Raw genomic sequence first — 57,671 nt, forward strand, 5'->3', positions numbered from 1 at the left:
TGTAACAGAAGCTCCCATGCATCCTGCGTAGGGCAAAGGGCCATCCCATGAAGTTCCAAGAACTTCGGGATGCCCCTCCCTTGGTTATAGTCTGTCTACTACTGTCATTCCAACCTTAACAGCGGTGTAATATTATAATAAGATGACTGCTTATAATTGCTTATAATGTTTTATACTAGGTCCCACCATCAAGATTGCTGAAACGATACGGCGGTCATCTGGCACGGCTCACATATGAACATGTAATACATACCCTCACCATATTCCTCAACCTCGCCCCAGTCCAGTTGTGCGACAGCCTTCATTCTCGTGGAACAGCGTGGACATGTTGGGTACTCCGCATCCTGAACCCATCCCGGATGGCCGCCGACCTGAGATAACGATGGCTCCATCGCCCACTCACTGGCATGGAATACATGACGCGATGCATTCGCAATCCGAAACTGCCAGCCCGCATCCGGTGCAAGTTTACCATAGTCGTCCGGATCAATCTCATCCGCTCCCGCAGGCATGACATTATGTGAACTCCATAACAGTTCCCCTGCTGCGTCCATCTCCATGTAAACCACACCGTAACTGCTGCATATCACGCAAGTCTGTATCTGAAGTTGCTGGGCATGCCAAGAAACGTCCTTCAGAGCGGGATGCTTCACATCCAGATTAATTAAGGTCGTTAACGTACCACCACACCATGGACAGCAATTGGCGCTAGGGTTCAGCATCGAGAGTGAATCTCCGGTTAACTCCACGTTAGGTCCTTCATTCTCTTTTACTTTATAGAGTGAATAACTTGGGGTGATGAATAATTCCCTGCGCTGCCCGTCTTTTGTAAGCTCCCAACCAGCTTCAGTGGTGTAACGCTCAGGTGCCACGTACAATTCGCTCGCCCAAGATGGCGGAGATTGTCTCCACTGCCGGAACTGCTGCACAACAACATCATCTCCGATATGGGCCAGCATGAGCAATATGTGGTTCCGATTCTCATCATCGGTGTTCACCTGCTGCAAGAGACGATCACGAACCTCACCCGAGGCACTTTTATACAAAATGGCAGGATAATAGATCCCCTGTTCCAGCAGCTCAGGAATTTCGGCAGTCAACGATATATCATGGTAGCAGACCAGATATACCAGAATGTCTTTGCCCGTATCTTCATCACCTCTACGAATCTGTTGCATCGCGTAATCCTTCATCTGATCTTGTTGCTCTACAGACAAAGATAGATATACCTGTTCCTCGGATTGTTCATAGGGTGTATAACGAATTAGTGGATCGCGAACCTGAGGTTTGTGCATGATTTTCAAAATTTCGACCGGGTCTGTCATACCTGCATACAAGTTCACGTCACGTCGATTCGCTTCAATGTATCTCTGGCGCTCCTCGCGCTCCATCTCCTGCTTGCAAGGCATGCAATACCCACCTGTTCTGGCAGCCGTTGCTGGTAAAATGGTACTTGCACACCCTTCCCGTATACACGGAATTCGTTCTGTCATATTCCAACCTCCTTCAACTATTGGCAATGGAAAACACGTCACAATGTGACGTGCTTGTCCCTTACTCCATATTTAAATGCTGTCGGTCTTATATCGTAAGACGCAATCAGTGATGTCCCAACTGGTCCTTGGTGAATTCATAAAAGGCGAGCGCATCTTCGCTGCTGGCAAAGCCTGCCTGAGCCATTTTTTCACTGCCTCCACCTTTGCCTTGATATGCTCCAAGATTTCCTTTGAAGAACGGCCCACAAGCCCATTCGGGCGGCTGTCCGTTCTGTGCCAGAACGACTTTGGCCTCTGAGATACTCGCGAACAGTACAAGCCCCTCATGGTCTGCCGTTAGCTTGGTAGCCAGGCTCTGCATATCCTTGAGCGATTTGTCTTCAAAGACCTGAGCAATCACCAGCCCTTGCCGAGCAGCCAGAAGTTCCTCTGCATAGTAAGTATCATTCGTTGTTTTCACTGCATTCAGCTCGGTTTGCAGCTGCTTTTGCTCCAGTTCCATTTTCTCAATACGCTCCAATAATTCGTCCTTACTGGTCTTTAATTTAACCATGATGCTATTGAGCACGTTTTGTGTGGATGTGAATTCATTCAGGGCCCTTGTTCCACATTTGAAATAAATGCGGGTACCGCCCTTCACTTTTTCAGTTTTCAACAGTTTGATGATCCCAATCTCACCCGTCGCCGACACATGAGTTCCTCCGCAGGCGTTATACTCCACACCCTCGATCTCGACGATGCGAATGTCTTCCGTTACCGTCGGCTGCTTCACCAGTGGCAATTGTGCCGCCTCTTCTGTTGTAACCCAAGAAGTATTGATGCGAGCGTTACGATAGATCTGGCGATTCACTTCTTGTTCAATAGCAGTCAATTGATTCGATCCCAGTTCAGCCGCAGCCACATCAATCGTGTCATACTCCGTTCCGAGATGGAAGCTGAGTGTCATCGCTTCAGCCAGTTTCAACGTCATTGCCGATAACAAATGCTGACCCGTATGCTGCTGCATATGATCGAATCTGCGCTCCCAGTCAATCTCACAATGTACATCGTTCTGCTCAGGGGCGCGTTCCAGCTTATGCCACACCTCTCCGTCTTCGATGTTCACATCCAGAACTGCGATGCCGCCAATTTGTCCCAGATCACAAGGTTGTCCGCCCCCATGCGGGTAAAAAGCAGTCTCCGCCAGCGTGACATATACACCGTCTTCCTTGTCCACTTTACCTGTAATTGTTGTATGCCACTCTCTTGTATAAGCAGAGTCATAATAGATTTTTTGTGTCATTGAATTATCCCGATCCCTTCTCGTTCAAATGGGTTTTCATAATCTCCAGATTACACTATCTGGAACCTTCAAGCCAATTTATGGCATACAAAATCGCTTTCCATATCAGCCTCAAGAATCAATCTGCTCTCTTCGGTGGAAAAGCGATTCTCTACTTATCTTCTTTATCGAGGCATACGATACGATTGATACTCGTAACTTTAATATTTGCTATTCTTTGTTGTTTTCATAGACTATAATGATAAAAATAATTATAACCTTAGGTTGGAAATGGGGAATACCTTTTGATCGAAAAAGCAACGTTTGCGGGAGGGTGCTTCTGGTGCATGGTTAGCCCCTTCGAAGAACTACCCGGCATCCATGGCATCATTTCAGGTTACATGGGCGGCACGGTTGAGAACCCAACATATGAACAAGTATTGACGGGTGATACAGGGCATTTGGAGGTTGTACAAATTACTTACGACTCAGAGATTTTCCCTTACGAAAAATTGCTCGAACTTTATTGGCCGCAGATTGATCCAACGGATTCCATTGGTCAAGGGAACGATCGAAAAAGTCAGTATCGTGCCGTCATTTTATATCATACGGAGGAACAACGCGTTATTGCAGAGAAATCAAAGACAGATTTAGACCAGTCCGGACGCTTCCTTGAGCCGGTTGTGACAGCTATCGAAGCAGCTTCGATATTCTATCCTGCTGAAGAATATCACCAGAACTTTCATAAGAAAGACCCTAAATATTATGCGGAATCTCGCATATACTCTGGTCGGGACGAAGTGATTAAAAAATTCTGGGGTTAAGAATATAGATGGATAGCGGAATTTCACCGCCAAGTTATCGCCCATGCCGGGTGACCTGTTAAAAAGACCGCCTGTTAGCTAAGCAGCTACAGAGCGGTCTTTTTACAATTATATCTATTTTAAACGTTAAACATGGTTTGTGCCTATGATTACACCGGAACGGAGATTGCAGACTAAACTAAATTCCAAAACAATGCCGTATTCGCCACCGTAACCATGGTGAACAATAATGTGTTCACAAATGCGGCGAGCCATACGTTATTCGTTTTTTCAAACAATTTGCGTGCATACACGGCAGCGATGATGAGACAAGGCACCAGTGCAAAGAGCAGAATGCCATTCAATGCCTGACCTGGATACAACGCCACACCTGTCATGAAGTCTTTGCCGTATTGCACTAGCAACCACAGCACCAACCCGCCAACATTCAGTACCATGGCCAGGAACATACCCCCACGTTTACCACGTGTATTGGCATTCAGGGCAACCGCGCTGACAAAGTAATATATCAGGAAGAACGGTGTATACCGCAATGCGGTAATGAAGTGTTCACTCTCGAACGTACGGACCGCAAACGTCCAGATCCGGAAATCTGTTCCGAAGATCGCCTGTACTATGAATAACAATGCGTACCCAATGACTACTGCGAGTACTGCGGTTACCAAGCTGGCAATTATCGTAACAGGGTTCAGGCTGATCCCATAATCGCTGAAGCGGGTTCCTGCATCCTTTTTGGAAAAATAGTGGAATGCAAAGGTCACCAGAATCATAATTAACGCCGACACCAGCGCCCAGTAGACAATCTGGTTCGTAGTCGGTTCATTGAAGTAAGAACTTGTAACCACAATCTTATCTGCATAGTTGAAGATGATCCACATCACCAGAGATACGATAGCCAGAATTACGCTGCCTACCGCAATATTTTTCATCCGGCGGCTTGATGTATAGTCGTTCTTCTTGCTTCCAGCCATCACGAACCCAATAATGGCCCCAAGCACACTCACGGCGAGTACAATAAGAGCGATGATGCGAAGCACATTCAATCCATTCGCTTCTTTATCCATCAAGGTTGGGAATAGAATCGCTGGAATCAGGGTGCTGAATGCGATAGCGAGCCAATAGATTATTTTTTGTTTTCCATTGACCGCTGCGGACACGGTTGCAATCTCACCTGTTGCCGCGTTACGCAAGAACGGAAGTCTGAGCAGCAACGTAATCAGCGGAACAATCATCAGGAAGAACCCAATCAGAGCGACAAAATTAAAGGCTTCCTTCGCCCACCAGATCTGATTACCGGAATCCAGATTCACATTTGTCTGGTTGGGTGAGGTCACACCATTGAAGGCATGGGCATAAAAGTCGATCAGATGCTCGGTTGTTGTACGCGAGAAATGGTTCCATGGGTGAGTTTGATTAGGCGTAAACAAAATATGCTCACCCGTTTGGGAAGGACGTACCACTTTTCCGTCTACGGTCAGATCGCCGGATGGTACTTTGGTAAATGTATCGGTCGTGCCTCTTGGCGCATCAGGTGCAAGGCCAAGGAAGGCTTTACCCGAAGCCGTTGCTGCAAAATCCTTGCGAGTCACCGTACCTTGTACTTCTTTCTCAGCGGCTGTTTTCTCTTCATCCGATTTGTTGAAGAAAAACTCGTCATATTTCCCCGCGACCATGCCCACCGTCCGACTGCCAAATGCAGCCTGAAGCTGATCCTGTGGCGCAACCGCCGCAGCGTAAGAGTAATCCGCACCTGCTGAGATGCCTGTGTAGATCATACGGTATCCTGTTTGAAGGGAACTCATCTCATCCATGTACATTGACAACAGCGTTGAGAACCCACCCATGGAGTGACCGCTGACTGCGACGTAGGCATTGCCTTTCTCATCTTTTTTGGTGAAGTCCTGCTCATAAATATATTTGGCTGCATCAAACTGCGAGTAGATCCAGAACGTTCCGAACAGATCCTTTACCGGAATATCTGCACTCCAGCGGGAATCCCCGTGGTCATACATGTCCAGTGCAAGCACGATGTAACCGCGTCGAGACATTTCAATGGCAGGTGCATCCTGCATTTCTTTGGTATTCAGATACCCGTGAGTTGTAATAATAACCGGACGTTTGTCATCTGCACCCGCGCCTTTGGGCATGTAGAGCAGGCCTGACAGTGTTCCGTGCTCAGCTTGGAATTTGATCTCTTTGACCTTCACCGAATAGAAGGACGTATTGAACATCCCGGCAAACAAGCTACCGAAAATAACCAGAACCAGTGATAAAACCAGCAACCCCTGCGGTTTTTTTAAGAATGATGTGACTGTTCTCATAAAGGTCCCCTTAATAAATATAAAATACTAGATAAATAAATGAATAATAGCGCATTGCAGATACATCCAAAGAGCTATTCAAATTAGATGTAAATGATAACATGTAAAAATTGACTTAGTATGGCCTAAAAAAAGCACACATAACGGCGCCGGACGTCCGGCGCCATTACCTGTGTCACTTGCTGCATAGTAGCTTAACGTTTGCTGACTCAATCTCTATACCTGTCTAATGAATGACGCTGGGCAAACCCTTGATCAATCTTATTTCATCGACTCGGATAATTCTGTGAAAATAACACCCAGCGCATACGCGCCAGCATCCGGGTAGCCCAGACTACGATCGCCGACAGCACCTGCACGTCCCATACGTGCCACGATGTCTTCCGTTTTCTTCGCACCTTCAACGGCTGCTGCTGCACCTTTGGCAAATGCTGTTTTGAAGTCATCTCCAGACTCCGCACTTTGTGTCCAGGAATCGGCACACGGAACGAGTGCATCGATCAAGGTTTTATCACCTACAACGGCGCCACGTCCGAAGGAACGTTCTCCTGTAGACTGAATCCCTTGTACGGCTGCATGGATCATCTCAGCAAATTCAGCAACGTTTAATTGCTGTTTATCCCCTACAGCTTTGCCAGCCGCACGGAATGCCGAACCCCAGATCGGGCCGGATGCGCCGCCGCAATATTCCATGATGACCAAGGAACATGCATCCAGGAACGATCCGATGTCTTTTTTATCTTCGTTAATGATGTGGTTCCATTCGCGTTTCAACTGGCGGAAGCCTTTTGCCACACTCATACCGAAATCGCCATCACCGGCATGGGAATCCAGTTCACAGAACGGTACTTCGTTCTTGATGATGATCTCACCCATTTTATCGATCAGGTAGACGACATTGTCCAGTGAAAATTGATTGCCTTTGATTACCGCAGCTGATGCATCCGTCTCCACTTCGTAAGATACAGGAGCGTCTTCACCAACAACAGCTTCCAGCGCTTCGGAATAGGCCACTTGTGCTGCTGGAGGGCCAGATACTTTAAATGCAGGTGTATCACTTTCCTTGAACAACAGCGTTTTTAGTTCCTCATCCAGTTTCAGGATCGTAACCGATGCACCCGCCATATCGATACTTGTCATGTAGTTGCCTACAAACGTAGTAGCGACCTTCAGACCTGCATGTCCAGCAAGCTCACGCTGAACGGAATTGTTGAGCAGGTACAGTTCTTGCAGTGGTGTTGCACCAAAACCATTCACGAGCACCGCAATCTCAGCGGATGCATCCTTATCCAACTTCATGTCTGCGAGCAATGCTTCGACCATGCGGCCTGCCAATTCATCCGCTGATACCAATTTCTCCCGGCGAATCCCTGGCTCACCATGTATCCCTACGCCGAATTCCATCTCATCTTCAGCAATTTCGAATGTAGGCGTACCTTTAGCTGGCACGGTACATGATGTGAATCCAAAACCAATACTGCGCACGTTCTGAGCTGCTTTATCGGCAACGGATTTCACATCTGCCAGACTGCGACCTTCTTCGGCTGCTGCTCCGGCAATCTTGTGAACCAGTACAGTTCCGGCAACGCCGCGACGTCCAACGGTATACAAGCTGTCTTGTACAGCGATGTCATCCTCAACGCGTACATATTGTACGTCGATACCATCCTCTTCAGCCAGATGTGCTGCATTCTTGAAGTTCATCATGTCGCCGCTGTAGTTCTTGATGATCAGAAGTGTACCCTTGTTGCTGGCTGTTGCCTTAATCGCTTGATACACCTGGATTTGGGAAGGAGATGCGAATACATCTCCACACACCGCTGCATCCAGCATCCCTTTACCTACATAACCAGCGTGAGCCGGTTCATGTCCGCTGCCGCCGCCACTGATCAGGCTGACTTTATCGGCCTGGATCTCTCTGCGTTTGATGACTTTATATTTTTTCAGAAATTCAAGCTCTGGGTGTGCAAGCGCAATCCCGTTGCACATTTCCATAACAACATGCTCGGCCTGGTTAATAATTTTCTTCATTATTTCACCTCCCGGCGAGCTGCTTTGTACTCACGACCCATGCGGTCAGCCGCTGCAATGGCAGCAGCCACTTCAGGAACAGTGATTGGGAACGGCATGGCGTGAATGGATTCTTCCGGAATACAAGCGATCTCGGCAACTTTCAACAACTCTTCCTGACTAATGGTGTCTACACCGATATCCGCCAAGCTGATCGGCAGTCCCACTTCGAGACAGAAGTCCATGACTTCATGCAGCTCTTCGGTTGGTGCATTTTCAAGGACGAGTTGTGCAATCGTACCGAAAGATACTTTTTCACCGTGGAAGAAATGATGTGTGCCCTCCAGAACAGTCAAACCGTTGTGGATCGCATGTGCTGCGGCCAGACCACCACTTTCGAATCCAAGACCAGACAACAGAATATTGGTCTCAACGATATTTTCCAGTGCTTGTGTCACAACGTTGCTGTCACTCGCTACTTTTGCTTTTGCACCGTCAGTCAGCAGCATTTCATAACACAATTTTGCCAGTGCAAGTGCCGCATTGGTACCTACTGCAGAGGGTGTGTATCCTTCGCGGGAACCCATTGGCAGACTTGCGTTTACACGGGAATAAGATTTCGCTGTTGCTCTTGCTTCGAAGTATGTAGAGAGCGCATCTCCCATACCGGATACGAGGAAACGTGTTGGTGCATTGGCAATTACGGTTGTATCAACGAGAACCACACTTGGGCTTTGTTTGAAGTAAGCATAGTCATCAAAAGAACCATCCGGTGTGTACAATACAGCCGAGTGACTTGTCGGTGCGTCTGTTGCCGCAATCGTTGGGCAGATGATCAGTGCTTCGCCTTCTGCTACACATTTAGCCGCATCAATGGCTTTACCACCACCAAGACCGATGGTAGAGTCACATCCTTTTTCCTTCGCGATCGCTTGCAGACGAGCAACTTCCTCACGGGAACATTCCCCTTTAAAACCGCTTTCAACAAACGTAATATTAAATTTCTCGGCTGTTGCATCAAGCTTTGCTTTGACACGCTGTACATCATCCGGATGTGCAATCAGCAAGGCAGATTCTCCGAAGGATTTAACAAAGTATCCCAGGTTCAACAACTCGTCTTCGCCTTGTACATATTTAGTTGGGCTGATAAATGCTTTTCTCATAATAATATATGCCTCCTAAGGATATGAAATAGTGTAGTGATTACATCAAATTTTAATTTCTTACAATTGACCTTAATATAACGCATGAGCAGCAGGTTTACAGTGGACTTTGATAACAAATTATTATAATTTACAATCGTAATTTTTTGCTTTTTGATGCAATCATGGTATGTTATTGTCATGAGATGGTTGAATTTTGACCTCCCATTATACATTACCCGTCATCATTACATCTTAATATGTACAACTTGCTAACTTTTAACGGCCTAAATTATGAATCAGGTTAGCCATGGAGGTTTCATCCAATGATTAAAGAATATCTGCATATCAACAAAATTCTCGACCTTAATAAATGGAAGCGCCTACAAGATTCTCTCGCAACAGTAACCAAACTGGCGATCCTCACCGTTGATTATAAAGGCATTCCCGTAACCAGTCACAGTAGCTGTCAGGCTTTCTGCCAGAATGTGCGTAAAGACCCGGAGCTTCTCCCCTACTGCCAAAAATGTGATTCCCGAGGTGGTCTGGAAGCCGTTCGGTTGAATGAACCTTATGTGTATCTATGCCATTTCAATATTATAGATATCGCGATTCCAATCACGATTGATGGCAAATATATCGGTGCCGTCATGGCAGGACAAGTGAAACTCGCCGATCCGGAAAAGGGTAGCGACTTGGAGCAAATTGTCACGTCCAAAAACGTACCCATGCATGCAGCCAAGCTGGAGGAATTAAAGGATGATTACGCCCAGCTACCTGTGATGACCTATGAAGAGATTGTGAAAATCTCTAACATGTTATCCCTGCTCTGCAACTACATTGTGGAAGAAGCGCTAAACAAAAATCTGTTAGTTGAAATGTTCGAAAAAGCTTCAGGCAATCAGGAGACTCTAAACCTCTCCACCATTCTGCCGGGTTACTCCATTCGTAATATCGAGTCGATCAAAAAAGAGATGACCAATGCGATAGCGGATGCTTATCTGAAGAACAGCCCAAGTGACACGGAAAGCTCCAGCCCGGTGCTTCAGCCTGCTTTTGAATACATTCACAGTCACAAGAGTGAACAAGTTTCACTCAAACAAATGGCCGATCTATGCCACCTGAGTCCGAGTTATTTCAGCAGACTGTTTGCTAAGGAAACGGGCGAGAACTTCACCACCTATCTGGCAAAACTCAAGATAAAGTGGGCCAAGCAATTGCTGGAGGTCACCGACATGCCTGTCTCACAGATCAGTGATGAGCTGGGATTTAATGAATCGGGATATTTTATCAAAATATTCAAAAAGTTCGAGGAAATTACGCCTGCTCTCTATCGCAAATACCTCCAGGAGAAAATGTAGATTCACTGATACTTTTTTCGTATCAAAGATGAGGTTAAAAGATATTTCACCTATTAATCTGCCATTGTTACAATGGAGTCCAGATGACTTAGGGAGGCGACATGAATGGAATATCGCAAATTAGGAAACAGTGGATTAACCGTCAGTGAGATTTCACTCGGCAACTGGATTACGCATGGAGCGCAAGTCGAGGATGGAATAGCAGAAGCTTGTGTGCGAACCGCGTTGGATGCAGGTATTACCACATTTGATACCGCAGATGTGTACTCCAATACCAAGGCAGAGTCCGTACTGGGACAGGCTCTTAAGGATATACGAAGAGAAAGTATTGAACTATGCACCAAAGTCTGTCACCCAACCGGCACAGGTCATAATGACCGCGGACTTTCCCGGAAACACATTATGGAAGCCTGCAATGGTTCATTACGTCGCTTACAGACGGATTATATCGATGTCTATTACGCTCACCGTTATGACTACAACACTCCGCTGGAAGAGACGTTTCTGGCATTCTCCGATCTGGTGCGTCAGGGCAAAGTTCATTACATTGGCGTAAGTGAATGGAACGCGGATCAGATTGCACGAGGAGCCGCTTTGGCGAAGGAACTTCATATACCCTTCATTGCAAGTCAGCCCCAATATTCGATGTTATGGCGTGTGATTGAGCAAGAAGTGGTGCCTGCAAGCGACCAAGCAGGACTTGGACAGATCACATGGTCTCCTCTTGCTCAGGGTATACTATCAGGAAAATATGCGCCTAACGCAGCATTGCCCACCGGATCACGTGCAGCTGCTGAGGCAGGAGCACCCTTTTTCAATAAACTGGCTGGACAGTGGTTACGTGAAGATGTTCTTACCGCTGTGCAACAGCTTGTTCCACTCGCTAAAGAGATTGGTCTAACTCTCCCCCAACTCGCTGTGGCGTGGGTTCTTCAGCATACGTATGTCAGTTCCGTCATTATCGGTGCATCCCGGCCAGAGCAGGTATTGGAGAATGTAAAAGCTTCTGGTGTGAAACTGGACCCTGCGATCATGACTCGTATTGATGAAATATTGAATCCATGGATTGAGCGTGATCCGACCAAGACGGGATAGTTTCTTTTTTTACTACTCACAACATACTAAGTTGTACTAATCATTTACACGATAACGGAGAGGACAGAAAAAACCTGAAAAAGCGGAGCGTTCGCCTTTATCACCAGATTTTCCCCTTGAGAAAAGGGATCGAAAAAAATCTGGGGATAACAGCGATTGGAAGGTTGTTCTGTCATCGCAGTGTAAGTGTAAATAACCTTTAGCGCAACTCATATTCCCCATCAACAATGCTCATAAAGCGGGATATCACTTCCTGATTCATATCCGTCCGCCATGCCGTGTACAACGGTACGGAGGGCGGATTTTCTTCTAATGGAAGAAAGACTACACCCTTACGCTGGAACACATCCACCGATGACGGAACAATAGAAACGCCCATGCCCGCCGCAACGAGATTCACAATCGTATACATCTGGATCGCTTCCTGTGTAATCCGAGGGTCTACGCCATGCTCCCTGCAATAATCGAGAACGAGACGATGGAACGGAGAGCCGAGATGCCTTGGGAATAAAATAAAATCTTCATCCGCCAGTTCTCGAATTGAAACTTGAGTCTGAGAAGCCAACGGGTGATGATCTGGCAATACGGCAATCAACGTTTCCATCTGGCAGGGGCGGAACGAGACATGACGAGTATCTTCCTGATATCTCAAAAATCCAATATGGATTTGTCCGTCTTCCAGTGCCTGCAATTGTTGGGACGAAGTCATCTCACGCAGCGTCAATTCAATCTGCGGATATGCAGAGCGAAATTTCCTAAGAACATCCACCATAATGCTCCCCGAAGCCGAATCCACAAAGGCTATGGTTATATGCCCGATGATGCCCTGATCTGCTTTTTGCGTAAGCTGAATGGATCGTTCGAGCTGGGCCATGATTAGCCTGGCCTGTTCCAGAAATACCGCACCTGCCGGGGTGAGACGAACCATTTTTCTGGTGCGCTCCAACAGCTTCACGCCAAGCTCATCCTCTAAATTCTGAATCTGCTGGCTCAGCGGTGGTTGCGTCATATTTAATTTTTCCGCTGCACGGTGGAAATGAAGTTCTTCTGCCACCGTGATAAAGTATCTTAACTTTCGAATATCCATAAGCCGATTGCGCATCCTTCCGTCTACCTTGTTAATTCATCTGTTCCTGAACCCAGATTGCCGACTCAGCCAGCATAGTCATCAATTCATTAAAGTCCACAGCAATTTCCCGCAGAGGAGTTTCCCCTGCATCGTGGATCAACATCAGCACCTTGCCTGAATTTTGATCCAGTATAGCCGTACTTCCTTCACCAAATCCACCAATCGGGAAAGGCTGGAGGTCAGCTGGCAGCTCGTATTCTTTCTCATATTCACGGTATACTTCCAAAAAATCCGGATAAGCCCAGCTCAGTTCTTTCACCGAATACAAGGCAGGGTCGCCGAAGTTACATGCACCGAATTCAAGTAAAAGTGCGCGATACGCTGTGGGCAATTTCACATTATACTTTTGCTCAAAATCCTCAATGCTCTGTTGTGCTTCAGGAGTACACCCATCTCCCATTGATGTATCGTAGGCCTTCACCAAAAGATCACGAATCGGTTCCAATTCTATCGACGTCACTTGAACTCCCCCTTTTAGTTACCTTTCTCCACTGATCAGCCGTTGTGAATTCAATAGTTCTCCTTGAAGCGCAACACCTTACCCAAACAAGAGTCGAGCATTAAAATCAACTTCTTATCTCACCTGTTTACGCAACTCTTGATCCAGCCATTCCAGTGCTGCACGCAGCTTGTCCTGAGGAGCTTGCCCATAACGATCACCTGCAGAATATTCAAAAGAACAGCTATTCCCACTCGTCTTGTTCAAATAAGAAGTTATTGCAATGTCATGCTGCTTAGCCATTTGCACAAGAATCGGTTCGACTTCGTCCGCAGCTAGCGCAAAGTGAACATGGAACATATTCGATACTGGCACCTCGGGCAATGTATGTATCCCGTGACACGCATTCAGTAGGGAGGCAAGTTCTTGAGCCTGCTCGTAATACAGCTCCATTTTGCCAATCCGTTCATTGAAATAATACTGAGAACTCAGAATATACGGATACAGGCCGATAAGATCTCCACCGTGCCGACGTTTCCATACTTTCGATTCTTGCATCACATCCGGATCACCCGCCAATATAGCCCCCGCAATACCTCCAATGCCTTTGTAAAAGGAAACATACACCGTATCAAACAGACTGCAAATCTCCGCAGGCGTTTTCTCATAATAAGGAGTGATCTCAAACAGGCGTGCCCCGTCCAGATGCAGCTTAATCCCGCGTTCACGGCAATAGGCCGAGATCGCTTCCAGTTCTTCATACGCCGGTAATTGCCCACCAATCTCACGTTGTGGCAGTTCCAACAGCAGACAGGCAATGTCCTGATCAAGCGCTTGTACATCTTCCAATCGAATCAAACGGTCCTTGTCCGCCAGCAAAAGCGATTCAATCTGGTGCAACTCTTTCAGTCCGTCTTCCTCATGGATTTCCAGATGACATAGAGGGTGGTAAGCTACTCGCTTTACTCCTTTGCGGTCACACCAGATCCGTAATGCAATCTGCTGCGCCATCGTTCCGCTTGGGAAAAACACCGCCGATTCCTTGCCGAGAACGTCAGCCATCTGTTGCTGAAATTCTTCAATGAGTGGGCCGTTCCCGTAGTGGTCACTGAACAACTCCCCATCGATCTGGTCCAGTACGTTCTGAAGTACCTTCACTCGGCGACTGCCATGACCACCTACAATAAAGTCTGCCTGACTAAATGCTTCCGCGAGCGTTAACGTAGTATCCTCCAAGATCACTCACTCCTTTATAGTTCTGGTTCTGTAATAATCTCAACCAATGCGCTGAGCGCACTAGATATATGTTCACCACGGGAATACACAAATCCTACTTCCAACCGGCAATAGGGATCCGGCAAAGACATCACCGCGATCTCGCCTCTTAATTCTGCTTTGGTAACCGAAGAGCGTGGCAACAATGATACACCGAGCCCGGCAGATACACCATTCAGAATCGTGTCCAGTGTTCCATATTCCATGATGTTAAGCGTGTGGATACCCTGATCGTTCAAAAAGGATTCCGCCTGAGTGCGATGAGTGCATCCGATCTCAAAAAACAACATCGGCCTGGACAGTAACGTGTACATCTCATGTACTCCAGGTTCAGCGATCAACACCAATTCCTCGTCATACATCTTCATATAGTTCAGCTCAGGATGATCAATCGGGCCATATATTAAGGCTCCATGCAATTCATATTGGATAACCTTCTGGTTCAATTCATGCGTCCCACCCGTGACAAGCGAATGATGTACCTCCGGGTAGCATGAAGTATATTCAGCCAATAACGGCGTCAGAAAAGTGGAAGCTGCTGTCTCTATGGCACCTAGACGAAGCATACCAGCTGGTGGGTTACCCACTTGTGTGGCCTGCTCTGCTTCATATAATAATTCCAAAATTCGATCCGCATACCCAAGCAGGTTCTCGCCTGCTGGTGTAAGCGACATCCCCCGATTGGAACGATGAAATAGCGGTACTTGCAGTTGGGTCTCCAACTGTTTAATCCGTGCTGTTACATTGGACTGCACATAATTAAGTGAGAGCGCAGCTTTACTGATACTACCTTCGCGGGCAACCGCCTGAAATATTTTCAAATCACCTGCATCCATACCCTGATCACCTGCTCGTCGTTATATCGGCATTCTGCATCATCCGATTCATGCAAAGTGCTTATCTATTATTTTTAATGATACTGACAATCATTTTTGTTCATTTTACGTGAATCTGCTCCGTCTGTACAATGAGGCTCAGTAGTGAAGTCTGGCTACATAGACAGGAGGAATATTGAATATGAAAGCTATCGTTCATTCAGGCCAGAGCGGCCTTGCAGGTCTTCAATATACAGAGTCAACATCTCGGGTACCAGAAGCCGGGGAAGTGCAGATTCAATTAAAATCCGCTGGTATCAACCATCGGGATCTATTCATCATGGCAGGACGCGGAACCCAGGACACCCCGCTCATTCCCGGTTCCGATGGAGCAGGTATTATCGTAGCGATTGGCGAAAGCGTAAGAGGGTTCGCAATAGGAGATGAAGTCATTATCCATCCTACGCTCGGTTGGGAACATGCATCTGAAGTGCCGATCGTACCCGATATTGTTGGTGGCCCTACGGATGGAACGCTCGCGCAATATATAACGTTGCCTGCTGAAAATGCCCTGCCTAAGCCAGCCCACCTATCCTGGGAGGAAGCAGGCGTACTGTCCCTTTCCGCGCTTACAGCCTATCGCGCCTTATTTACTCGCGGCATATTGAAGAAAGGTGAACATGTGCTCATTCCCGGTATTGGCGGTGGTGTTGCAACCTATGCCCTGCTCATGGCAGTAGCGGCTGGTGCCACGGTGACCGTCACCTCCAGAAGTGAAGCCAAAAGAAATGAGGCACTGCGCTTGGGTGCTACCCATGCATTGGATAGTCATGCCGATTGGAGTACGCAGAACGATCTGGAACCTGTGGACATCATCTTGGATAGCATCGGACAAGCCATGTTCCCCAAATATTTTGATATAATCAGACCAGGTGGACGTATCGTGATGTATGGTGCAAGTTCGGGGGATGATCTGACCCTACCCATTCGCTCTATCTTCTTCCCGCAGATCAGTCTGATCGGCACCTCTATGGGCAGCCGTGAGGAGTTTATCCAGATGCTGCAATGGGTGGAGCAACATGACATACATCCTGTAATTGATGGCGTATATCCGTTACAGGACGCAGCGAAAGCGTTCGAACGTATGGAAAAAGGCGAGCAATTTGGTAATTTGGCTATCCTTATGGAGTGATATCTATTTTGAGATGGGCCTTCATGAATTGTTGAAAATTGATTTAGATAATGGGGTGAATCCATCTGATCCGTCTCGCTAAACGTATACTAATTGTCCTTATTGCTATTATCATTGTGGCCCAAATTCCTATGTTAAAAGAAACCTTAGCCCGAGGAGTTACTACGTTATATGTGAAGATAAAGTATCCCGAACATTCCTTTCAATTCCAAGACTTCATCTACGAGTCTCATTTCGGAAACTATATCATTTCTTATACTGATCAAGACGAACAACGCATTAGTCTGATGCTTGAGCCCAAATTTTTACCGGTGATCATTACGTATGATCCATTGAATCAACCCATGAAATGACTAGTTTGTTCACACTATGAATCTTTCAGGAGGTATCGATATGGACAATAGATTACATTTGGTAGAATTGGTTCGCAAACTGATGGACTCTGAAGGAACGGAAGCCGAGTTGGATGACATGTTAACGGAGCTACAGCAGCAGGTTCCACATGCGGAGATCAGTAATTTGATTTTCTGGGATGATCGAGACATGACGCCTGAACAGATTGTGGAAGAAGCCTTGGCTTCCCGTCCGATCCTGCTTCCGCCCCATTCTTAATATTTTTCAGGAGGTGAACGGTAGGATATGTATGACATGTCTGATTTAAATCATAATAACAACAATGAACACCCTGATTTTAACGAAATCAGCCGAGAAGAAAAACTACTACATATTAGTCAGAGGAGCGGCCTTTGCTATTCTTGTTGCACATCAACAAGTTAATGGTGCTGCATACGCGTTAGAATCGCTTCAATCCGATCCTGACTTTGGCTCTTCTGCAATGCGGGTACTGCATTCGAAACAACGAATTAATAATCAATAAACCAAGCTACCCCCTCCCCAATTTCCATAATTTCGTTATAATGGTAAGCAAGACACCATGCTATTGGAGGAGAATTATGGAAACGGAAGCTTTACGCAACGTGGAACAACTAGCCCTGAAGAAACACAAGATTTACAAGCAAAGCTTAATCAGGTACCTTGCACGCTCCATGCTGGCCAGTATGTTTATCGGATTCGGCGTCATCGTGGCGTTTAAGACAGGTAACTTCTTTTATATGGAGCAGTCCCCATTTACCTATCCGATGGCGGCAATTACGTTTGGCGCGGCCATCATTTTGATTGCCTATGGCGGGGGTGACCTGTTCACGGGCAATACGTTTTATTACACGTATGCGGCGCTGCGCAAGAAACTGCGCTGGTTCGAAGTGATCAAACTGTGGATTGCGAGTTATAGCGGTAACCTGATGGGCGCAGCTGTGTTTGCCTTGTTAATCTACCTGACCGGATTGTTCGACTCGTCTCAGGTGAATGGTTTTCTGTTAAGCGTGGTGGAGCATAAGATGGAAGTTCCGACCATGCAGCTCTTTTTCCGGGGAATCCTGTGTAACTGGCTTGTATGTATGGCGTTCTTTGTCCCGATGTTCATGAAGGAGAATGGAGCCAAAATGTTTGCCATGATGCTCTTTGTGTTCTGCTTCTTCATCTCGGGATACGAGCACAGCATTGCCAATATGTGTACGTTCGCGATTGCACTTGTGCTGAACCATCCGGGGACGATTTCATTTGAAGGTGTGCTTCACAATCTGGTTCCCGTGACCTTGGGTAATCTGGTGGGTGGTGTGCTGCTGATGGGCTTTATGTATTATGCGGTGAATAAACCGTTCCTGGATGAAGAGACACATTAATCTCTGGCAAAAAAAGCCATCCTTCCGGCCCGGTCCTTCGACCGTGGCTAATCGGTAAGAAGAATCCAAAACACCCCGGCATCCTTCCCATCTCAGGGAAAAGGTTGCCGGGGTGTTTCTCTATAGGCAGGCTCACGGATAAGCCGCCTGCCCTCCACACGCATAGCCATGTGATATACAACCACATGGCTCCATGCGGTGGGTCGGCAAGCAGGCCGCAATCAGGTAGCCCTGTGTTGCCCGCTTGCCAACCCTATCCGTGGCTTAGAAGTACTCCCGCCACGGAGTATATTCAATATCGTTGTCGCCGCGCGTGACCACGATCATATTTTCGATTTTACCCGTCTCCTTGTTGGTCCGGTAGATCATCGTACGTGTCTCGCCTTCTTCCGGCACAGAGAACAGGAACTTGTCCGCAACAAAGGAAGACCCCAATCCTGTGGCGTGTTCCGTGAAGGCAGAGCCCGTCTTGCTTGTCAGTAACAGACCAATCCCATAGGCTGTAGCCGTTTGTGCTCCTTTGCCAAAGATGTGCTCCCCTTCACTGGTCGTATGCGTTTGCTCCCAATATTCATACTTGTCCGTATTTTTGTTGTAATCCACGACGTTCCCCTGTTTGTCCAGGCTAACAGTGGTGGTTTCACCCTTGTCGCTCTTCACCTGATAGGTACCTACGATGGAATCCTCGGTAATTTTTACCGTCTTACCCGTATTGGGGTCAGTCTGATAGATTACATCTTCATACTGAAGCCGAATGATGTTCATACTGGCCTGAATCTGCTGCGCCAGTTCTTCGTCGCCCATCTCTTTAGCTTTCTTCAGCATTTCCTCATAGTTTTGGTAATTCTCAGCATCCTTCTTATCCCATTCATCCATATTCTCCGGTGGGCCTGACGTCTTGCCTGGGCCGTCACCTTTTTGTTTCCCCATGGTTGTAAGTGTCTGTGCCGCGGTCAAAGCCGCCATAAGTTCCTGGCTCACCGCCTCTTCATCTGTCGTGCGGAAACGCTCGGCAATCTTCTTAAGCTCCGACTGAATGGACAGAACCAGTTCCAGAACAGATTTCATCGTGCCTTGAGCCGTTGAATAATCGTTATAGAAGCGTTCCCGTTCCATCCCGTCCCAATTGCTGCGCATGTCACTCATCTTGCCGTCCAATGTGGACATGAATCCCGATAATTGCTGATGTGCCTGAGCGAACTGCCCACTGACCGTCTCCAGTTGTTCCGGTGTCACCTTAATTTGTGTCATCCTGCACACTCCTCTTCGTGGTCATTATATCCCGTAGTTAACCAATGGGTTGCCCGAACAGCACTCTCCCAGATCTCGACCAACTTGTCATGATCTTGTTCCCGATATGCAACGACTAACATGTCCAACGTATTCTCCTTTTTCTATTAACAGTAAAAGGTTATGTAAAAGCCCGATCCTAAGATCGGACTTGTTTGATACTCAAATTTGAAATAACTCTACGTTTATTTTATCATGTCCATCATTCAATCTGTACCCATAATGGCTAATTTTAAGTCAACATCCTTCTACCAATTACGCAATCCAACGAAAGATTGTGGCAGATTGGGAAGGTAATGCATACCAAAACGAATCTGCGTCCATACCCACATCTGGTTTCCTAGTTCTGTAACTGCGCAAGAATCTGCGGGTCCTTGATCTTTTTATCTTCGGCAAGCAACATCACCTTGGACAGAATCTCAGCCGTTCTCGGATCTTCATCGAGGAATGGCAGGAAGATTCGACCCCGATGCTGACTGTGCACCGGAACAATATGAAGTGCACCTGTGGCTTGTTTGATCACATTACCACTCCCCAGATGAACAGCATACTCACCCAATTCACCATCAATTCGTGCGTAATTCCCGTCCAGACGTACATTGTTGATCTTCAGCAGACGCAACGACTCGTTCACAATGACGTGACGCATCTCGATTGTTGTCAGGCTGGCTTCCGGATCTACGCCTCCCACATGTGCAACGCTGACCACCAGATCGATATCACGCATGACTTCCGAGAAGAACGTCAGCGGCACATCTTGCAGCGCTACAGGTTTGTAGCTCTTGCGATCGTAGAACTGCACCGTCTCCAAGGTAGGTGCTTCGGTATCTGCGGGTGAGAACCAATCTGCCATGGCATAGAGATTCGCGATCAGATTGTGCTCATAGCTTACCTTCTGCAGACCTTCCTCATAACTGACAGTCCATTGGCGTCCTTTAAGCAGCGCTACTGCTTTTTTCGGTTGGATCTGATACCCGGCATATCGGCGGGACACCGTACCATTAGCCAATTCGTCCTCGTTAGGAAGATATAGCTCACGGAATACCTGCTTGAACGGCTGACGCTCCTGACGGGTGAACAGATCCCGCTGGAATTCACTCCAGCTTCCGCTCTGATACAGATGAAGCGGATGAGCAATCAACAGTTGATCCTGTTCCGCTAGTGCCTGGATCGTACCCTCCGGTCCTGGAGCAACCAAACCACTGGACGATACATCGAATCTCCCCGTCTTGTCACCTGACTGGAATACAAGTGTTCTTACCAGCGGATATATAACCGGATTTTGCATCAGTCTGGCAATTTCCTGACGTGTAAAGGACGTTCCAGCAGTCATCGAACGTTCCAGCTCCTGTCGTGCCCGGCGATACTGATCCACCAGATCCGATTTCAGCTCTTTTAGTTCAGCGATATATCCATCTTTTTTGAACCGGGCAGGTACAGACTTGAGTGTCTTGCCTTTGCTAACGATAACCATCTCGGGTTGGCCTTCCTCATCAATGACCAATTGTGCCGTCGTGTCAGCATCCAATGCATGAGGTTCAAAGAAGGATTTCATCTCATCCAACTTACGTGCTTCCATGTCCCACATCAGCCGCGTAACATCGGCATAACCTGCATTACGAGCAAGATTGCCCAGTGCAATCTGTGATGCCACACCTTCACTGGCACGGCGTTGTGCACCGAATTGTTTGCTCTGCATCAGGAACTTCTGAATGAAGTCGTATCGCTCACGCAGATCCTGTTCCCGATTTACAGCGAATGGAATCAAACTGTAAGTTAACAAATGATCCTTGTTTCGCTTGTCTGACACGGACTCACGCATATCGTCCAATCGAAGCTTGCCCAGTGCAGCATCTGCGAACAATTGGGATCTGCGGTGGTTAGATCCCCCGGAAATGTACTTGGCACAATCGTATAACAGATTGAATCGTTCCTCCCCGACAGCAGCATAGGCTTCTTCGAACCAAGCGATATCAAACGCACCTTCATTGAAGTCCTGTGGTGAGATTGGAGAATAGTGGGCCACGATGGTTTCTTTCTCCGCAGTAAAGCGTTCATTAATATGAGCATGGAAGTACCAGGCTGCACTGCGTAGACCTTCCCATCCCAGATGTTTCGCTACAATCTCCATCCACTGCGGGGCGTACATGGCTGCTTCCAGCAATTTTTTCTCATTCACCGGATACTTATGGAGCAACTCCCCAAGACGCATATCATCTTCTCCATCCCGTGGATGACAATTCTGAATTAGATAGCTAAACGTCTCTTTACGTATTGTGTTGTCTCCATAGCTATAGATATATCCACGGACAAATGTATCCTGATCCATCGCAGAGACCAGATGTACCCAGTGTTCCATGCCTTCAATTCGATCCAGTTTCATGGCAAGTGTGCTTACTTCTGTAGAGAGTTCTCCCCGGGTCAGCTCAATCTCCAGAATGCGATCGACCACCGCATCTCGCAATTGAACAAGCTTCGGATCACTCGCGATCATTTCTGTACGAGTGGATGTTAAGTCCCGAATAAACAACAGACGATTCTCACCGACCAGCACCTGTCGATATATCTCTTGATCATCAATCAGGTTCAACTGGTACGCACGCAGGAAATCTTCAAGTGACAGTAAAGACAGCGGTTGACTACTCTCTACAAGACTGGTGAACTGGTAAGCTGTCTGGAAGAAACGTTTGAAGCTGTTATCGTCATGGATTTTGCCACGAACTACATAATTCCAAGGTCCAGTCAGAATATGAAGCATGCCTGACTCTTTTTCGAGTCGATCAGCAGGCATACTTGAGATGATGGAGGCCCAGGTTTTCTCAGCTATTTCAAACGTGTCGATCGGATCGCTATCCTGAAATGCCGCCGATATCAGTGCCACTACCTGATCCTTATACGTTAACGAATCCAGCATCTGCTGCAGCTTTTCGATGTCATCCAGAGGATAGATCTGTTCGGCAAACGACTTGCGCCAGCCTTCCAATAACGGAATCTTCTGCAATTCGTCATAGTCATACTGCTCACGGAAATAACTGTAATGGTCGCTCAAATTGCCATTGAACTCCCCGAGCTGTATAGCCATGTATAGCTGCATCAGTTCCACACTGCTGAACCCGGCATGTTGAATATAGTTCTCCCATACGTCATGAAGCGGAAATTGTTCCATCTGCTTCATTTCATTCCGCTCTCCATACGGAACCTTGGAGCGAAGACTCGCTCCGACTAACAATGTGTCTTTATAGCCAGCGTAGTATTCCACTTCATACTCATAATCCCTGTGTTCATGCACTAATTCACTAAGTCCCTCCAGAAATGGTCTGGTCTTATCCAGAGAGAGTGTAAAGATATCCTTCGGATTATGGCCCTTGAGATCACGCTTCTCATCCAGCAATGGCTCACGTCGCTTCGGATCAAATAAACCAAATCCATTAGAAGCTGTATAACGACTCCCCTGATCGGTCAGCTTATCCAGTAGTTTCTGTTCCTTGGCAGTGGGTGTCTCAATCAGCTGCGCCAATGGCTGCAATTGCTCCTGCTGATCTATCCGCTCTGGATCTGCCGCAATCTCGGTCAATAATTCTAGCGCACCCAAGCGCTGCAGTTCACTCTTGGCCTGCAAAAGTCGCTTCAGCGAGACCTCCAATTGGTCCACGGGTTGCAGTAACAATACATGAATGACCTTCTGACGAAGTGAGCCTGTTTTGAGCTTCATCAACGCCTCCATCTGTTTCATCTCATCCACCGTCAACGTGAGCAGCTTCGCTTTGGCGAGTGCATTCTCCCGATTACTGATGCTTTTATCAGACAAACTCTCAAACACAAACTGTCTTTGCACCTCATTATCGGGATGCTGAACAAACTGGGACAACAGTTCTCCGCGCAGTTCCGGGCTTAAACGGTCCTTGATTGCGATGACCTCCCCGATCCATTCCGGGTCCATATCATAAGCGGCCAAATATAACATTTTCTTGACTACATCATCCGTATCAATCCGGTAGTGAACATACTCAAGTACACCCGATGGTCCACCTGATCCGCCTTTTGGAATGGCAGCCAGCATCTGTTTGAACCGATCAAAGTCCTGACGCCGCAAGGCCTTTTCTCCAAGAGCAGGCAATGGCCACACGTAGACGCTACGCTGATTCTCTCCATTCTCAAAACTCCAGTTGTACATATACATCGCATCATAGTTGGTCACAATCCAGTGCATCAACTCGGTGTCCTGCGCCTCCAGATAACGACGTGCAATGTGCAAACGAAGCTCCCTGTTCTGGCTGTTAGCCAGTACGTATTGGGCAACAATCTTCTGATATAACTGACCTTGATCCATAATCTCGATTATCTTGCTCTTCAATTCATTCTCTTCAATGGCCGCTGTCGCCCAAAGACTGATAAAGAGTTTGTTGCCGTTAGCTTCCTGCTGCCAGGCCTCGCGTACTTCTGGTTGCACAAGCGCCTGATAGGCCTGTTCAATCAACTGTGCGGCAACACGCTGGTTGGCTGCTTCTATGCCGATCCCCGTCCATACGGCAAGCGCTCTTACCACGGAACTGAAACGAATCAGGTTGTTGTCGATAATGATTTTTAATATGTAAATATAGGCTTCCAGTGTCCCTTCATCCATCCGCTCCACAATGCTTTGGCGCAGCCCTTCTTGCAACCTTGCTGCAACGAGCAGCTCACCCACCATCTGATAGGCATCCGCCTGATCGCTCATGAATATACCTTTGATCATTTCATGGGTTAACAGTGCCGTCTGATTGTCACCATAGATAATATCATGCAGCGCCTGCTTCATATCTCCTCCCTGATGATCCAGTTCATAAGCGATACAATCCGCCAGAACCCAACGGATCTCATGCAGATAATCCAGCTTGTACTCACGAAGTGACACATATTCTTCCAGGGAGAAATTTTTCATTTCCATACGGAACAATCCCATCAGTTTACGGATGACTTGTTCTACATGCTGCTCCGGATCGGATGTGCGGAAAGGGCGGCGTTCATAGTTGTTACTGTATGGGAAACGAGTCGCACGCTCTGCAATATAACGGAATCGTGCAACCAATGACTCGCTAGCCAGATGCTGGAGCACATCCAGTAGTGGCTCGAATAATGGTTTCTGCGTTTCTGCGGCCAACCTTCCAAGCAACTTATCCGTATTCAAAAACATCTTTTCGTCTCCGCGTAAATACGTAGACCCGGCGATCTCCACAACATAGCCTGCCAGCTCAAGCTGTACCCCTGTTAACGACTTGACTCTTTCCTGCAATCCATCCATATACACCTGTACTTGCTCTTCCTGATTCATCCTGTTCTCCTCCTTCATCGCTCTCTACCACAGACGTCCGGCAAGCATTGTAAAACGAATAAACACCACGTTATCTCCGTCTTTTACAACAAGTGACTCATCCAGCTCCTGCAATTCTTCATCGTTGAGAAATACTTTATATAACCCATCCTCATAGGCGGTTATAGCTGTCTCCATCGCAACATTCAGATCAGGAACACCCTCATTGTATACTGAGCCAAACCCGACTTTTCCCGCCGCTCCTTGCGCCTCAATATCATCCGGCATCAGGTAGGCGAGCAATTCAGCCTGTTGTTTCTTGTCCTGATGCGCTTTTACTTGCAGAGCCACCATGTTCTCAATGAGCTGCCTTAACGTATGAGTTGTTTCCGGAAGTTCGGCAGCTTGCTTGGCAAGTACCGGCTTGCGTTTGCCCAGACTTTTTACCGTTATCCATACGTTCACTGCATTCCCTCCCTTGTCCTGCTCTATTTGAAGAAGCTTCCATAAGCCCTGATATCTATACCACGATGCGGAATAACCTAAACTCGAAATGACTATCCATCTCTAAATAAAAGTTAAAATACGTACATATGTACCCCTAATGAACATCATAACTAAAATTCAATCCATATTCATGAGCCAATCCTCATGTTTACGTGGAACCACGGAACTATGGCCTACTTGCGTACATATACGCAAAAAAAGCCGCACAGTCTCATATAAATATGGACTGCGCAGCCGCTAAGCTACCATTAGAACAGCTTATGACGCCTGAGAACCTTTATAAACTGAAACCTGCATGAATCATCTCGCCAGACGCAACGGTCGAATGGTTACGGCCGCTGTCTTGAACCCAGGCATCCGGCAGAACGGGTCCAGCTCCGGTCTGGTGGCCCGATTCACATTCTGAATGCCGCCCCAATGCATCGGCACGAACAAGGTATCCTCTCGAATGGAATCCTTGATGCGCGAACGAACCGTGAAGCTTCCGTACGTCGATTGAATCTCTACCCACTCTCCATCGTGAATACGATAACGGGCAGCAGTAGCCGGGTGAAGTTCAACAAAGTTCTCCAATTCACGAGCTGCCAGTGCCGGACTTCGATGTGTCTGCACCCCTGTAAGATAATGAGGCAGCACACGCCCATTGGTGAGAATTAAGGGGAACTCCGAAGATATGTCATTCCAACCCGGGCTGGATTCAAATGTGAATGCCGCTTTGCCGTCCGGGTGAGCGAATCGTTCACCGAACAGTAGTCCTTCTCCCTGATCCTCCAGGGCAGAACACGGCCAGTATACCCCTTTCTCGTTACGCAAACGCTCATAGGTAATGCCATAGTAATCAGCCACTCCGCCACGACTCGCCACCCGAAGCTCATTAAAGATATCCTCAGCAGTGTCATATTTAAAATAAGAAGCTTTACCCAATTGTGCGGCAATCCGGCATAATATATCCCAATCATCAAGCGTTTCTCCCGGCGCAGGCCGCCCCTGTTCACGGAGCAGAACACGCCCCTCCAGATTGGTCAGTGTACCTTCATTCTCCATATAAGATGTAACCGGGAGAACCAGATCAGCCATGCGTGCTGTCTCGGACAGGAACATATCTGCCACGATCAGAAAGTCCAGCTTGCGCAGACCTTCTTCCACCAAACGCACATTGGGGTTGGATACGACCGGGTTGGAGCCCATTACAAGCAACGCCCGAATCTCCTGATCATGGACCTTCTCCATCATCTCGTAGGCGGATACCCCTTTGCCTGGCAAACTTGCAGGGTCCACACCCCAGACGGATGCCACATAGGCACGATCGGCTTCATTTTCAATGGATCGATAGCCCGGCAGCTGGTCAGCCTTCTGCCCATGCTCCCGTCCGCCCTGCCCATTGCCTTGACCTGTGATTGCACCATATCCGCAGCCTTCTCTACCAATTTTTCCAGTCGCCAGCACCAGGTTCAAAAAGTGTCTCACTGCCATATGTCCATCCGTCTGCTGCTCCACACCACGTGCTGTCATGATCATGCCTGTCTCTGCCTCACCGTATGCCATCGCCGCCTGACAAATCAGCGCCAGATCAACCCCGCACGCTTGTGCCGCCTGTTCGAGTTGCAGATCAGCCAACCCTTGTATCATTTGCTCGTAACCATGCGTTCGTTCGCCTATAAAATGAGGGTCTATCAATCCGGCATCCATAATCACCTTCAACATGGTATCCGCCAGCAGAGCATCCATGCCAGGCTTCACCTGCAAGTGAAGATCGGCAATGGCAGCGGTTGCCGTCTTGCGTGGATCAATAACGATAATGAAGGCTCCGTTCTCCTTCGCCTGATTAAAGTACGGCAGAAGGGTAGGTTGGCATTCTGCAATATTGGTACCTGCAAGTACAATGCAGCCCGCCTTCGGAATATCGGACAGTCGGAACGTCAATCCACGATCCATCCCCAACACTTTACTTCCAGCTGAAGCCGCAGCTGACATGCAGAACCGTCCATTATAGTCGATGTATTTCGTCCCCAATGCAACTCTGGCGAACTTGCCGAGCAGATAGGCTGTTTCATTTGTCAGAGATCCGCCTCCGTATACTCCGACCGTATCTGCTCCGTATAAATCCCTCAAGTCCTGAAACCGCTCTGCGATGGTCTGAATGGCCTCCTCCCAGGAACAGGGTTCAAGCTCACCGTTGCGACGAATGAGTGGATGCATTAATCGTTGACCACTGAGCGCATGTTGATGAGCATTCATGCCTTTCACACAGAGCCTACCCTGAGAGGCTTCATTCGGAACGCCCTGAACCGTATACTCACCACGACGCTGGCCTGCGACAGGTGCGGCCAGTTCTTCAACAGTCATCTTGCACTGCACACTGCAATACGGACACTGGGTTTCCTTTACATAGAGCCTAGAGGCTGTTGGTTCTGAACTCACGGATAATCCCATCTTTCCATCCCCGCCTTTCATCTATATATATCAGCTTGAAGTGTAACTGCCAGTTCCTTCTGTAACTGGTCATCCAGCAGCGTTTCCCGAATCGACATGAATCCCAATCGCTCCGTCCATGCCCATAACGGCTCATCATACCAAGCAGTTTGGCGATACCATTGAAGGCACGCTGATGCGAGTGTCGCCGCCTGCACCGCTGTTTCAGCCACCCCGAGCAAGCCACCTTGTTTGACCGGATGCTCTGCATGACCTCCTGCATAGATCTCCCACCCAGCTGGTGAAGCCAGCAAGCCAATATCCTGCACCAGTGCGCTCACCAACGAACCAGGCCCTGGTGCAACTCCCATATTCACCGCCGACGGCATCGCAGCGCCGATCCAACTCGCACGAAGCTGTGCAGCCAGCCCCCTGGCATTTCTTGCATAGGATGATATCGGGATCTGATCATCCCAGCGCACCTGAACCTCTGAGTGAACTTCTATCTCTCGAACAACCATCGTTCCACCGGATACCTGTAAGTAATAATGAATTACGGGGCGACATACCGTGCAGCCAAGCTCCGAACCCCAACCCAGCTTCTGCAAGATCAAAGATATCTCTGGTAGCCCTGTCTCCAGAACATCGATGTCAGCCAGGATTTCCTTCAGCTCTGCATGCCCAAGCTCCGTACAACTGCAAACAGGCATTGGAGCAGGTTTATCTGGTGGGGCTACCACGCCAGTACCCCCGTTATTTTTCAGATTATGCGTATGTTTCAATAGAGCAGCCACCATAGGACGACAGCCACCGCATGAACCTGACGCCTTGGTCTGCTCCTTCACCTGATCTGCCGTCTCGAGACCCTGTTCCTGAATAGCGTTCATAATGGCAGCCTTGGTCACATTGTTGCAGGCACATACGGTTTCCTGAGCCGGTAATGCCGCAGCAGCCATCTCAGCCGGGTCCGGAGCCCCTTCACGTGGAGTCAATTCCGCCACATCTGCGCCTCGTTGCACCAGTCCAAGCAATGCCGTTCCTTCGGTTGTATCTCCAAATAAAATGGCTCCACGCACTTTGCCAGCCTGCATCAGTACCTTTTTGTATGTGCCTTGAATGCAATCCAGATGTTGAATTGCGGTCTGCATGCCTTCCCCACTGATCTCACCCACCGAGAAAACATCAACCCCCGATACCTTCAACTGTGAGTATGGAATTGATCCTTTGTATTCAGGCGTTTCCTGTCCACAGAGCGTACGTGCGAGCACCTTCCCCTGTTCGTATAAGGGGGCAACCAGACCATAACTGATTCCCCGATGTTCAGCACATTCCCCAACTGCGTATATATCAGGTACACTGGTGCGCATATAGTCATCTACCATAATTGCCCGATTGGTGGCGATTCCGCTTCGTCTGGCCAGATCTACATTTGGCCGAATCCCTACAGCGACAATGACAACCTGAGCTTCAAGCTTGGAACCATCTGTGAAGAGCAGCCCCCGCGCCTGCGATCGTCCGGTGATTTTTTGCGTATTTTTGGCCAAAAGAAAGGACATCCCCTGCCCTTCAAGTTCTTGTTGAAGCATCGCGGCAGCCTTCTCATCCAACTGCCGGTTCATAATGTAATGTGCGTTATGTACCACCACAGCTTCCATGCCCAGATGCAGTAACCCGCGCGCAGCCTCCAGCCCAAGCAATCCACCACCAATGACGGCGGCCTTGCGATAGGTTTTAGAATAATCAGACATGCGCGTACAATCATCAATCGTTCGGAAGGACATGACCCGCTCTTTATCAATCCCCGGAATCGGTGGGATAAAAGGTGAAGACCCTGTCGCCAGAATCAGAACATCATAGGTTTCTTTTAGTCCGGATTCCGTCTCTATATATTTTCCACGGGTATCAATCCGGTGTACCGTTTCACCTGTACATAGCCGTATATGATGCTCGGCATACCAAGTCCAATCATTGATAATGATATCCTGTAACGAATGCTCACCCTGCAATACTTTTGATAACATGATCCGATTGTAGTTGGGACGGGGTTCATTGCCGTAGATTACAATCTCATACGTATCAGGCTCCAGTGCGATAATCTCTTCGACACATTTCACTCCAGCCATACCATTCCCGATAATCACCAGTTTGCTTCTGCTCATGGGCTGCCCCCCTATCTCTCTCACCTGAAAATAAACAGAAAAATCCCTTCTCCATGATTCGGAAAAGGGCACCGTTGCCTCCGGAATCCACACGCCTTTGTGTGGATTCATATTAGATTCAGATTAAGGGAATCTCAATATAATGTCAACTAAATTAACATTAAAAATGCGAATAACGATTAAAAAACGAATTATTTAAAATTACATGTAAATTTTGTTGACATACACATTTTCTCTTGATTATAATTTGAATCAAAATCACAGTGCTGTGATCAACTCAGATGCGGGAACACAATGACGTGTACCGCCTGTCGGCAACGGGGCCGCAAATCGTTCAGATCTGGACGAATTGCGGCCTTTTTCTGCCTCAACACGCACATAGACAAATCACGAAGATCTCAATTGGATGAGGAGCGATGATGGATGATGGAGAGCAAAAGTTTTTGGAAAAGCGGGCATAAGCCCACCCTCTTCGGGGCGTTTATGTATTTTGACATCAGTTTTATGATATGGGGGATGCTTGGTCCACTCGCAGTTGTCATAGCGTTGGATTATCCGATGACTCCGCTGGAAAAGGCCAATCTGGTCGCATTGCCTATTCTCGGCGGTTCCATCCTGCGCCTTGTGCTTGGCTTCATGTCTGATTATATTGGTCCGAAACTGACCGCACAGATCGGGATGCTCGTCACCTTAGTTCCTTTGTTACTCGGCTGGTTATGGGTCGACTCTTTAAGCCAACTGTACGTGGTGGCACTCTTGCTTGGTGTTGCAGGCGCCTCCTTTGCTGCTGCGCTACCTCTGGCAGGCCAATGGTATGGCAAGGAGCATCAGGGTCTGGCCATGGGTATTGCCGGGGCGGGTAACAGCGGAACCGTACTCGCGACGTTGTTTGCCAATCGCTTGGCTACGCATTTTGGCAGCTGGGAAGTTGTGTTCGGACTTGCTATTATACCGATCGTTATTGTATTCATCCTCTTTTCTATCTTTGCCAAGAATAGCCCTAACCGGCCTGAACCCAAGAAATTGTCCCAATATGGAAGTCTGCTTAAACAAAAAGATGCTTGGGTATTCTGTGCCTTCTATTGTGTGACCTTTGGTGGCTTCGTTGGATTATGTAACTATCTCACCATCTTCTTCAACACCCAGTATGGGCTCTCTCCTGTTCGTGCCGCTGACATTACCACATTCTGTGTAATCGCAGGCAGTTTCTTCCGGCCTGTAGGGGGTTATCTCGCGGACAAAATTGGCGGAACCCGTATGTTGACTTTCCTGTACACAGGAGCCTGCATCATGTTAATCGGAGTATCCTTCATGCCACCGCTTCCTGTTGTAGTAGTCATGTTGTTCCTCGGTATGATGTGTCTGGGAGCCGGAAATGGCTCGGTGTTCCAACTGGTTCCGCAACGCTTCGGTAACGAGATTGGTCTGATGACAGGTATTGTAGGTGCCGCTGGCGGATTGGGCGGGTATGCACTGCCGCTGATTCTCGGTCAACTGTATAGCAGCTATCAATCCTATACACCAGGTTTTGTCATTCTTAGCCTGATTGCAGCAGCTTCCCTGTTCCTGGTTCTCTTCATGCAATCCCGCTGGCGTGTAAGCTGGCTGAGCCGAGGTAACAAAGGCATGGCGGAATCAACATCCCTCTCTTCCTGAGGCGTACAACCACTTGGCCCCTAACCAAGGTACAGTGTTTATGAGTGATCCATAAGTAAGCAAAGAACAGCGTAGCCCCATCAGGCAGCGCTGTTCTTTGCTTACGGCTTTCTTTCTGCTTAAGATGAATACTTTTGAAGAACAATAACCGCATTATGACCGCCAAAACCAAAGGAATTAGACATCCCAATCCGCAAATCCGCTTTTCTTGCCTCGTTCGGTACATAATCCAGATCACATTCGGGGTCCCTCTGCTCCTGATTGATGGTTGGAGGAATGATGCCATGCCGCAGACTCTGAATAAGTGAAATCGCCTCCGCACCGCCTGCTGCACCAAGCATATGTCCCGTCATAGACTTATTCGCTGTGACCGGAATATCATAGGCACCTGTCCCAAAAAGTTGCTTAATCGCTCTTGTCTCAGACAGATCACCTGCCTCCGTACTGGTGGCATGAGCATTAATTACATTAATGTCTTCAGGTCCAATCTGAGCTTCTTTCAGTGATGCTTTCATCGCCAGATATGCACCCCGTCCTTCCGGATGGGTAGCTACCATATGATACGCATCTGAACTGGCACCATATCCTATCACTTCGGCAAGAATATTCGCCCCTCTTGCTAGAGCATGAGACAGTGATTCCACAACCAGAATTCCTGCACCCTCCGCCATGACAAAACCGTCTCTCCCTGCATCAAATGGGCGGCTGGCTGCTTGGAACGCTTCATTTCGTGTAGACAACGCTGTCGCATTACCGAAGCTTGCCAGTGACACTTCCGTTACAGCCGCTTCTGTTCCTCCAGCAATAATGACATCGGCTCCGCCATGACGAATTAACCGGAAAGCCTCTCCAATGGCTGTATTTCCAATGGAACAAGCTGTTACTGGCGATAATGTCGGTCCCCAGCAACCAAACCTCATACTGACCATAGCTGCCGCCATATTGGATATCATCATGGGTACCAGTGTTGGGCTGACACGCGCAGGCCCCCGATCAGACAACGTCTTGCCTTGTTCCATCAATGTCTGGATGCCGCCTATGCCTGAACCAATATATACACCTACCCGTTCACGGTCCAGTTCATCCATCACAAGACCCGATTGTGATACAGCCTGATCCGCAGCAGCAACAGCAAATTGAACGAATCGATCCATACGTCTTGCTTCCTTGCGTCCAAAACGCTCTTCACCATCAAAATCACGGATCACTCCTGCGATTCTGGTTTTGTACGAAGCTGTATCAAAATGTTCTATAGGTGATACACCTGATCTGCCCACAATTAATCCATTCCAGAATGTATCTACATCATTTCCTAAAGGAGAGATAACTCCCATACCTGTAATCACGACTCGTTCCATGTCAATCCTCCTTCAGCGCTGTTGTCTACCTTACTCTTACGCTCTGCCACTAATAGTGCACTTTTGAATATCCTATTACAAGTTGTCAATTATAATAGTATAATGACTACCATGATAACGAGGATTGAAGGTGATGGATTGAACTACGATGTCAGGTTACAGGCATTGTCCACTTTTCTGAAAACACAGCGTTCCAAAATTTCTCCCGAATCGGTCGGTTTACCCACTGGAAGTCGGAGAAGAACGCCTGGGCTGAGGAGAGAAGAGGTTTCCCAACTGGCAGGAGTGAGTACAACATGGTATACCTGGCTTGAACAAGGTCGGGATATTCAGGTATCCCATTCCGTGTTGGATAACATTGCTTCAGCACTAAGGCTTACTGCCGATGAACGAAAATATCTGTTTTCGCTCGCCATGGAGCATCATACGGAGCTGCCCACACTGGAAGAAGAACCGGTTCAACTTCACCCTTCTTTGCAGAAAATTTTGCAAGAGCTTCATCACTGTCCTACCGTGATCTCGGATCGGCGTTGTTACATTGTCGGCTGGAATGATGCAGCCCGGCATGTTTTTATGGATTTTGAACAGATTGCCCCCGAACAACGGAATATGATCAGTCTGTTATTTGATCGAAAGGAGTTTCGCAGGCTCGCGGTAAACTGGGAGGATTTTGTTAGTGGATTTCTGGCGATTTTTCGTGCTTACTATGGCCAGTATGTTGATGATGAATGGTATAATTTATTTTTGGATGACATGATGAACAGACATCCCGATTTTCATACCCTTTGGAAACAAAGCAGCGTCAGCAGTGCCCCGGACGTATTAATCGAGTTCAGGCATTCCAAAGCAGGCAAAATGTTGTTTGATCTGACTTCGTTGCAGGTTCAGGGTAGTTCCGATCTGCGTTGCAGTGTCTACACCCCTGCGCCAGAGAGCGCTACCGAGCGTAAATTGATGCGCCTGATCGAGCGTGAAGCTGATCCACATCTTGGCAAGCATTAAATCGGAGTCTCTCACCTTCTTGGAGTCATGTTAGAGCCTTGACATCCTCATGTTGCATGTTTTAAATACCAGGTATATTAAGTAATCCATGGATCTTAGTCCTTCTACAAGAAGGGGGTTCAGAAAGGAATATCATGACGAAAGTGCTTATCATAGAGGACGACAACATGTTAGGCGATACATTATCCTTGTATTTGCAAGGTGAAGGGTATGATGTTATCCGTGTCGATAACGCAAGAGATGGTCTTCTACAGCTTCAAGCGCGGCCTGATATCCTGCTTCTTGACTTGATGCTCCCTGATTCGGGTAATAAGAATCCTAGTTCTCTCATGCGCCAACATACGGCAATCCCCATCATTGTCATCTCTTCGTTAACCGAGGTTTCTGAGCGGATTCGATCATTAACAGACGGGGCTGATGACTATGTATGTAAACCTTTCAGCATGCAGGAGCTGAAGGCACGTATTGAGGCCGTATTGCGTCGTTACTCTATATTGAACAGCTCTGTTGTCACTGAACAGGAATCCGGAATATCTCTCGATCTGGCCCGAAGAACTGTTCTGTTGAATAACCAGCGCGTGGAGATGACGTTTTCCGAATTTGAGATCATGAAGCTGTTTATTCTCAATCCTGGCAAAGTCTACAGTCGGTATGCCCTGATTGAAGCCATTCGTGGTATTGATGCCTACATTAATGATCGCACCATAGATGTGCACATTACCAAGCTTCGCAAAAAAATTGAGGACAATCCAAAAAACCCCCAATACATTCAAACCATCTGGGGGGTCGGATATAAGTTCACACCATAACACAACACAGCTTCATTCCGATCACCATGGCAGAGACTCGGTAATTTTATCAATTTCCTGTTGTACCTTCTCCAATACCAAACGCAGTTCCTCTTCTTTGAATAATGGACGGGACAAGAGCGATTCCAGTTGGAGAACCGCACACATCAGGTCCACTGCATGCAGATTCGCAGCTACGCCTCGAAGAGAATGAACACTACGAATTGCATCAGCAATCTGCTGTTGCTGAAGCTGAATCGCCAGTTTTTTCTGAAACGAGCCATACTCCATTCTGAATTTCGTGAGCGCATATTGCAGAATATGCGGCTTGCCGTCCATCTGTCTGATCGCCTTATCTGCATCAATTCCATTGATCTCCCTTATGCCTTTTAGATCAATCCATATGGCCAAAATGTCTGCGATCTGTTGTTCATGTACGGGCTTAGTCAGGATGGCATTCATGCCTGCTTCAAGATATAATTCATGGTTGCTTTTTAAACTATTCGCTGTAAGCGCGATAATAGGTGTACGATCATATTTCCTCATCTTGCGAATGTGTCGCGTTGCATCAATTCCATTCATATCTGGCATATAGAGATCCATCAGAATCAGTTCCCATGTTTGTTCGTCCAATTTCTTCAAAACCTCTGTGCCACTGTCTGCCAGCGTCACCTTGAATCCGGTATGTTCCAGCATGGCCCGAATGGCCAGTTGATTGATTTCATGATCTTCAGCGATCAGAATGTGCCCTTTGGATTTAAGCAAGTATGATTCATCGCCTTCTATCATCCGGTTTTTCTCCAATGGCCCCTCACCCTGAAGTGCAAGTATTACTTCGAACAATCCCAGACGTGTAATTGGTTTGATCATCATGAGATCCGGGCGAAAGGATCTCTCCTCACTCCACAGGGCATTTTCACTAAAAGCATGGGTATAACCCACCATTTGAAATTTGGTTCGATTCATTCGCTTCATGAAACTGTCCCATGACGATCCGTTGACGGTCTCCTCTGCATCCATATCCAACATGATCAACATCGAACTTGTCCCTTCGGCTTCAGGAGTGTACCAATCACTTTCCATCATACGGTTCAAGGAAGTATACAGCGTCGGATTCATCCCGAATGAATAGAGCAGCTGCTTCAGATTTGCGCCCATCCGTTCATCATCTTCAATGATAACCACATCATTCGCACCATATAGGAGAGGGTGTGTCTGCAGGGAGAAACTCTCTTCTTCTTCGGAATCTGCAAGTTCAAATATCAAGTCGAATGTAAACAGACTGTACTTTCCCAGCACACTATCCACCCGCAAGCTTCCTCCCAAAGAGGTGACCAGAAGGTAACAGATGACCAGCCCAAGACCAGAGCCACCATATGTTCGATACGTCGAGGGTTCCGCTTGAGTAAACGGGACAAAGAGCCGTTCCAATTGTTCGGGTGACATTCCGATTCCCGTGTCCTGTACCTCAAAACGGATATGAACTCGCTCCGCCTCCAATGAAAGAACCTCTGCCTGCAACGTTACATATCCATGCTCCGTAAATTTAATCGCATTACTGAGCAGATTCAATAACACCTGTTCAAGTCGGAACGGATCACCAATCACCGTTAATGGCAGATCGGGATCGGTTGTAAAGATCACTTCGATATCTTTGTGCCCGATGGCCACACCAATCTGATCTGCCACACGTTTGATCACATCCTCTGGTGAAAAAGAGACCTTCTCCAACATCAGCTTGCCTGCCTCAATTTTCGAAAAATCAAGAATATCATTTACGAGGGCAAGCAAGGTTTGGGAGGACGCATTGATTTTACTCAAATAATCCTTTTGTTGTGGAGATAGATCTGTCCGTTGAAGCAACAACGAAAAGTTGATAATACCACTCAGTGGGGTACGAATCTCGTGGCTCATGAATGCGAGAAACTCACTCTTTGCCTGGCTTGCTTTGTCAGCCTTAACACGTCTATAGTGATCCGAAATGTCATGAATGACTGCCTTAATTTTCTCACTCGAGTTTAATACTTTAACAGGGGATAGGTGAACCCGAACATGCTGCTCATGACCTTCTCCAACAATAAAACTCAGTTCCGTATCCTGTGCTATATTGTGATGTAAGGCTTTTTGGAAAACGAACAACCAGTTCTCCAGCTGCTCAATGAACAACAATTCTTCAAGCTGACGCCCAATCACTTCCTGCCTGCCGAGACCGAGAACATCCAGAAATTTCTGATTCACTGACACAATATATCTGTTGTTATCCAAACCGACAAACCAGTCTGCCGACACTCGCTCAAGTGTTCGATATCGCTCTTCACTTTCTTGAATCCTTCGTTTAACCGCTCTGTGCTCCGTAATATCAAGTCCATATCCCACGACATATTTCACCACACCCTCTTCTCGCAGAGGGCGAACGTTCACCAGCGAATAGTAACCTCCATGCTCAATCTCGTAAAAAAAAGATTCCCCTTCCCATGCCCGGTTAAACTGCTTTCGCAGGAATTCTACCTTTTCCTGAGGTAAAATATCCAATGTACCCAGTGTGTAATCTTGCTTCAGACTACTCATATCCAAACCTAGGCGGGAGAGCATCTCTCCTTCAAGCAGAAGATACTCGAATTTTCCATTCTGTTTTTGGATTTTAAAAGTAAACCCCGGCTGCATACGAAGCATCTCCAGCATTTCCTGATCCCTTTGAATGACCAATCTCTTGTATCGATGATTTTGGTTCAGATAATAAAGGAATAATATAACGAACAGCAGGCAGATACATTGAAAAAAGAGAATCTGCCCCATCATTAACAGAGAAGGGGAATTTGTCTTTAGTGCAGAAAACTCATACACAGTAATCAACAGCAACGCTCCGGACAACCACTTCTGCATAAATCCCCTGATATACTTAAAGATCAGACATATGGCTACAACAAATAACAACTCTGTCAACGCATACTGCCAGTTCTCCAACAAGGGATTACGCCCCATATTAATCCGAAAAATCCACATGAATGCAAAAGTAACGAAAGTCGAGCCAATCCCACCAAAATAAGCAGCAAGCAGATAAACAATGCCCCGGAAATTCAACAATGTACCATCCTCAAGCACAATAGAGAAATAATAGAGCGCCGTGCCCAACATGCTCAGCGTAATACCAATAATGATCCGAGTCGTGATGGATGTTGAACGGGTAGCATTTGTATGGTTCAAATAGTGATGAATCAGGAAAACAAAGATCAAAATTAGCGTGAAATTTAATACAAGATCGCGTAGCAAATGGTCACCGTCCACATTACGACTTCAGGATTTCATGCATTCAATGAATGTTGTCAGATTCATGGTCGCAGTTCCTCAGTACACAAATCATAGTATGCCGTGCTCCCTTATTCAATTGACGATATTGACCATTTTTTTGAAAATAATTACTACTTTCAGCTAACATCCCCTTATCACCAAACAACGTTTTTTTTCATGAAAATTCATCATTAAATATGCTGATATAAAAAAGAGAATCATCCAAATGAACCGATGTAATCGTAACTTGGGCTTCCCACACTTCCTGATCAGCCTTCATCAGTTTGGCTACGCCGGACCAGGTCTGATTTCCTCTCCAGTGGGTATCCATTAGCAATCGGGCAGGCTGACCTATGGTGCTCTCCCGTGAGAATCCTGTTTTGGTTACATAAACGGAATTCACATCCAGAATCACACCCTCCTCATCTGTAATCATGACCGCATCCGTTAGCAGTAAGAAGGCTTTGAGTTCCAGTTGCATGGTTGTCCACTCCCTCTAATGAAACATGATGTGATGCTGTCCCTGTGTGATATCTCTCTTCTACGATCCCGTTAATACTTAAACTGTCTAATCAGGCGCTGCAGTTCTTCAGCCAGGGTAGACAAGCCACGAGCCGAGGAAGAAATCTGCTCCATCGCTGCCAGTTGCTCCTCTGAGGAAGCGGCCACTTCTTCGGAAGTTGCGGCGTTGCCTGACGCAATACCTGCCAACTCATTGGATACAGCAGATACTTCCTGCACACCTGCTGTGATCTCTTGCGACGTGGCAGCAATCTCTTCAATCTGAGGTGTCGTTTCCCGCATGCTATCCAGAATACGTTCAAACTTCCGAATCGCTTCTGTAGAGATGTCCATGCCCTCTCCAACCTCTGAAGTCACCTTCTCCATCATGCGAACGGAAGCAGCCATATCTTCCTGTACCGCCGTAGTCAGCACGGTGATTTCATTGACGGACTGCCCGGATTGCTCTGCCAACTTGCGAACCTCTGCTGCTACAACGGCGAATCCATTGCCATGTGTACCTGCACGAGCAGCTTCAATGGATGCGTTCAGCGCGAGCAAGTTTGTCTGTTTGGCTATATTTCCGATTAACTCCGTGATCGCTGAAATTTGGTGTGATCGTTCATATAACGCCTGAATCAATTGGTTTGTCTGTTCTACCGTCTCTTGAATCGATTGCATCTGACTCACCGTCTGTTTGACGGTGTTGCCGCCTTCTTCTGCTTGTACGGTTGTATGTTTCGCCAAATCAGCGACATGTATGGAACGTTCGGCGATTCTTGTAATACCAATCGTAATTTCATTCATGGCCTGATGGTTATGTTCAATACCTTCGGTCTGTTTCTCCGCACCACTCGCAATTTCCTGAATGGCTCGCGCTACCTGCTCACTGGCTGCACTGGTTGATTCCGCACTTTGAGTCATTTCATCCGATGAGATGACTACCTGACTGGCGCTGTTCTCCACATTTTGAATCAACACACGCAGATTGCTCTGCATTTTGCCAAAAGCCTCACTCAGTTCACCTATTTCATCATTACTTGTGCTTGTAATGGTCTGGGTTAAATCCCCTTCACTCACCTGAATCGCCTGAACCTTCAACTGACGAATCGGTTTAACAATGGATCGCATCACCAGCCAGATGATCAAAATCCCGATGACAAGAAAAGAAACGATGACCATAATCGTTCGATTCAGAATAGGAGCCGCGGCATCCTCTACTTCAGAAGAAAACATGGTGCCTGCGACCTTCCATCCCGTTGATTCATTCGTGGCGTAATACATGACCTTATCAACCTGATCAAAGGTATAGTTGAAATTACCGGATTCATTTGTATACACTTGTGTCCAAAAATCTTCTGTTGCATCTGTTCCAGGTTGCATCGTCGGATGATAGATATACTTTTCGCTGGCATCCAGCAGAATCAGATGTCCCTTTTCTCCTACTTTAATTCCGCTAACTAATTGACTAATGTCCGCCAGATTGAGATCCAATTGGACCACACCAGATTGGTCTTCCAGTGCCTTCGCAATCGTAATGGTAATCTCTTTTGTCTCGGCAGAAACATAAGGGTCTGTAACAATGACCTGCTGTGGAGTACCCATCGCTTCTGTGTACCATGGTCTTGTTCGCGGATCGTAATCTTCAGGCATCTCCGCATCAGAGGACATCAGATACACACCTGCCTCTGTGCCTACACCTATGGTGATGATATCTTTGTTCTGTGCGGCATACCCCTTCAATTCGTTCACAACTCGAACCTCGGCATCTTCTTGACGCAATTGCTTCGCGAGTGTACTCGCATAATATTCAATGTGATTCCGCTTGGCATTGACTGAAAGATCTATCGTTGCACTGGCAAGGTTCACATTTTCCATCGCACTATGTAAAATTTGCTTCTCCACTTCATCTTTTGCACTGTTATACGATAAAACTCCAATACTGAACGAAGGAATGGCCAGGAAAGCAATAAAGGACACGATCAACTTCGTCTTAAAGTTATTATGGATCTTGTTGAACCAATTCGATTTGCTATTTTTTCGGGACAAATTTCTCTACCTCTTCCAGATAAATTTTAGTTTTACTTGATCTACTTATAAGTTGAACTAGTGATTATTTACACTTGCCACTCCGATGACAGAACAACCTTCCAATCGCTGTTATCCCCAGATTTTTTAAATTCCCCTTTTTTAGGGAAAATCCGGTGATAAAGGCGACCGCTTCGCTTTTTCAGTTTTTTCTGTCCTCTCCGTTTTCGTGTAAATGATTAATACAACTTATATAGCTCTCATAGAGTGTAAACCATCTTTCTAAAAACTAGGTCTCACTTCTTGTAAAAAACACTTTTTACACTAAAAAACATGATTAAATCTCTTAATTTATAATCCTAAAGAACTATTTTCAAACAAATTATACGAAAAAACTATTAAATAAAGTGTTCCGGGGATATGACCAAATTGTTAAATTTTTAAATACTTGTTAATAAGCACGCGGACGACAAAAAAAAGATCCAAGCGTTATCGCTCAGATCTAAAGGCTAATCACATTGGACCAACGTATTCTCTATTTAAATGCCGGGATCGCGATATCTGCATATTTCTCTTCGAAGAAGGCTTTGACCTCTGGACCCGCCATGCGTTTAGCCAGCTTCTGGATCGCTTCGGAGTCCTTATTATCCTCACGAGCAACCATGGTGATTGCAAAATGGGAATCATCCTTCTCCGTTAACAGTGCATCCTTTTTCGGTGTAAGACCGAGCGGACTGGCATATGCCGGAGTCATGGCTACCAGATCAGCATCATCCATCATGCGAGCCAGCATCAACAAGTCCACTTCCTCAAACTTGAAGTTCTTTGTATTCTCGGTGATGTCTGCCTGTGTGGCGTTAAAACCTACGCCCTCTTTCAGCTTAATCAACCCGTTTTGCTCCAGCATCACAAGAGAGCGACCAATGTTGGAAGGATCGTTTGCAATTGCAACCGTTGCACCTTCTGGCAATTCCTCAATCGTTTTGTACTTTTTGGAGTAGCCGCCATAGATGGCATTATAGATAGGCTGTACAGCCACCAGATTGGCATTGTTCGCTTCATTATACTGGGTCATGTAAGGCACGTGTTGGAAGAAGTTTGCATCCACTTCCTTATTCGCGAGTGCCGTATTTGGTTGAACGTTATCTGACAACACAACAACTTCCAGGTTGACGCCATCTTCCTTCAAAAGCGGTTTAACAATATCCAGTACGTCTGTCATCGGCGGAATCAACGTGGCTACTTTCAGCGTAACTTCTTGTGCAGCTTGTGTATCTTCTTTTGTTCCTTCAGCCGCAGGTGTCTCTTCTTTTTTGCCACAAGCAGCTACAACCAGCATTACTGCAAGCAACATAAGCATCATTTTCACTTTCATTTCATGTCTACCCCTCATCGTATAATCTGTATTGGTTATTCTTAATAATGCACGGTCCAACCGTTCAGGATCTACGATCCAGCCAGTGGGACAGTCTGCTACCTGTGAATTGGATCATCTGTACCAGGATAATCATAATGATGATCGTAAATACCATAATCTCCGTTTCGAAGCGCTGATAACCGTAGCGAATGGCAAAATCGCCAACCCCGCCGCCACCTACAATGCCCATCACCGTCGAGTAGGAGATGAAGCTAATGGTAGCTGTCGTGAGTCCCAGTACAAGACCAGATCGTGCCTCCACGTACAAGAATTTCACCACAAGTTGCATCGTTGATGCCCCCATGGAAGCAGCAGCTTCAACCACTCCCCTCGGTACATCCAGCAATGCTTGTTCCACCAGTCTGGCGTAGTAGGCAATCGCAATAACCGAGAGTGGCACGGTTGCCGCCAGTGTACCGATGGACGTTCCCACGACAATCCGTGTGAATGGAATCATGAATACAACCAGCAGTAAGAACGGAAACGAACGAACGATGTTGACGACACTGCCGAGTACAAAGGACAGCGTTTGATTCTGATACCGTTGTCCTTTTCGGAATAAGTACAGCAGTGTACCCAAAGGTAACCCGATCAGAACAGCTGCCGCAATGGAGATGCCCACCATGACAAAAGTCTCTCCAATCGCCTGCCATATCTCATGCTGATATTTCAGCACAGACTCAGGTAACCTCATGACTTGTCCTCCTGTTCTGCCTGACGGAACAGAGACGAACCTGTCATCCCGTATTCGTCACCCGCAAGCAAGGAGGTCAGCAGATCAGGCTGCGGAGCAGGGATACTGCTCACTTCCGCTTTAGACAACGTACGAACGAGTCGCCCATCCTTCATGACGGATATCCTGTGACATAGTCTGCGAGCCACTTCCATCTCATGCGTTACTACAACAATGGTCACGCCCAGCGTTTCATTGATATGTCGCAGCACATCCAGGATACCGTTCGTGGTCTGTGGATCAAGCGAAGAGGTCGGTTCATCACAGAGCAGCACATTCGGACGACTGGCCAGCGCTCGTGCAATCGCCACACGCTGCTTCTGTCCTCCGCTAAGCTGAGCAGGATATTGACCCGCCTTGTCTTCCAGTCCAACAAACCGCAGCACCTCAAGTCCACGTTCAACTCGCTGCGCACGGGGCATACCCGCAAGCTCCAATGGCATGCAGACATTGCCACTCACCGTTCGGTTACTGACAAGATTGAAGTGTTGAAAGATCATACCAATGGATCTTCGTGCCTGACGCAGACTCTGTTCATTCATCTGGGTCAGGTGCTGCCCATTCACAACAACCTCACCATCATCCGGCTTCTCCAATCCGTTGAGCATCCGCAGAAGCGTGGATTTGCCTGCACCACTCGATCCGATGATGCCATGTATTTCTCCTTGTCCCACTTCGAGGGACACCGAGCTTAATGCTTCGAATCCCTGATCTGCACTGGAACCGCGCTCGTTATAACGTTTGCTTACACCATATAATGAGATCATGGAGAGTCCTCCCGTGAATGATCATGCATGGTTCTTCAAGAACACATGAAGAAAGCCCGCACAGCCGATAACCGGAGCGCGAGCAAGCCTGTTCATTTATAATAAATCAACATCCCTTACGAGACAAGCTTTTAAGGTGAGATTGCCTCCTGAAGGCGGCTGGCTTCATATACACGAAAACGTCCGTTGGACGAACCCACATACACTTCATTACCGATCCGGTTGATCGTTCCATTCTTCGCATCCCGGTCCCGGTGCTCCGGGTTTCCCATCACAACGTCATGTACACGACCTAACAGTGCTCCATTCTTTTTGTTCATCACGAGAAGATTTTCGTCCATGGGCAACAGCAACTGATCATCAATGACCAGATAACTTCCCTGATTCGTCGGATGCCTTAGTGTTGCAATCGTATCTTTGGCATTCCAACGCGTCTCCCCCGTTTTATAATCCAAAGCCGCCGGATAGCCATTCTTAATCACATACAACTGATCCTCTTCCACCAGTCCTCGTTCAATCTTGCCCTTGATCGTCCAGCGTGTATTGCCTGTCTTGGCATCATACAGGATGGTTGTAAAATCTTCATATTCGCCGTAATGATCGCCGTTTTTGTTCTCACGGATCAACAGCATGCCATCATCCAGCTCCTCAAATCTCTGTCCTACCCGAGCAAGGAATTGGGCAAGCTTTTTCCCCGTGTTCAGATCAAGCAGAAGCCACTGATTATCTAACGATAGCCATCTTTCAGCATTCGTGGTTGCAAAGGGATCCAGACGTTCGATTCCATCAAAATATGGATCATTCACAAATTGTTCTATGGTAGAACGTTTAGCTTTCAAGCTCCATACGGTTCGGCCCGATTGCGGATCGGCTGCAACTAGCTTATTCTTTTCCCAATACAACACATAAGGGTCATCTGCACTCTTGTTCAATATTTCATAACCCGTAGCCAGTTTTCGCGTCCACAATGTTTTTCCGTTTGCACTGTCCAGAACCGTTAACCAACTGTTGCTTGAGCTCTCAACAACCGGGGTATCCACAACCACAACGTTCTTCGCAGCGGTGATACCATTTAGTCTAAAATTTTGCTTAGGGGTGTACGTCCACGTGACCTTTCCGTTCTTCAAGTTCAAATGACGAATATGATCCACGTATTTTTTCTTATCAGGGTCATAATCGGTGTAGATTGTAACGTATTTGCGCTCTGCATCCACCTCTGCCTGCTGTCTTCCAAAGCCCCCATTAATCCCCCATAATTTCTGGCCCGAATGTCGGTCAAGAGCATATATGGAACCTTCGTAGTAATCCCCGCTAAATCCACCGTCATCCCCTTTCATCAGGAGTACATCATCCGTGGCTGCTTGTAAAAAAGTGTAGTTAATATCCCCCTGGTTGGTCCATACCGGTTTCCAAGGGATTGTCGTTGGCAGTGTTGTGCCATAGATTTTTGTTGTGAACCCATATTCATCCGCCCGACTGATGTTCCAATCGGAAACGACAGCATTTCGATTATCCTGTGCTAAATTCCAGCGTGTTCTGACCAGTCTGCCATTCTTGTTGAATGTGACCAGAAATTGCGCATCTTGCCGCTCATATCTCCAGGTCTGTCCAATACTCATTGCATAACCCGTGAAATTTAGATTGCTTGAACTCTCTTTCCACTCCGGCTCGCCCAACCACCCAGCCATTTGTTTGGAGGTGGTTGCCTTGTTCAGCTTAATATCTGTCAGATGGCGTATAACCGAAGTTGGCAGCGATGCATCCTGTTGGAACCAACCATCAGTCACATTCATCCGCTGTTCTATAGCCTGTGCCTTGATCCAGAAGAGTCCTGGCCGATACGTGGAGGATACTTTATTCCAGACTCGTGGGGCAATGGAGACCCCATACGATCCTTTCCACTTTGCAACAATAACAGCCTTATCTGTTAGCGCTTTCTCAAAAGACCAGGTTGTAGAACTATCTGGAGCCAGATACAGCTTGCTGCCTGATTGGAGTGTGAAGCTTTGGGGAGCTGTTTCCGTCATGCTTCTACTCTCCTTCAGTGCATACCAACTTGGCAGCCAAAAGTTTCCATGATCGGTTGACTTAAGCTGCACCCACTCGCCTCGAACCGAGGCCAACGTATACTTTTCGTTTTTTGTTGTATAGTATTCAATCCCCATCTGGTCAGCAGCCACACCGCCGTCCCTTCTGTTTTTGAACAGAGGGATGTCATTAATAAGCGTAACGGTGTCTCCTTTTTTGTAAGCTAACTTTGCAGTTAAGACTTGGGAACTTGCCCCCAATGCTTGTGGCGTTGTAGCCGAAGCTTGTCCTTCAAGGGCGACCATTTTGGAATCCAGCAGCATCCATCCCGTCAACAGCATAGCTGATAATCCAGTCATGGTAATCCATTTGTACCCCGTTCTCTGCCAGTCAAGACCCGTCTTCACTCTCGTTCATCCCCATCCATTAGAAGTTATTTCCAATAGAGACGCAGAAAAAAGGAAAAAGTTACCGTTTACCTCAATATATTTCTATCTATCTGCCCGTATTACCTTACATCCACCATCGTAGCATGATAAGGAAAGGTGACCCCAATGTAATAAGCAGCGGTTAAGGTGAGCATATAATAAAATACAAACCACAGATCAGCTCGGGAATAGCCAATCTGAATGTAATACGTTCGGCTCGCGCCATCCGTAAACCCTTTCGCTTCCATCGCTACCGCCATTCGCTGTGCACGGCGAATGCTCTGTGCCAGCAGCGGAATAGCGTAACGCTTGAGTGTACGATACACATTCCAGCGAGAGCCGCGTTGCTGTGTTCCACGAATACGAATCGCATAACGGAGCGTCTGGAATTCATCCAGCAAAATGGGGATCATGCGCATCGCGGCCAAAAAGCTATAGGCATATTTTGCAGGAAGCCGCCATTGCTGCATCAGTGAATAAAACAGCCTTACCGGCTTCGTTGTCAGTCCGAACAGCAGGCCAGCCGCTGCCATGCTCAACGAGCGAAAACCCAAGTGTAGACCGCGATAGAAACTCTCTTCGGTTATGTGGATCAGTCCCCACTTATACCATGTGGTCTCGCCCTTACCAAACATCATCATACCTGTAGACGTCGAGATAAACACCAGAATGAATGGTGATGCGTACAGTATCAATCTGTACCACGGATGACCTGTCCAGCACAGTAATAACATCATCGCCATCGCAACGTTGGTCATTACATTCAGATTGTGAATGAGGATAACGATGACAAACATCATCGTCAGAATGATCATCTTTAATCCCGGATTGACGTTATGAAGCCAGGTTTCACGGTGAGGAAACGACAGTTGCATCAGATAACCTCCCCTCATCTACCATCCAGATTCGGGTGCAATATCTTTTTACGATTTCACGATCATGGGTAACCATAACAATGGCTGTTCCCTCTCTCCGCAATTGCTCCAGCTGTGCTAACATGGCAAACGTATTGCGGGCATCCTGTCCAAAAGTAGGTTCATCCAGCAGCAGTATTCGCTGCTCTCTCACCAGTGCAGAGGCAACGCTCAAGCGTCGTTTCTGCCCCATCGATAATTGGTAGGGATGGCGCTCGGAGAGTTCTATTAGCCCAAATTGATTCAACATATGATCAGTCCTGACAAGTCTTTCTTTCGTTGTCAGCCTGCCCCCCAGCAATGAGACTTCTACTTCTTCCGCGACCGTGTTGGTCACAAATTGAAACTCCGGGTTCTGAAATACAAACGCAATTTGATCTGCAAGCTGCTCCGTTTTGCCAGAAGGCTGACCGTCCACCTCATAATGACCTGTTGTTTTCAGGATATTCATCAGAGATAACAACAACGAACTCTTGCCAGCTCCATTGGCTCCGACAATACCAATCCAGTCTCCATACCATACCTTGGCCTGCTCCACCTGAATGAAGGGTGTTTTCCCACGCCATCCGGTGAACTGTTGCAAGTCCAGTGCAGGCAGATAGGCGGGTGATACAGGCGATAAGGATGAGACGTGAGATATGGGGGATATACCCGGTGTATCAGATAAGCCAAACGATTGCTGTGCTTCCAAACTTGAGATGCCGTGATCCACACACACTTGAAGCTTTCCAGAAGCACTTCCCTCTTCTTCCTTAGCTGTCTGCTCTTGCTCCTCCCATATGCCTGGATACCAGATTCCATAAGCCTTCAGCTTGCCCCGTTCATCCGTAAATACCTGCTGTGCTGGCCCATCCGCCACAATCTTTCCTTCAGGTGATAACACAATAATTCGGTCGACCATATCCACAATCTCGTTTATTTTGTGTTCAACGATGATGATTGTTTTGTCGCTGGCGATCCGTCTGATGGTATCCCACACTTGGGAAGTCCCCTCATCATCCAGCAGTGCAGTGGGTTCATCCAAAAACAATACCTCCAGGTCCATGGCAAGCATCGAAGCAATCGCAAGACGCTGCTTCATCCCCTGAGACATGGACTGGATCAATACACGATTCTGTTCAAAGGATAACCCCACTTGTTTCAGATAATATTCAATCAGAGCAGGCATCTCTTCACGCGGAATATTTCGGTTTTCCAGAACAAATGCGATCTCTTCATCCGTAAAGGACATACAGAACTGGGTATCCGGATCTTGAAAGACCACTCCTGCTTGGGCGGGAACCTGAATATCATCACATTTCATCGGAATCTCTACCGAACGTGGAATTAAACCGCTCAAAATTTGCAATAACGTCGATTTACCGGAGCCACTTGGACCAAGCAACAGCACTTTCTCTCCTTGACGCACAGAAAGAGACAAGCCTTGAAATACCAAGGCTTTCTCTCCCGGGAACTTGCATCTTAGATTAGTCACACTTACCGCTTGCGAATTCCCTTCCCCGTTCATCTAATCCAGCGCCTCATAATCTTGTTTGGACACCGGTCTGAGTGAACGTGTTACACCTGTCAGTTCCAATGCTTTGGCAAGATAATAAGCGAACACTCCAGCAATCAAGATGCTTCCAATGAAGCGGAATCCGATAAATAACGTATAATTCCAGGCCGAGAGTGAATCAATATACCCGTACTGGTAATCAAGCAAAAGCGAAGCCGCTGCAGCTCCTATGGCTGCAAGACAGGTGACAAACAGATTGGTTTTGCGATACAAAAATGCGGCGAAGAATATCTCCGCTCCCAATCCTTGCAACAGACCGTATACAAGTGTGGACATGCCCCATTCACTACCCAGAAAGGCACTTACCGTTGAAGCCGCAACTTCGGCAAGAATAGCCACACCTGGTTTACGAATGATAACAAAAGCAAACGTGCCCGCCATAAACCACATGCCGTAGATCATCTGCTCCGCATGAACACCAAATGGTTTCATCAAGTCATATGTAGGTCCCCATATCTTGTAAATCACCCCAAACACTACTGCGATCACGATGGTTACCAGAATATCCGTTAGTTTCAATCGCTTGTTGCCTGCTGTTGTTGCCATGTTCTCTACGTCCTTCCTTTGTCCCCTGTGAGGGTTATCAAAATAAACGAAAAAGCCTCCCCGGTTCCGGGCAGGCCTTACGTACAGTGTACAATCCTCACAATGATGTATTGGATGGATGTCGAAAATACGGAATATCAGCCAGCACCCCTCGGTCATGGCAGATACACCACCACAGTTCAAAGAGGTCTGTTGTTCATCCATGTTCATTCCCACAATTCACCCTTACATATCGCAAATCCATGTTCTCTACGCTGGCATTACCCAGATCAGATGTACGGTCAGCGGCACAAGGCCACTCTCTCAGCCCAACTTCATTGAGCTCCCGGTTCACTTATTTCATTGCTTCTAATGTACATCAGATGGGTATTTGTGGCAATGGTCTCTACAAAAATCAAAAGTTGTCATAGGAAAAGGCATCCCCCTGGATGCCTTTTGGACATACTTCACGATGTGAAATAGCTACCTTATCCGTACACGCCTTCAATGCGTATTCCAAGGTATCCCTGTTCTTAATATTGCGTGTTCCCAGACTGGCTCGTTTTCCCCGAAGCAAACCCCTTGAACAACGTTGGTACTTTGGAATAACGGGTATTCGTAATTTTCCCTTGTGATGAGCTGCTGTCTGTACGCATAATCGAATCTTTTACATTAGAAATGTTGGAGTTATCCAGCGTCATGTTAACTGCAAAGGAAGTTCCACCATTTTGGCGAACCAGTTTGCCAATATCATCTGCACGAAAATTTTTGATGTTAATTGTTCCAGCTGCATTCATCTGGAACACTTTATCATAAGCCTTATACGCTGCCCCACCGGTAATGTTAACCGTTCCGGCAGACTTCAATGTCAGAGCATCCTCGCCCACGTCCTCCCAGACTACATTCGATATATTACAGTTACCATAACAGTGAACACCATCAGCAGCTGGTGATCCAATGTTTACGTTTTTGAGCGTGGCCCCTGCCTCCAGACGGAAGACTGGCTTCTGATTTTCTGCTTGAGATCCGTCGCCCAGTGTGGAAGGATTGGCTACAAATGTTTTACCTTGGCCGTCATAGGTCGTGCCCTTTGGAACAACAATCGTTGAATTTACAACGGTAGGTGCAGCAGCAACCGGAGCTACACCAAATACGGAAGCAACCAAACCAGCCGACAGCAACAACGTCAATATTTTTTTCATAACTTTATTCCTCCCTTATTCTCTCGTTATTTGGTATTGTACAAGCCTGAGCTTGTCCTGAAGTTCGTCAGAGGTGCACCTCTGCCCGAACCACAACCTAATCCTACCAAATAAGGAAGGTAACTAGAATAATCATTAGATCAGATATATCATGACATCGCACAATCCCTGTCTTATCAGCATTTTTTGCATATCAGGTCACTCAAGCAATATGCTGATATCAACCTCTGGTATGCTCATTTGTAACGTATGTACCCCTCACTTAATCCCCGGTAACAAAGAAAGACCACTACATTTGTCTCCAAATGTGTGATCTTGAATGGCTTCTGGCTTGCTGATATAAGATATCAGGCTCCGAATCTCTGACGATAACCGCACTTTCGACACAACTCTTCCACAGCTTCCCGCTTGGAGAAGCCATATACCAGATTGTTCGCTCGCTCACCCTCAATAATCTCCGAGAATGACTTCTCGTGCACATTACCAAGGTTAATCACACCCTCGCCATCGAGACAGCATGGAACCACCGTTCCATCCACAAGCACAGCTGCCTGACCACGCAATGCATGGCAAAAACCTTTGCCGTCATCTTCAGGTGCATCCAGACTCGGCCACTGGAACTCATGGTCCTGATTCAGATATACATTTCGGGCAATTTTGACCCCGCTGCCTGGAACCACTTTTTCCTCAATGCGGAAGTCCAGATTGAACTCACGTTCCAATACTTCAAGGGTCTCCCGATTTCGATTCATCTGAGCATTTGTGAAGTTATCCTGTGTCAGATTCCAGAGCCGGAATGAGATGATGACATTGTGCTTAACGGCCTCGTGTACAAAGGACAAAATATGACGCAGGTATCCGTCACGGTCTGTTGAACCTTCATGCCCATCGAAGCTGTGCAGGGAGAAATTCATCTGCCGCAGCGCCGGTTTGCCCAGTAATTTATGCTGAGTCTTGGGCAGCAGTGTACCATTCGTTGTAATGTTCACCTTGAGTCCCTTCTCATGTGCGGAATCGAGCAACAGATCTATTTTGGGATGCAACAAGGGTTCGCCTTTGACATGTAGATAAATATGATTGGTGTGTGGTTTAACTTGATCCAGTATATTGTTGAAGACTTCAGGGTCAATGAATCCTTTGGCACGCTGCGTCTGAGGACAGAAGCTGCACGCCAGATTACAGATACTTGTGATCTCAATATATACTTTTTTGAACGTTTTCAACTCGGGTCCCCATTCTGCCTAGGAGGGAGAACAATCCCACCTGCATTTGTGATCCGGCCAATATGCGCCACCACTATTATATCGGGTTCATGAGCCAAGGTAAATTGTTCAGTTGTTCGGGTCTGACTCCAAGTTCATATCAAGAATTCCATCATGCTGCCTCTTTACAGTTCATGTTCAAGTGATATATGCTGAACACACAACTGCATATCTTGAACTTTTGCACTAGGGGAGCCTTGCGGCTGAGACGAATATGACTATTCGGACCCTTTGAACCTGATCTGGATCATACCAGCGGAGGGAAGTGGAGCGGCCTTTTAGTAAGCGGAATTTTTTCATGTATGTGAAGATAAATTGCGGATTTAACTTACAGACCCACTCATTTCTCCGGAAATGGGTGGGTCTTTTTTGTTTCTTTTGCAGAGTATAGGATGCCGTTGTTATTGCAGCAGTCTGACATCAAGGGGGGAGGATCAGATGAACAACCATGTAACCATTCACAACGTTAGCTTCGCTTTTCCTGAAAAAAAGGATTCACCCGTGCTCGCCAATGTGTCGCTTCAGGTTCAACAAGGAGAATTTGTCTCGCTCATCGGCTCCAGCGGATCAGGTAAAAGCACACTCTTCAAGCTGCTCGCAGGCTTGCTTGAGCCAACCGTTGGCACCATCGATATAGCTGATGTACCGCACGGACAACGGCTCGGACGAGTCGCCTATATGCCGCAGAAAGACCTGCTGTTATCCTGGCGTACCGTCATGGAGAACTGCCTGCTGCCTGCCGAGCTGGCACCAGGCCGACAGGACAAGGACAAACTACGAGCCGATATCATCGCTGGATTGGCAAGGTTTGGCTTGTCCGGTTATGAGCAGGCCTATCCGGATGAGTTATCCGGCGGCATGCGGCAGCGGGTGGCACTGCTGCGTACCTTGCTTACAGGCGGGCAGCTCATGTTGCTGGATGAACCCTTCGGTGCACTCGACGCTTTAACCAAACGAGAAATGCATCGCTGGTTATTGGAACTGTGGGAGGGCATTGGCCAAACCGTGCTGTTCATTACACATGACATCGAAGAAGCCCTGTTGTTAAGTGACCGTATCATTCTATTAACTCCAGGGGGACAAGGTCAGCAGTTGCGGGATATGACGGTTCCTTTGCCACGCCCAAGGCATTCGGACATGATCTACGAACCGGCTCTCGTGCAGATGAGGCAACAACTGGAGGAACAATTGCATGCAAAGCGATAGAGCTGAGGTTAGCGTCTGGACGTGGTGTTTAAAGTGGCTCTCGAGGTCGTTTTCCCAATATGGTTTGTTTATTATGCTCATGTTCTTATTACTGGCGATCTGGGAATTGATTGTGCGTATGGGATGGGTGCCCTCCTTTATCATCCCTGCACCCACGGCCATCGTAAGCTCACTGGTTCAGCATCGCCGTCTGCTATTGACCATCCATCTGCCTGCTACCTTTATGGAGGTTCTTGTTGGTTTTGGCTTGTCCATAGTGACCGGAATTATGCTAGCGACAGGCATGCATATGAACCGATCGATTGAAAAGGCCTTGTATCCCTTCATTGTGATCAGTCAGACCATCCCGCTGATTGCCTTGTCCCCCGTATTTATCTTGTGGTTTGGTTACACGTTGTGGAGCAAAGTCGCGGTGGTATTCTTAATCGCATTCTTCCCCATTGTGGTCAGTACCTACGATGGACTCCGCCAAGGCGATCCGGAGCAGCGTGAACTACTGCTCACCATGGGCGCCAACAAGTGGGATATTTTTTGCAAACTCCAGGTTCCACTGGCACTTCCCTCTTTTTTCTCGGGGTTAAAGATGTCTGTGGTGTACTGCGTGGTTGGGGCAACGATTGGCGAATGGCTCGGTGGCAGCAAAGGTCTCGGATACTTCAGCCGTCGCATGTCCAGCAACATGAACACGGATGCGATGTTTGCAGCTATTGTGCTTTTATCCCTGCTGGGGATCGTTTTGTTTGTACTGATTGCCTGGCTGGAGAAACGGTTTTGCTTACGACGTCATCGTCATGGAGGCAAAAGAAACGTTGGATAATAGTTAGACAGAAATTAGATGTAAATACAGGAATGACGATCTTCAAAACAAAACATACCTTATGCACCATTTCAGCAGCAAACTTCAATCAGTTCATTGTCACATTGTCGTTAACATGCTGTTGTCCATTTTCTACAAATTAAAACGCTGAAATGAGGAACTTCATTTATGAATAACAAAGGTATACACTCCCTGCTTCCCATCATGCTCATTAGCCTTTTGCTATTCGTTAGCGGATGCAGCACCACGAATACCAGCAAAAACACGCCAACAACAGACTCTGCAACCCATGCACAACAAACAGACAAGTCTGCAACCGAACCAGCATCAGACGCCAAAGATAAGCTGTCCATCATGCTCGACTGGTACCCGAATGCAGTACACTCCTTCATCTATGTTGCTCAGGAAAAAGGATACTTTGCAGACCAAGGTCTGGATGTCGAAATTCAGATGCCTGCGGATACCAATGATTCACTCAAACTTGTTGCTGCCGGAAAAATTGATCTGGCTCTAAGCTACCAGCCTCAAATTTTGCTCGCTCGTGGCGAGAACATTCCTGTACGTTCCATTGCTGCTGTTGTTCGCCACCCCCTAGTGCATCTATTGACCGAAGCAAATGGCAACGTGAGCTCACCCAAAGATCTTGACGGAAAAACTGTCGGTTATTCTTCGATTCCGCTGTATGAAGCGATGGTTCGTACGATGATTAGCGAGGATGGCGGCAATCCCGACAACATGAATCTGGTTGACGTTGGGTTCGATCTGATTCCTTCGCTGGCTTCCGGACAGGCAGATGCGATTATGGGTGGTTTTATTAACCATGAACAATTGATTTTGGAGAAAGAAGGACATGCCATGAGTTCGATTAACCCCGTCGATTATGGTGTGCCTGATTATTATGAATTGGTCCTGACCGCAAGTGAAGCTGGCATTGAAGCGAAAAAAGACCAACTTACCCGGTTCGTCAAAGCGGTCCAGGAAGGACAAAAATATGTGACTGAGCATCCAGAAGAAGCCTTGAATATTCTGCTCGCTCATGAGAATGAAACGTCTCCGCTTGACCCGGAGATCGAAACCAAAAGTCTGGCGATTCTACTTCCACTTATGAATGAAGAAGGCCAACCGTTTGGTCGGCAGGAGATGGAGTCGTGGGAGAATGTACGCGCATGGCTCGTTGAACAGGATTTGATTCCTGAATCGGTGAAAGCCGAGGATGCTTTTATTACTCTGCAAGGAGAGTAAATGATTTAGATTTTACGTTTCTGCTTTTCCCGCATTAATGATCTGGCTGTTGTTAGACTCTGCGCCCCAACTCAACAAGGAGACTCATATCCTATTATTCTGCTGAGTGACCCTTCATACTGGCCTTCTACCGATGGGGTTACTTCATAACAAGGAGGAAATTATATGTCTTATCTGAAACGTGTTCGTACGCAAAATCCGCTGGTACACAATATCACCAACCTTGTCGTGGCTCCCTTCACAGCCAATGGTCTGCTTGCACTAGGTGCGTCCCCTTTTATGGCCTATGCTCATGAAGAGGTCGCTGATGTCGCCAAGATGTCAGGAGCCGTGGTACTCAACATCGGTACACTCGATGACAAAGTCGTTCAGGCGATCCGTCTGGCAGGCCAATCGGCTAATGCGCATCACGTGCCTGTGGTGCTTGATCCGGTTGGAGCTGGCGCGACCACCTATCGTACAGAAACCGTGCAGATGCTCGTTCGTGAACTTCGTCTCACAGTACTGCGCGGCAATGTGGCAGAGGTCGCCAATGTCATCGGTGAGAGCTGGAGTATCAAAGGTGTGGACGCAGGATCAGGTGAAGGCGACCGAATCGGCATTGCGGAGCGGGCAGCGCATAAACTTGGCTGTGTCGTGGTCATTACCGGAAAAGAAGATATTATTACTGATGGACAATCCACATTCCTCACGAGTAATGGTCATGCCCTGCTCACTCAGGTCACAGGTGCTGGCTGTCTGCTCAGTTCAGTGATTGGCGCTTTTACAGCCATAGCGGAATCAGGAGCCGATCTTCTAGGCAGTGTTGTTGAAGCGCTCGCGTTTTATGGTGTAGCAGCTGAACTGGCGGCAGAGCGGACAGCTCATCAGGGGCCGGGCAGCTTCCAGATTGAATTGTTGAATCAACTGGCACAAGTAACACCAGACCTCTTGGCAGAACGCGCACAGATCCGTCAGATCCATGGAGGTGCAATATGAGCATTGCTCAAGCGCTAACCATTGCAGGTTCTGATAACGGGGGCGGCGCAGGCATTCAAGCCGATGTGAAAACATTTCAGGAGCTTGGGGTATACGGTATGACGGTTATTACCGCTATTGCTGCCCAAAATACAACAGGTGTGCAGGGCGTCTTCCCCATCTCTTACGATGGCATTGCCCAGCAATTGGACTCGACCGGCGAAGACTTTCAACCAACCGCAACGAAGACCGGCATGTTATATAGTGCCGAGATTATTCGTCTAGTCGCTGAGAAATGGCAGCAATATCGTTGGTCTAATCTGGTCATCGATCCCGTGATGGTAGCCAAAGGTGGCGCCTCCCTTCTCCAGCAGGAAGCTGTACAGGCGTTGATTACGGAGCTGTTGCCCCATGCCCTGATCACAACACCTAATATTCCGGAAGCGGAACTACTTACCGAAATGTCCATCACGAATATGAATCAGCGGGAAGAAGCCGCAAGACGGATTGTACAGATGGGCTCAACGTATGCTTTGGTCAAAGGTGGTCATGATGAAGGAAGTGGTATGATCGTGGATGTGCTCTACGATGGGCAGTCTTTTCATTACCTGGAGAATGTTCGTGTGGTAACACGTCATACACACGGAACAGGATGCACGTACTCTGCTGCGATCACCGCAGAGTTAGCAAAGGGTTCACCTGTTCTTTCTGCCGTTATGACCGCGCGAGCATTCATTCAGGCAGCCATCGAAGATGAGTTGGGGATTGGGGCCGGACATGGGCCGACAAATCATTTTGCGTATCAGCGCAGACAGCGGGGTGAGCAGTGATGCACCCTTGGGATGCAGAAGCGGTACGACGCACGATGCAGGTGTATTTGGTGATGGGCAGCGTCAATACAACGCAAGACCCTGTGGAAGTGCTGCGCCAGGCCATTGCTGGCGGCATTACGCTGTTCCAGTTCCGTGAAAAGGGAACTGGCGCCCTGGTCGGCGAAGCTCGCATCACGCTTGCGATGCGGCTTCGCGAGGTGTGCGGCCAGCACGGAGTCCCGTTCATCGTGAACGATGATGTGGAGCTGGCTGTAGCGGTGGAGGCCGACGGCGTGCATGTCGGCCAGGAAGATGCGGACGCGGCGCTGGTACGCGCCCGCATTGGAGATGGGCGGATGCTTGGCGTATCCGCCCACTCCGTGGATGAGGCGCGCCGTGCGGTGCAGGCGGGCGCCGACTACCTTGGCGTCGGGCCAATGTACCCGACGCGCTCCAAAGCGGATGCCCACGCTGTGCTGGGCCCCGCAGGGGTGGCGGAACTGCGCGCCGCAGGCATCGCAGTTCCGGTTGTGGGTATCGGCGGCATTACGCCCGATACCACGGCCGCCGTGATGGCGGCTGGAGCCGACGGCGTAGCCGTCATCTCCGCCATCGCGGGCGCGGCCGACGTGCGCGCAGCGGCTGCGCAGTTCGCTGCGGCAGTGCGCGGGATGCAGGCGTAGCCCTGCTTCCCTGCACTGCCAGCCCCGTGGGCTGCACCGCATACATGGTGCAACCCACAACTGCTCACGCTCCTCTCCATAACAGAGGAGCCTCAAAACACCCCCCCGGCGCAGCAGCAACCCATGTCTTCGACTTAGAAGCGCATCCGCTCCCTACAGTGACTGAATGTTATAATAATTCAGTCATATCCAGTCACATCTATTCACCAATCCATGATCAAGATGCAGCTTCCATGCTCGCATCTTGTTTTTTTCATTTTCAACGGTTGACTCTCACGTAACGTGACACTGTACAATCGATGTTGTAAGGAGGTTTCTCACATGGCCATGAAGGTAAAAGAAGTTGCCGAACTTGCCTCGATCAGTGTGCGCACACTGCATCACTATGATGAGATCGGACTATTAATTCCGGACGAAGTGACTTCAGCCGGGTATCGATTATATTCAGATGCCAACCTGGAACAGTTGCAGCAGATATTATTTTTCAAGGAACTCGACTTCTCTCTGAAGGAGATTAAAAACATTATAACCAACCCCTCCTTCAATCCAGAAGAAGCACTAAACATGCATCGACTTATTCTATTGGAGAAGCGACAACGCTTGGACCAAATGATTGCGACCATCGATAGAACGGTTTTACACGTGAGAGGAGAAATTAAAATGACAGCCAAAGAACAATTCGAAGGGTTTGATTTTAGCCAGAATCCATATGAGCAAGAAGCGCGGGAACGTTGGGGAGACC

Annotated in this window: 44 protein-coding genes and 1 riboswitch (1 of these 45 only partly in view); of the genes, 16 read left to right on the top strand and 28 right to left on the bottom strand. The window is 47.6% G+C overall.

Annotation, left to right across the window (positions count from 1 at the left end):
* Positions 1-188: 188 nt before the first annotated feature.
* Together J2Z28_RS08955 and J2Z28_RS08960 are read right to left on the bottom strand one after the other, a co-directional pair.
* Entirely contained in the window at positions 189-1,493 is a 1,305-nt protein-coding gene (locus J2Z28_RS08955) for a DUF1963 domain-containing protein (protein WP_211081998.1), read from the bottom strand.
* A gap of 106 nt (positions 1,494-1,599) precedes the next feature.
* Positions 1,600-2,778, bottom strand: a complete 1,179-nt coding sequence (locus tag J2Z28_RS08960; protein WP_211081999.1) for an alanyl-tRNA editing protein — start codon at positions 2,776-2,778, stop codon at positions 1,600-1,602.
* Between the two features lie 287 nt (positions 2,779-3,065).
* Between J2Z28_RS08960 and msrA the strand changes: the two genes are divergently transcribed.
* Positions 3,066-3,581 (top strand): peptide-methionine (S)-S-oxide reductase MsrA, encoded by a 516-nt coding sequence (gene msrA, locus J2Z28_RS08965; RefSeq protein ID WP_211082043.1) that lies wholly within the window; start codon positions 3,066-3,068, stop codon positions 3,579-3,581.
* Between the two features lie 173 nt (positions 3,582-3,754).
* Here msrA and J2Z28_RS08970 read toward each other — a convergent pair whose 3' ends face one another.
* The 3 genes from J2Z28_RS08970 to J2Z28_RS08980 all read right to left on the bottom strand — a co-directional run bounded on the left by J2Z28_RS08970 (position 3,755) and on the right by J2Z28_RS08980 (position 9,075).
* Complete coding sequence (locus J2Z28_RS08970) at positions 3,755-5,902, bottom strand: alpha/beta hydrolase family protein (protein WP_211082000.1); 2,148 nt, start codon at positions 5,900-5,902, stop codon at positions 3,755-3,757.
* Between the two features lie 261 nt (positions 5,903-6,163).
* Positions 6,164-7,933, bottom strand: a complete 1,770-nt coding sequence (dhaK, locus tag J2Z28_RS08975) for a dihydroxyacetone kinase subunit DhaK (protein WP_211082001.1) — start codon at positions 7,931-7,933, stop codon at positions 6,164-6,166.
* A complete protein-coding gene (locus J2Z28_RS08980; protein WP_017690500.1) occupies positions 7,933-9,075 on the bottom strand; it encodes a glycerol dehydrogenase in 1,143 nt (380 codons plus the stop codon). Before J2Z28_RS08980 ends, dhaK begins: the two co-directional genes overlap by 1 nt.
* Before the next feature lie 305 nt (positions 9,076-9,380).
* Here J2Z28_RS08980 and J2Z28_RS08985 point away from each other — a divergent pair, with 305 nt between their 5' ends.
* Both J2Z28_RS08985 and J2Z28_RS08990 read left to right on the top strand, forming a co-directional pair.
* On the top strand, positions 9,381-10,415 hold the full coding sequence (locus J2Z28_RS08985; RefSeq protein WP_036606178.1) for a PocR ligand-binding domain-containing protein: 1,035 nt from the start codon (positions 9,381-9,383) through the stop codon (positions 10,413-10,415).
* Positions 10,416-10,520: 105 nt separating this feature from the next.
* The gene (locus J2Z28_RS08990; protein ID WP_211082002.1) at positions 10,521-11,510 is read left to right on the top strand and encodes an aldo/keto reductase family protein; all 990 of its coding nucleotides are present in this window, start codon (positions 10,521-10,523) and stop codon (positions 11,508-11,510) included.
* 199 nt (positions 11,511-11,709) lie between these two features.
* On the opposite strand, the gene J2Z28_RS08995 is transcribed toward J2Z28_RS08990, so the two are convergent.
* The 4 genes from J2Z28_RS08995 to J2Z28_RS09010 form a co-directional block, all read right to left on the bottom strand.
* A complete protein-coding gene (locus tag J2Z28_RS08995) occupies positions 11,710-12,597 on the bottom strand; it encodes a LysR family transcriptional regulator (RefSeq protein WP_211082003.1) in 888 nt (295 codons plus the stop codon).
* A gap of 31 nt (positions 12,598-12,628) precedes the next feature.
* Positions 12,629-13,099, bottom strand: coding sequence for an SMI1/KNR4 family protein (locus J2Z28_RS09000; RefSeq protein ID WP_211082004.1), 471 nt, complete (start codon positions 13,097-13,099; stop codon positions 12,629-12,631).
* Positions 13,100-13,213: 114 nt separating this feature from the next.
* Positions 13,214-14,314 carry a threonine aldolase family protein gene (locus J2Z28_RS09005; RefSeq protein WP_211082005.1) on the bottom strand — a complete coding sequence of 367 codons (1,101 nt, stop codon included), beginning with the start codon at positions 14,312-14,314 and terminating at the stop codon, positions 13,214-13,216.
* 14 nt (positions 14,315-14,328) lie between these two features.
* On the bottom strand, positions 14,329-15,189 hold the full coding sequence (locus J2Z28_RS09010; RefSeq protein WP_211082006.1) for a LysR family transcriptional regulator: 861 nt from the start codon (positions 15,187-15,189) through the stop codon (positions 14,329-14,331).
* A gap of 181 nt (positions 15,190-15,370) precedes the next feature.
* Between J2Z28_RS09010 and J2Z28_RS09015 the strand changes: the two genes are divergently transcribed.
* From J2Z28_RS09015 to J2Z28_RS09025, 3 genes are all read left to right on the top strand, one after another.
* On the top strand, positions 15,371-16,360 hold the full coding sequence (locus J2Z28_RS09015) for a quinone oxidoreductase family protein (RefSeq protein WP_211082007.1): 990 nt from the start codon (positions 15,371-15,373) through the stop codon (positions 16,358-16,360).
* A 393-nt stretch (positions 16,361-16,753) separates the two neighbouring features.
* Positions 16,754-16,972 carry a bacteriocin immunity protein gene (locus J2Z28_RS09020; protein ID WP_211082008.1) on the top strand — a complete coding sequence of 73 codons (219 nt, stop codon included), beginning with the start codon at positions 16,754-16,756 and terminating at the stop codon, positions 16,970-16,972.
* A gap of 341 nt (positions 16,973-17,313) precedes the next feature.
* A complete protein-coding gene (locus J2Z28_RS09025; protein WP_017690511.1) occupies positions 17,314-18,102 on the top strand; it encodes a formate/nitrite transporter family protein in 789 nt (262 codons plus the stop codon).
* Between the two features lie 264 nt (positions 18,103-18,366).
* Here the strand turns inward: J2Z28_RS09025 and J2Z28_RS09030 are convergent, their stop codons facing one another.
* From J2Z28_RS09030 to nirB, 6 genes are all read right to left on the bottom strand, one after another.
* The gene (locus J2Z28_RS09030) at positions 18,367-19,353 is read right to left on the bottom strand and encodes a WXG100 family type VII secretion target (protein WP_211082009.1); all 987 of its coding nucleotides are present in this window, start codon (positions 19,351-19,353) and stop codon (positions 18,367-18,369) included.
* Positions 19,350-19,475 (bottom strand): hypothetical protein, encoded by a 126-nt coding sequence (locus tag J2Z28_RS31475; RefSeq protein WP_280530813.1) that lies wholly within the window; start codon positions 19,473-19,475, stop codon positions 19,350-19,352. Before J2Z28_RS31475 ends, J2Z28_RS09030 begins: the two co-directional genes overlap by 4 nt.
* A 257-nt stretch (positions 19,476-19,732) precedes the next feature.
* Complete coding sequence (locus J2Z28_RS09035; RefSeq protein ID WP_211082010.1) at positions 19,733-24,703, bottom strand: DUF4132 domain-containing protein; 4,971 nt, start codon at positions 24,701-24,703, stop codon at positions 19,733-19,735.
* Between the two features lie 24 nt (positions 24,704-24,727).
* Complete coding sequence (locus tag J2Z28_RS09040) at positions 24,728-25,147, bottom strand: hypothetical protein (RefSeq protein ID WP_211082011.1); 420 nt, start codon at positions 25,145-25,147, stop codon at positions 24,728-24,730.
* Between the two features lie 342 nt (positions 25,148-25,489).
* The gene (nasC, locus tag J2Z28_RS09045) at positions 25,490-27,622 is read right to left on the bottom strand and encodes an assimilatory nitrate reductase catalytic subunit NasC (RefSeq protein WP_211082012.1); all 2,133 of its coding nucleotides are present in this window, start codon (positions 27,620-27,622) and stop codon (positions 25,490-25,492) included.
* A gap of 17 nt (positions 27,623-27,639) precedes the next feature.
* On the bottom strand, positions 27,640-29,760 hold the full coding sequence (gene nirB, locus J2Z28_RS09050) for a nitrite reductase large subunit NirB (protein WP_211082013.1): 2,121 nt from the start codon (positions 29,758-29,760) through the stop codon (positions 27,640-27,642).
* A gap of 426 nt (positions 29,761-30,186) precedes the next feature.
* Between nirB and J2Z28_RS09055 the strand changes: the two genes are divergently transcribed.
* Entirely contained in the window at positions 30,187-31,416 is a 1,230-nt protein-coding gene (locus J2Z28_RS09055) for a nitrate/nitrite transporter (RefSeq protein ID WP_047844097.1), read from the top strand.
* Positions 31,417-31,535: 119 nt separating this feature from the next.
* Here J2Z28_RS09055 and fabF read toward each other — a convergent pair whose 3' ends face one another.
* On the bottom strand, positions 31,536-32,774 hold the full coding sequence (gene fabF, locus J2Z28_RS09060) for a beta-ketoacyl-ACP synthase II (RefSeq protein ID WP_211082014.1): 1,239 nt from the start codon (positions 32,772-32,774) through the stop codon (positions 31,536-31,538).
* 138 nt (positions 32,775-32,912) lie between these two features.
* Here fabF and J2Z28_RS09065 point away from each other — a divergent pair, with 138 nt between their 5' ends.
* Positions 32,913-33,776 (top strand): helix-turn-helix transcriptional regulator, encoded by an 864-nt coding sequence (locus tag J2Z28_RS09065; protein ID WP_091034663.1) that lies wholly within the window; start codon positions 32,913-32,915, stop codon positions 33,774-33,776.
* A 134-nt stretch (positions 33,777-33,910) separates the two neighbouring features.
* Positions 33,911-34,585: a response regulator transcription factor gene (locus tag J2Z28_RS09070; RefSeq protein WP_076253483.1), complete on the top strand. Its 675-nt coding sequence runs from the start codon at positions 33,911-33,913 to the stop codon at positions 34,583-34,585.
* A gap of 21 nt (positions 34,586-34,606) precedes the next feature.
* On the opposite strand, the gene J2Z28_RS09075 is transcribed toward J2Z28_RS09070, so the two are convergent.
* From J2Z28_RS09075 to J2Z28_RS09130, 12 genes are all read right to left on the bottom strand, one after another.
* Complete coding sequence (locus J2Z28_RS09075; protein WP_211082015.1) at positions 34,607-37,834, bottom strand: hybrid sensor histidine kinase/response regulator; 3,228 nt, start codon at positions 37,832-37,834, stop codon at positions 34,607-34,609.
* A gap of 193 nt (positions 37,835-38,027) precedes the next feature.
* The gene (locus J2Z28_RS09080; protein ID WP_036672654.1) at positions 38,028-38,333 is read right to left on the bottom strand and encodes a PAS domain-containing protein; all 306 of its coding nucleotides are present in this window, start codon (positions 38,331-38,333) and stop codon (positions 38,028-38,030) included.
* Between the two features lie 71 nt (positions 38,334-38,404).
* A complete protein-coding gene (locus tag J2Z28_RS09085; protein ID WP_211082016.1) occupies positions 38,405-40,402 on the bottom strand; it encodes a methyl-accepting chemotaxis protein in 1,998 nt (665 codons plus the stop codon).
* 514 nt (positions 40,403-40,916) lie between these two features.
* Positions 40,917-41,756: a MetQ/NlpA family ABC transporter substrate-binding protein gene (locus tag J2Z28_RS09090; protein ID WP_483406961.1), complete on the bottom strand. Its 840-nt coding sequence runs from the start codon at positions 41,754-41,756 to the stop codon at positions 40,917-40,919.
* Positions 41,757-41,820: 64 nt separating this feature from the next.
* A complete protein-coding gene (locus J2Z28_RS09095; protein WP_211082018.1) occupies positions 41,821-42,492 on the bottom strand; it encodes a methionine ABC transporter permease in 672 nt (223 codons plus the stop codon).
* Positions 42,489-43,298, bottom strand: coding sequence for a methionine ABC transporter ATP-binding protein (locus J2Z28_RS09100; protein ID WP_211082019.1), 810 nt, complete (start codon positions 43,296-43,298; stop codon positions 42,489-42,491). The genes J2Z28_RS09095 and J2Z28_RS09100 overlap by 4 nt, the downstream gene beginning before the upstream one ends.
* Before the next feature lie 131 nt (positions 43,299-43,429).
* On the bottom strand, positions 43,430-45,733 hold the full coding sequence (locus tag J2Z28_RS31645; RefSeq protein WP_211082020.1) for an outer membrane protein assembly factor BamB family protein: 2,304 nt from the start codon (positions 45,731-45,733) through the stop codon (positions 43,430-43,432).
* Positions 45,734-45,834: 101 nt separating this feature from the next.
* Positions 45,835-46,629, bottom strand: a complete 795-nt coding sequence (locus J2Z28_RS09110; protein ID WP_211082021.1) for an energy-coupling factor transporter transmembrane component T family protein — start codon at positions 46,627-46,629, stop codon at positions 45,835-45,837.
* Entirely contained in the window at positions 46,604-48,175 is a 1,572-nt protein-coding gene (locus J2Z28_RS09115) for an ABC transporter ATP-binding protein (protein WP_211082022.1), read from the bottom strand. Before J2Z28_RS09115 ends, J2Z28_RS09110 begins: the two co-directional genes overlap by 26 nt.
* Complete coding sequence (locus J2Z28_RS09120) at positions 48,176-48,769, bottom strand: ECF transporter S component (protein ID WP_036672660.1); 594 nt, start codon at positions 48,767-48,769, stop codon at positions 48,176-48,178.
* A gap of 512 nt (positions 48,770-49,281) precedes the next feature.
* The gene (locus J2Z28_RS09125; RefSeq protein WP_074093623.1) at positions 49,282-49,950 is read right to left on the bottom strand and encodes a pectate lyase; all 669 of its coding nucleotides are present in this window, start codon (positions 49,948-49,950) and stop codon (positions 49,282-49,284) included.
* A gap of 347 nt (positions 49,951-50,297) precedes the next feature.
* On the bottom strand, positions 50,298-51,173 hold the full coding sequence (locus J2Z28_RS09130; RefSeq protein WP_074093622.1) for a radical SAM/SPASM domain-containing protein: 876 nt from the start codon (positions 51,171-51,173) through the stop codon (positions 50,298-50,300).
* 217 nt (positions 51,174-51,390) lie between these two features.
* A riboswitch (TPP riboswitch) is annotated at positions 51,391-51,493 on the top strand.
* Positions 51,494-51,650: 157 nt separating this feature from the next.
* Here J2Z28_RS09130 and J2Z28_RS09135 point away from each other — a divergent pair.
* The 7 genes from J2Z28_RS09135 to J2Z28_RS09165 form a co-directional block, all read left to right on the top strand.
* Positions 51,651-52,418: an ABC transporter ATP-binding protein gene (locus tag J2Z28_RS09135; protein WP_211082023.1), complete on the top strand. Its 768-nt coding sequence runs from the start codon at positions 51,651-51,653 to the stop codon at positions 52,416-52,418.
* Positions 52,405-53,235 (top strand): ABC transporter permease, encoded by an 831-nt coding sequence (locus tag J2Z28_RS09140; RefSeq protein ID WP_244988185.1) that lies wholly within the window; start codon positions 52,405-52,407, stop codon positions 53,233-53,235. The genes J2Z28_RS09135 and J2Z28_RS09140 overlap by 14 nt, the downstream gene beginning before the upstream one ends.
* A 168-nt stretch (positions 53,236-53,403) precedes the next feature.
* Complete coding sequence (locus J2Z28_RS09145; protein ID WP_211082024.1) at positions 53,404-54,477, top strand: ABC transporter substrate-binding protein; 1,074 nt, start codon at positions 53,404-53,406, stop codon at positions 54,475-54,477.
* Between the two features lie 165 nt (positions 54,478-54,642).
* Positions 54,643-55,455, top strand: a complete 813-nt coding sequence (thiM, locus tag J2Z28_RS09150; protein WP_211082025.1) for a hydroxyethylthiazole kinase — start codon at positions 54,643-54,645, stop codon at positions 55,453-55,455.
* Entirely contained in the window at positions 55,452-56,264 is an 813-nt protein-coding gene (thiD, locus tag J2Z28_RS09155) for a bifunctional hydroxymethylpyrimidine kinase/phosphomethylpyrimidine kinase (protein ID WP_211082026.1), read from the top strand. The genes thiM and thiD overlap by 4 nt, the downstream gene beginning before the upstream one ends.
* Positions 56,264-56,929 carry a thiamine phosphate synthase gene (thiE, locus tag J2Z28_RS09160; RefSeq protein WP_211082047.1) on the top strand — a complete coding sequence of 222 codons (666 nt, stop codon included), beginning with the start codon at positions 56,264-56,266 and terminating at the stop codon, positions 56,927-56,929. Before thiD ends, thiE begins: the two co-directional genes overlap by 1 nt.
* A gap of 321 nt (positions 56,930-57,250) precedes the next feature.
* On the top strand, positions 57,251-57,671 hold the 5' portion of the coding sequence (locus J2Z28_RS09165) for a MerR family transcriptional regulator (RefSeq protein ID WP_211082027.1). Its footprint extends 323 nt past the window's final position; 421 of the gene's 744 nt are visible here — the first part of the coding sequence; the start codon lies at positions 57,251-57,253; its stop codon lies beyond the right edge, outside the window.

Source organism: Paenibacillus xylanexedens, assembly GCF_017874615.1.
Lineage (GTDB): Bacteria > Bacillota > Bacilli > Paenibacillales > Paenibacillaceae > Paenibacillus > Paenibacillus xylanexedens.

Coding starts and splice junctions, on each gene's coding strand:
- J2Z28_RS09145 (WP_211082024.1), top strand. CDS start 53,404: ATGAATAACAAAGGTATACACTCCCTGCTTCCCATCATGCTCATTAGC.
- J2Z28_RS09100 (WP_211082019.1), bottom strand. CDS start 43,298: ATGATCTCATTATATGGTGTAAGCAAACGTTATAACGAGCGCGGTTCC.
- J2Z28_RS08985 (WP_036606178.1), top strand. CDS start 9,381: ATGATTAAAGAATATCTGCATATCAACAAAATTCTCGACCTTAATAAA.
- J2Z28_RS09110 (WP_211082021.1), bottom strand. CDS start 46,629: ATGCAACTGTCGTTTCCTCACCGTGAAACCTGGCTTCATAACGTCAAT.
- J2Z28_RS08955 (WP_211081998.1), bottom strand. CDS start 1,493: ATGACAGAACGAATTCCGTGTATACGGGAAGGGTGTGCAAGTACCATT.
- fabF (WP_211082014.1), bottom strand. CDS start 32,774: ATGGAACGAGTCGTGATTACAGGTATGGGAGTTATCTCTCCTTTAGGA.
- J2Z28_RS31475 (WP_280530813.1), bottom strand. CDS start 19,475: ATGTTAGTCGTTGCATATCGGGAACAAGATCATGACAAGTTGGTCGAG.
- J2Z28_RS09025 (WP_017690511.1), top strand. CDS start 17,314: ATGGAAACGGAAGCTTTACGCAACGTGGAACAACTAGCCCTGAAGAAA.
- thiD (WP_211082026.1), top strand. CDS start 55,452: ATGAGCATTGCTCAAGCGCTAACCATTGCAGGTTCTGATAACGGGGGC.
- J2Z28_RS09030 (WP_211082009.1), bottom strand. CDS start 19,353: ATGACACAAATTAAGGTGACACCGGAACAACTGGAGACGGTCAGTGGG.
- J2Z28_RS09090 (WP_483406961.1), bottom strand. CDS start 41,756: ATGAAAGTGAAAATGATGCTTATGTTGCTTGCAGTAATGCTGGTTGTA.
- J2Z28_RS09035 (WP_211082010.1), bottom strand. CDS start 24,703: ATGAATCAGGAAGAGCAAGTACAGGTGTATATGGATGGATTGCAGGAA.
- J2Z28_RS09055 (WP_047844097.1), top strand. CDS start 30,187: ATGGAGAGCAAAAGTTTTTGGAAAAGCGGGCATAAGCCCACCCTCTTC.
- J2Z28_RS09120 (WP_036672660.1), bottom strand. CDS start 48,769: ATGGCAACAACAGCAGGCAACAAGCGATTGAAACTAACGGATATTCTG.
- dhaK (WP_211082001.1), bottom strand. CDS start 7,933: ATGAAGAAAATTATTAACCAGGCCGAGCATGTTGTTATGGAAATGTGC.
- J2Z28_RS09010 (WP_211082006.1), bottom strand. CDS start 15,189: ATGGATGCAGGTGATTTGAAAATATTTCAGGCGGTTGCCCGCGAAGGT.
- J2Z28_RS09080 (WP_036672654.1), bottom strand. CDS start 38,333: ATGCAACTGGAACTCAAAGCCTTCTTACTGCTAACGGATGCGGTCATG.
- thiE (WP_211082047.1), top strand. CDS start 56,264: ATGCACCCTTGGGATGCAGAAGCGGTACGACGCACGATGCAGGTGTAT.
- thiM (WP_211082025.1), top strand. CDS start 54,643: ATGTCTTATCTGAAACGTGTTCGTACGCAAAATCCGCTGGTACACAAT.
- J2Z28_RS08970 (WP_211082000.1), bottom strand. CDS start 5,902: ATGAGAACAGTCACATCATTCTTAAAAAAACCGCAGGGGTTGCTGGTT.
- J2Z28_RS09095 (WP_211082018.1), bottom strand. CDS start 42,492: ATGAGGTTACCTGAGTCTGTGCTGAAATATCAGCATGAGATATGGCAG.
- J2Z28_RS09115 (WP_211082022.1), bottom strand. CDS start 48,175: ATGAACGGGGAAGGGAATTCGCAAGCGGTAAGTGTGACTAATCTAAGA.
- J2Z28_RS09020 (WP_211082008.1), top strand. CDS start 16,754: ATGGACAATAGATTACATTTGGTAGAATTGGTTCGCAAACTGATGGAC.
- J2Z28_RS08980 (WP_017690500.1), bottom strand. CDS start 9,075: ATGAGAAAAGCATTTATCAGCCCAACTAAATATGTACAAGGCGAAGAC.
- J2Z28_RS09125 (WP_074093623.1), bottom strand. CDS start 49,950: ATGAAAAAAATATTGACGTTGTTGCTGTCGGCTGGTTTGGTTGCTTCC.
- J2Z28_RS09070 (WP_076253483.1), top strand. CDS start 33,911: ATGACGAAAGTGCTTATCATAGAGGACGACAACATGTTAGGCGATACA.
- J2Z28_RS08990 (WP_211082002.1), top strand. CDS start 10,521: ATGGAATATCGCAAATTAGGAAACAGTGGATTAACCGTCAGTGAGATT.
- J2Z28_RS09015 (WP_211082007.1), top strand. CDS start 15,371: ATGAAAGCTATCGTTCATTCAGGCCAGAGCGGCCTTGCAGGTCTTCAA.
- J2Z28_RS09135 (WP_211082023.1), top strand. CDS start 51,651: ATGAACAACCATGTAACCATTCACAACGTTAGCTTCGCTTTTCCTGAA.
- nasC (WP_211082012.1), bottom strand. CDS start 27,622: ATGGGATTATCCGTGAGTTCAGAACCAACAGCCTCTAGGCTCTATGTA.
- J2Z28_RS09140 (WP_244988185.1), top strand. CDS start 52,405: ATGCAAAGCGATAGAGCTGAGGTTAGCGTCTGGACGTGGTGTTTAAAG.
- J2Z28_RS08995 (WP_211082003.1), bottom strand. CDS start 12,597: ATGGATATTCGAAAGTTAAGATACTTTATCACGGTGGCAGAAGAACTT.
- nirB (WP_211082013.1), bottom strand. CDS start 29,760: ATGAGCAGAAGCAAACTGGTGATTATCGGGAATGGTATGGCTGGAGTG.
- J2Z28_RS08960 (WP_211081999.1), bottom strand. CDS start 2,778: ATGACACAAAAAATCTATTATGACTCTGCTTATACAAGAGAGTGGCAT.